The 57671-nt window shown below is 42.2% G+C and carries 45 protein-coding genes and 2 tRNA genes (2 of these 47 running past the window's edge); 19 read left to right on the top strand and 28 right to left on the bottom strand.

Annotation, left to right across the window (positions count from 1 at the left end):
- The 9 genes from ABID99_RS04450 to ABID99_RS04410 all read right to left on the bottom strand — a co-directional run.
- On the bottom strand, positions 1–758 hold the 5' portion of the coding sequence (locus ABID99_RS04450; RefSeq protein ID WP_373612996.1) for a vanadium-dependent haloperoxidase. The gene continues 346 nt to the left of window position 1, outside the view; only the first 758 of its 1104 coding nucleotides appear in the window; the start codon lies at positions 756–758; its stop codon lies beyond the left edge, outside the window.
- A 514-nt stretch (positions 759–1272) separates the two neighbouring features.
- Positions 1273–3003 carry a GMC oxidoreductase gene (locus ABID99_RS04445; protein ID WP_090533372.1) on the bottom strand — a complete coding sequence of 577 codons (1731 nt, stop codon included), beginning with the start codon at positions 3001–3003 and terminating at the stop codon, positions 1273–1275.
- A 185-nt stretch (positions 3004–3188) separates the two neighbouring features.
- Positions 3189–6593, bottom strand: a complete 3405-nt coding sequence (locus ABID99_RS04440; protein WP_373612995.1) for a VCBS repeat-containing protein — start codon at positions 6591–6593, stop codon at positions 3189–3191.
- A complete protein-coding gene (locus tag ABID99_RS04435; protein WP_139160091.1) occupies positions 6580–7146 on the bottom strand; it encodes a hypothetical protein in 567 nt (188 codons plus the stop codon). The genes ABID99_RS04440 and ABID99_RS04435 overlap by 14 nt, the downstream gene beginning before the upstream one ends.
- A 14-nt stretch (positions 7147–7160) precedes the next feature.
- Positions 7161–10550 carry a VCBS repeat-containing protein gene (locus tag ABID99_RS04430; protein WP_373612994.1) on the bottom strand — a complete coding sequence of 1130 codons (3390 nt, stop codon included), beginning with the start codon at positions 10548–10550 and terminating at the stop codon, positions 7161–7163.
- A gap of 357 nt (positions 10551–10907) precedes the next feature.
- Entirely contained in the window at positions 10908–12509 is a 1602-nt protein-coding gene (locus ABID99_RS04425) for a RagB/SusD family nutrient uptake outer membrane protein (protein WP_373612992.1), read from the bottom strand.
- Between the two features lie 33 nt (positions 12510–12542).
- Positions 12543–15818, bottom strand: coding sequence for a SusC/RagA family TonB-linked outer membrane protein (locus ABID99_RS04420; RefSeq protein WP_373612991.1), 3276 nt, complete (start codon positions 15816–15818; stop codon positions 12543–12545).
- A gap of 335 nt (positions 15819–16153) precedes the next feature.
- A complete protein-coding gene (locus ABID99_RS04415) occupies positions 16154–17146 on the bottom strand; it encodes a FecR family protein (RefSeq protein WP_090534924.1) in 993 nt (330 codons plus the stop codon).
- Positions 17147–17236: 90 nt separating this feature from the next.
- On the bottom strand, positions 17237–17824 hold the full coding sequence (locus ABID99_RS04410; RefSeq protein ID WP_090534923.1) for an RNA polymerase sigma factor: 588 nt from the start codon (positions 17822–17824) through the stop codon (positions 17237–17239).
- A 482-nt stretch (positions 17825–18306) separates the two neighbouring features.
- On the opposite strand from ABID99_RS04410, the gene ABID99_RS04405 reads away from it, so the two are divergent.
- Both ABID99_RS04405 and ABID99_RS04400 read left to right on the top strand, forming a co-directional pair.
- The gene (locus ABID99_RS04405) at positions 18307–19275 is read left to right on the top strand and encodes an SDR family oxidoreductase (protein ID WP_373612990.1); all 969 of its coding nucleotides are present in this window, start codon (positions 18307–18309) and stop codon (positions 19273–19275) included.
- 12 nt (positions 19276–19287) lie between these two features.
- Positions 19288–20073 (top strand): helix-turn-helix domain-containing protein, encoded by a 786-nt coding sequence (locus ABID99_RS04400; protein ID WP_373612989.1) that lies wholly within the window; start codon positions 19288–19290, stop codon positions 20071–20073.
- A 262-nt stretch (positions 20074–20335) separates the two neighbouring features.
- Here ABID99_RS04400 and ABID99_RS04395 read toward each other — a convergent pair.
- The 4 genes from ABID99_RS04395 to ABID99_RS04380 form a co-directional block, all read right to left on the bottom strand.
- Positions 20336–20409 (bottom strand) — tRNA-Arg (locus ABID99_RS04395).
- A 141-nt stretch (positions 20410–20550) separates the two neighbouring features.
- Positions 20551–21357 carry a polysaccharide deacetylase family protein gene (locus ABID99_RS04390; RefSeq protein WP_373612988.1) on the bottom strand — a complete coding sequence of 269 codons (807 nt, stop codon included), beginning with the start codon at positions 21355–21357 and terminating at the stop codon, positions 20551–20553.
- Positions 21338–22306, bottom strand: coding sequence for a glycosyltransferase family 2 protein (locus ABID99_RS04385; protein WP_373612987.1), 969 nt, complete (start codon positions 22304–22306; stop codon positions 21338–21340). The genes ABID99_RS04390 and ABID99_RS04385 overlap by 20 nt, the downstream gene beginning before the upstream one ends.
- Before the next feature lie 270 nt (positions 22307–22576).
- Positions 22577–23758 (bottom strand): glycosyltransferase family 87 protein, encoded by a 1182-nt coding sequence (locus ABID99_RS04380; RefSeq protein WP_188833901.1) that lies wholly within the window; start codon positions 23756–23758, stop codon positions 22577–22579.
- 108 nt (positions 23759–23866) lie between these two features.
- Between ABID99_RS04380 and ABID99_RS04375 the strand changes: the two genes are divergently transcribed.
- Positions 23867–24796 carry a Nif3-like dinuclear metal center hexameric protein gene (locus ABID99_RS04375; protein ID WP_373612986.1) on the top strand — a complete coding sequence of 310 codons (930 nt, stop codon included), beginning with the start codon at positions 23867–23869 and terminating at the stop codon, positions 24794–24796.
- 329 nt (positions 24797–25125) lie between these two features.
- On the top strand, positions 25126–25986 hold the full coding sequence (locus tag ABID99_RS04370; RefSeq protein ID WP_176628580.1) for an N-acetylglucosamine kinase: 861 nt from the start codon (positions 25126–25128) through the stop codon (positions 25984–25986).
- Between the two features lie 342 nt (positions 25987–26328).
- Here the strand turns inward: ABID99_RS04370 and ABID99_RS04365 are convergent, their stop codons facing one another.
- On the bottom strand, positions 26329–27021 hold the full coding sequence (locus ABID99_RS04365; protein WP_371328320.1) for an NUDIX domain-containing protein: 693 nt from the start codon (positions 27019–27021) through the stop codon (positions 26329–26331).
- Between the two features lie 129 nt (positions 27022–27150).
- Here ABID99_RS04365 and pfkA point away from each other — a divergent pair, with 129 nt between their 5' ends.
- From pfkA to ABID99_RS04345, 4 genes are all read left to right on the top strand, one after another.
- Entirely contained in the window at positions 27151–28137 is a 987-nt protein-coding gene (pfkA, locus tag ABID99_RS04360) for a 6-phosphofructokinase (RefSeq protein WP_090527738.1), read from the top strand.
- A 7-nt stretch (positions 28138–28144) separates the two neighbouring features.
- Entirely contained in the window at positions 28145–28993 is an 849-nt protein-coding gene (locus ABID99_RS04355; RefSeq protein ID WP_188833902.1) for a hypothetical protein, read from the top strand.
- A 6-nt stretch (positions 28994–28999) separates the two neighbouring features.
- Entirely contained in the window at positions 29000–29995 is a 996-nt protein-coding gene (gene gap, locus ABID99_RS04350) for a type I glyceraldehyde-3-phosphate dehydrogenase (protein WP_373612985.1), read from the top strand.
- A gap of 641 nt (positions 29996–30636) precedes the next feature.
- Positions 30637–31779, top strand: coding sequence for a hypothetical protein (locus tag ABID99_RS04345; RefSeq protein ID WP_373612984.1), 1143 nt, complete (start codon positions 30637–30639; stop codon positions 31777–31779).
- Positions 31780–32100: 321 nt separating this feature from the next.
- Here ABID99_RS04345 and ABID99_RS04340 read toward each other — a convergent pair whose 3' ends face one another.
- The 5 genes from ABID99_RS04340 to ABID99_RS04320 all read right to left on the bottom strand — a co-directional run bounded on the left by ABID99_RS04340 (position 32101) and on the right by ABID99_RS04320 (position 37357).
- The gene (locus ABID99_RS04340) at positions 32101–33357 is read right to left on the bottom strand and encodes a DUF5103 domain-containing protein (protein ID WP_373612983.1); all 1257 of its coding nucleotides are present in this window, start codon (positions 33355–33357) and stop codon (positions 32101–32103) included.
- A gap of 5 nt (positions 33358–33362) precedes the next feature.
- Entirely contained in the window at positions 33363–33794 is a 432-nt protein-coding gene (locus ABID99_RS04335; RefSeq protein ID WP_373612982.1) for a hypothetical protein, read from the bottom strand.
- A gap of 175 nt (positions 33795–33969) precedes the next feature.
- The gene (locus ABID99_RS04330; RefSeq protein WP_373612981.1) at positions 33970–35892 is read right to left on the bottom strand and encodes an ABC-F family ATP-binding cassette domain-containing protein; all 1923 of its coding nucleotides are present in this window, start codon (positions 35890–35892) and stop codon (positions 33970–33972) included.
- 268 nt (positions 35893–36160) lie between these two features.
- Positions 36161–36934 carry an SGNH/GDSL hydrolase family protein gene (locus tag ABID99_RS04325; RefSeq protein ID WP_373612980.1) on the bottom strand — a complete coding sequence of 258 codons (774 nt, stop codon included), beginning with the start codon at positions 36932–36934 and terminating at the stop codon, positions 36161–36163.
- Positions 36935–37057: 123 nt separating this feature from the next.
- Positions 37058–37357 (bottom strand): hypothetical protein, encoded by a 300-nt coding sequence (locus ABID99_RS04320; RefSeq protein WP_373612979.1) that lies wholly within the window; start codon positions 37355–37357, stop codon positions 37058–37060.
- 279 nt (positions 37358–37636) lie between these two features.
- Between ABID99_RS04320 and ABID99_RS04315 the strand changes: the two genes are divergently transcribed.
- Positions 37637–38170 (top strand): hypothetical protein, encoded by a 534-nt coding sequence (locus ABID99_RS04315; protein ID WP_373612978.1) that lies wholly within the window; start codon positions 37637–37639, stop codon positions 38168–38170.
- A gap of 140 nt (positions 38171–38310) precedes the next feature.
- Here ABID99_RS04315 and ABID99_RS04310 read toward each other — a convergent pair whose 3' ends face one another.
- Positions 38311–40671, bottom strand: coding sequence for a BamA/TamA family outer membrane protein (locus ABID99_RS04310; protein WP_373612977.1), 2361 nt, complete (start codon positions 40669–40671; stop codon positions 38311–38313).
- Between ABID99_RS04310 and ABID99_RS04305 the strand changes: the two genes are divergently transcribed.
- The 3 genes from ABID99_RS04305 (at position 40662) to ABID99_RS04295 (ending at position 41732) form a co-directional block, all read left to right on the top strand.
- The gene (locus tag ABID99_RS04305; RefSeq protein WP_373612976.1) at positions 40662–41411 is read left to right on the top strand and encodes a TrmH family RNA methyltransferase; all 750 of its coding nucleotides are present in this window, start codon (positions 40662–40664) and stop codon (positions 41409–41411) included. The genes ABID99_RS04310 and ABID99_RS04305 overlap by 10 nt on opposite strands.
- A gap of 46 nt (positions 41412–41457) precedes the next feature.
- Positions 41458–41528: transfer RNA gene (locus ABID99_RS04300), tRNA-Cys, on the top strand.
- Between the two features lie 30 nt (positions 41529–41558).
- Positions 41559–41732 carry a spore protein gene (locus ABID99_RS04295; protein ID WP_090527770.1) on the top strand — a complete coding sequence of 58 codons (174 nt, stop codon included), beginning with the start codon at positions 41559–41561 and terminating at the stop codon, positions 41730–41732.
- A 242-nt stretch (positions 41733–41974) separates the two neighbouring features.
- On the opposite strand, the gene ABID99_RS04290 is transcribed toward ABID99_RS04295, so the two are convergent.
- Positions 41975–43024: a quinone-dependent dihydroorotate dehydrogenase gene (locus ABID99_RS04290; protein WP_373612975.1), complete on the bottom strand. Its 1050-nt coding sequence runs from the start codon at positions 43022–43024 to the stop codon at positions 41975–41977.
- A 287-nt stretch (positions 43025–43311) separates the two neighbouring features.
- Here ABID99_RS04290 and ABID99_RS04285 point away from each other — a divergent pair, with 287 nt between their 5' ends.
- Positions 43312–43914, top strand: a complete 603-nt coding sequence (locus tag ABID99_RS04285) for a DUF998 domain-containing protein (RefSeq protein ID WP_373612974.1) — start codon at positions 43312–43314, stop codon at positions 43912–43914.
- A gap of 20 nt (positions 43915–43934) precedes the next feature.
- Positions 43935–44297: a hypothetical protein gene (locus ABID99_RS04280; protein WP_112652910.1), complete on the top strand. Its 363-nt coding sequence runs from the start codon at positions 43935–43937 to the stop codon at positions 44295–44297.
- 147 nt (positions 44298–44444) lie between these two features.
- Here ABID99_RS04280 and ABID99_RS04275 read toward each other — a convergent pair whose 3' ends face one another.
- On the bottom strand, positions 44445–44867 hold the full coding sequence (locus ABID99_RS04275) for a hypothetical protein (protein ID WP_373612973.1): 423 nt from the start codon (positions 44865–44867) through the stop codon (positions 44445–44447).
- A gap of 120 nt (positions 44868–44987) precedes the next feature.
- On the opposite strand from ABID99_RS04275, the gene purU reads away from it, so the two are divergent.
- On the top strand, positions 44988–45812 hold the full coding sequence (gene purU, locus ABID99_RS04270) for a formyltetrahydrofolate deformylase (protein WP_373612972.1): 825 nt from the start codon (positions 44988–44990) through the stop codon (positions 45810–45812).
- Between the two features lie 233 nt (positions 45813–46045).
- On the top strand, positions 46046–46927 hold the full coding sequence (locus ABID99_RS04265; RefSeq protein ID WP_373612971.1) for an endonuclease/exonuclease/phosphatase family protein: 882 nt from the start codon (positions 46046–46048) through the stop codon (positions 46925–46927).
- 53 nt (positions 46928–46980) lie between these two features.
- On the opposite strand, the gene ABID99_RS04260 is transcribed toward ABID99_RS04265, so the two are convergent.
- Positions 46981–48441 carry a glycoside hydrolase family 30 beta sandwich domain-containing protein gene (locus ABID99_RS04260; RefSeq protein ID WP_373612970.1) on the bottom strand — a complete coding sequence of 487 codons (1461 nt, stop codon included), beginning with the start codon at positions 48439–48441 and terminating at the stop codon, positions 46981–46983.
- A 278-nt stretch (positions 48442–48719) separates the two neighbouring features.
- Complete coding sequence (locus tag ABID99_RS04255; protein ID WP_373612969.1) at positions 48720–49100, bottom strand: chorismate mutase; 381 nt, start codon at positions 49098–49100, stop codon at positions 48720–48722.
- Positions 49101–49409: 309 nt separating this feature from the next.
- On the opposite strand from ABID99_RS04255, the gene ABID99_RS04250 reads away from it, so the two are divergent.
- Complete coding sequence (locus tag ABID99_RS04250) at positions 49410–50456, top strand: sterol desaturase family protein (RefSeq protein WP_373612968.1); 1047 nt, start codon at positions 49410–49412, stop codon at positions 50454–50456.
- 251 nt (positions 50457–50707) lie between these two features.
- Here ABID99_RS04250 and ABID99_RS04245 read toward each other — a convergent pair whose 3' ends face one another.
- The gene (locus ABID99_RS04245) at positions 50708–51691 is read right to left on the bottom strand and encodes a GlxA family transcriptional regulator (RefSeq protein ID WP_188833915.1); all 984 of its coding nucleotides are present in this window, start codon (positions 51689–51691) and stop codon (positions 50708–50710) included.
- Between the two features lie 128 nt (positions 51692–51819).
- Positions 51820–52467: an ankyrin repeat domain-containing protein gene (locus ABID99_RS04240; RefSeq protein WP_090527806.1), complete on the bottom strand. Its 648-nt coding sequence runs from the start codon at positions 52465–52467 to the stop codon at positions 51820–51822.
- A gap of 274 nt (positions 52468–52741) precedes the next feature.
- Here ABID99_RS04240 and ABID99_RS04235 point away from each other — a divergent pair, with 274 nt between their 5' ends.
- Together ABID99_RS04235 and ABID99_RS04230 are read left to right on the top strand one after the other, a co-directional pair.
- Positions 52742–55354 carry a DNA translocase FtsK 4TM domain-containing protein gene (locus ABID99_RS04235; RefSeq protein WP_090527808.1) on the top strand — a complete coding sequence of 871 codons (2613 nt, stop codon included), beginning with the start codon at positions 52742–52744 and terminating at the stop codon, positions 55352–55354.
- Between the two features lie 69 nt (positions 55355–55423).
- Complete coding sequence (locus ABID99_RS04230; RefSeq protein WP_090527812.1) at positions 55424–56101, top strand: outer membrane lipoprotein carrier protein LolA; 678 nt, start codon at positions 55424–55426, stop codon at positions 56099–56101.
- Positions 56102–56665: 564 nt separating this feature from the next.
- On the opposite strand, the gene ABID99_RS04225 is transcribed toward ABID99_RS04230, so the two are convergent.
- Both ABID99_RS04225 and ABID99_RS04220 read right to left on the bottom strand, forming a co-directional pair.
- Positions 56666–57205, bottom strand: coding sequence for an AAA family ATPase (locus ABID99_RS04225; RefSeq protein ID WP_373612967.1), 540 nt, complete (start codon positions 57203–57205; stop codon positions 56666–56668).
- Between the two features lie 24 nt (positions 57206–57229).
- Positions 57230–57671, bottom strand: the 3' portion of a protein-coding gene (locus ABID99_RS04220) for a polysaccharide deacetylase family protein (protein ID WP_373612966.1). It continues 620 nt past the right edge of the window; only the last 442 of its 1062 coding nucleotides appear in the window; its start codon lies off the right edge, out of view; the stop codon is at positions 57230–57232.

Genomic DNA, 57671 nt, shown 5'->3' with positions numbered 1-57671 from the left:
GTCTCGGGGCGAACTAAATTATATTTATACTTAAAATACCAGCAATTGATAAATGCATCGAATAAAGCAATCGATGTTTCAGCATATGCACAAACTGTGCTGCTAAAATCGGCCTTGCACGTTTCTGAGGCTATCCCCGCGATATTCATCCAATGCCCGCCCGGTGAGAACTTCTTAGTTCCAAAGGTGGCATGTCCCACAACGTTTAACTTAAAGGCATTATCATCCCAAAAATCAGCGATGTGTTTTTGCTCTTTGGTAAGATTTGTACCAATAGACTTTACATCTAATACGTCCTTATAAAACTGGCTATTTATGTCCTTCATATCAAATAAAGGAGGTCGTGGTGGCGCCACTTGCGAAGCAGAATCGAGTATCAAAGGCCTGATCTCTCCCCAATGCGGTTCCAATGCTTGTGAATACATAGGTGGTGTAGGTACCCAACGCCCTTCTTTTTTTGTAACCGTGTATTTGTTAGCGGATCGTGTTTGTGCATAATGATCCGTTTTGCTCCATTTCATAATGTGCTTTGCAACTACATCTGAATAGTTCACCGAATGCTCAAATACATCAGAAGGCATTCCGCCATCTTTTGCTTTCTTTTTTAATGCATCGACATATTCATCCATACTCCCCTCTGGAAATGTAACCGCATTCCCTACATAGCAAAAGGCAAGCAAGGATGCAAACGGGTAATCAATTTCAACACCCGGAGCAGGTTTTGGGGTAGCGGTTAAATGCCTGATTTGACCTGCCAACGACCGGAATTTTTTAGGATCCTGGGCGGATATTACCTCGTATGCGGCGATGTTAGCATACGCATAGTTACGGGAAGCAATGACTGGGGGGAAATTATTTTCAAGTATAATGTCATTTAATTTTTTTTCCGTAATACGGTACAATTCCGGGTTATCAGTTATCTTTTGATAATCAGTTTTTTGGCAGGAACTAAGCAAAATGATAATCCCTGAAAGCCAAAGTAAAAAACGATTCATAAAAATTTATTAATTGTGACGCAGCATAGCTACTATATGAAAAGGTGCTTTTATTTGATAATAGTCATTGGCTCCGAAAAAGCCTTGTCGCTATCCAAAAATGATAGCGACATTTAAATCTACGGCCCATGGTAATTAGTCGGAACTATTGTCCCGGTATCTTCGGGCTTTGAAATTTGCTGCGTTTTGCGATAAAACAGATGCTTACCAATATTGCCGCATGTATTAATTGTATTTCGTCTGATTAATTATTAAAATTAAAGCTTAAACATGTCGCTTATAAATTGCCTTTTTTTAACTCATCCACAGCATAGTGAGCCGCGCGTGCGGTAAGCGCCATGTAAGTGAGCGATGGGTTTTGACAGGCGCTTGAAGTCATGCAGGCCCCATCAGTTACAAACACATTTTGCGCGTCCCAAACCTGATTGTGCGCGTTGAGTACCGATGTTTTTGGATCTTTACCCATACGTGCACTCCCCATCTCGTGAATGCCCTGACCAATTGCATAATTTTTATCCCAGGTTGTGATATTCTTTACCCCGGCCGCTTCATACATGGCCACCAATTCTTTAATAATATCCCTACGCATGCTTAGCTCATTCTCTTTCAAACCCGCATCCATTGAAAGTACAGGCAGCCCCCACTTATCTTTCACATCTTTATTAAGCGTTATTTTGTTATCGTGATAGGGCAAAATTTCACCAAAACCTGTCGCTCCGATATGCCATGCACCAGGTTCTGTAAGTGCATCTTTAAAATCAGCACCTATATTCATTTCCGCAACATCCCGGCTCCAGCCGTCCCTGCTGGCGCTTCCCTGGTAACCATAGCCGCGCAGGAAGTCCCTTTTATCACCAAACAAGTTAACAAAACGGGGAATATAAAAACCATTCGCCCTGCGGCCAAAATAGTATTTGTCTTCGAAGCCTTCTATTGTTCCTTGTGCGCCGAGCATATAATGATGATCCATAATATTATGTCCTAATTCGCCGCTGCTACTGCCTAATCCGCCTTGCCATACATCTGTTGCGGTATTCATCAAAACCCATGCACTGTTCAGTGCAGAAGCATTCAGGAATACAATTTTTGAATAAAATTCATAGGTTTTATTCGTTTCGCCATCCAGCACCTCAACACCCGTCGCTTTGCTGGTGTCTTTATCGTACAAAATTTTGGTTACGATTGACCATGGCCTCACGGTAAGGTTACCCGTTGCCATTGCTGCGGGCAGCGTTGAAGATTGGGTACTGAAATAGCCGCCAAATGGGCAACCCTCCCAGCACCGGTTTCTAAACTGACACTGCGTTCTTGCCTGGATAGGCGCGGTAAGATTGGCCACGCGGCCTATAAACATGTGGCGCTGTCCCTTGTAAAAAGCTTTTATTCTTGATGCCACATCTTTTTCCACACAATTTAGTTGCATAGGCGGCAAGTAGTGCCCATCGGGTAAATGGGGCAAGCCCTCCGTCGATCCACTTATTCCGGCAAATTTTTCTACATAGTCATACCATGGCGCCAGTTCTTTATAACGAATAGGCCAATCAACAGCAATACCATCTTTTGCATTAGCTTCAAAATCAAAATCACTCCACCGGTAGCTTTGCCGCCCCCATAAAGTAGACCTTCCGCCTAACTGATATGAACGCCACCAGGTAAACGGTTTAACTTCCACATAGGGACAATCTTTTTCATTTACCCATGACTTCATCAGGGGTTCCTGGGCCGCGGTCCCGTACATAGCCCAATCCCGGGATATAACAGGGTTATCTGTTTTCTGCTGTAAGGTAGCATTGCCCCGGTGTTCAAATTCCCATGGATCTTTTGTAGCGGTAACATAATCCTTTATATGCTCATAATTACGACCGCGTTCAAGCATTAATACTTTCAGCCCTTTTTCGGTTAATTCCTTTGCAGCCCATCCGCCGCTAATCCCCGAGCCGATTACAATAGCATCGTAGGTGTTTTGAATTTTAGCTTTGGTATTTACGTTCAATGAATCTATTGGCATTTGACTATATTTAGATTTATGGTATTCGGTTAAATTATAGTTCGGCAATTTCTATTTTTCGGTAATAAATTTCTGCTTCTTCGGATTGTATAATTATCCGCCCATCATTCAACGATGGTAATTCGGTTGTATTTTACTACCACCCTATTTACAATGCAGGTAATTTTATTTTATCACTATTCCCTTTACTGTATTCCATTTACTCCTTTTTTATCCGGAGCCTTTACCAGTACCTCTGTTTTATCATTATTTTTAGCTACGATCAGCAGCTTATTGTTTCCGGCTTTAATCTCTTTTATATCACGTACGGCCCCTTTTATTACGATGCCGCTTACCTGAGGCTTAACTGCCGTAAAGCCACCTTTCCCGTCTCCTTTAAGCAGCAGTCCATAGCTGGCATCGTAGATCCCTGCTTCCGGTTTTGACTGGTAAAAGTTGCCTCCCAGCACAATGTCCTTTTTCCCATCCCCGTCATAGTCTTTCACCACCAGCCCAAAAACCGTCGAAAACTGCGCCTCCACCGGCAATGGCTTCATCAGGAACTTGCCATTCCGCTTATTCAGCAGCACACTGCTCCGCATTTCGCAGGCATCCAGCTTAACCATCTTTTGTAACAGGTCCCTGCCAAATATATCTTCCATCGTTTGTTCCTTATACTGGGCGTACCGCAGGTATTTCTTCTTCAGATAAGGAAGTTCGCCTACCAGGTCATGCCTCAGTGCCATCGGGTATTGTTTGTCGCCGTTATAGGTGCATATTATATCTTCTATGCTGCCCGTGCCGCTAAAGTCCCCAACATACATGCTTACCGGCTTCGCTCTGGTTGCCTTAAACCTGGAGTTTAGCCCGTGATTGCCGGCTACTATATCCGGGTAACCATCGCCGTCTATGTCCGCAATCTCCAGGCGGTTCCACCACCCATTACTCCACTCCAGACCCGCTTCGCGCGTTACTTCCTTTAAACGCCCCCCTTCATTATGGAATATCCGGATCGGCATATACTCCCCGCAGGTTACCAGGTCTGGTTTTCCGTCGCGGTCATAATCAAACCATTTGGCATCCGTAACCATACCCAATTCCGTTAAGCCCGGGGCCCTCTCCTCGGTTACATCTGTAAAAAAGCCTTTGCCATTATTCTGCAGGAGATAACCCTTGCACGGGTAGCCATATTCACCCGGCTTTAACCGCACTCCAACAAACAGGTCCTGGTCCCCGTCCCCGTCAACATCTGCTGCCGTTACGCAGGAGCTGCTCTCAAACTGAAATGACGGCAGCACCTGTTGCGATTTGCTGAAATTACCCTTCCCATCATTGATATATAGCCGGTCGATCAGATCCGTCGAGTTAGCCGAGAACTCGTTGCCTCCGCTGCATACATACAGGTCCTGGTCCCCGTCGCCATCCGCGTCGAAAAACAAACAGTCCGTATCTTCACTGGCCTTATCCTGCTCAAACAGCTTTTCGTTGCTCCGTTTAAAACGACCCGCCCGGGTTTGGATATATAATGCGCCTGGCTGGTCCTTGGCCCCGCAGATATAGAAGTCTTCCAAACCGTCGCCGTTGACATCGCCTTTACCTATCCGCGGGCCATCCGCCGAGTGCATCTGGAAGATCAGCTTTTCCCTGTCAAAATCTATAAAGTCATTTTCCTTGTGCACAAAGTCTATCCCATGGTTATCTGTACTTTGCTCAAATACCGGCTTTGAACCGGCTGCCCCTCGCACTGCTTTCCCGGGCAGTTCTGATTCAACCTCCTTTACCGTGATCGTCTGGTTCGGTTTTACTCCTTTTAATACTTTCTGCTTACCACAAGGCCATTTTACCGCTATCGAATCGATCTCCTTTATTTTACCTAACCCGAAATTCAAACGGGTGTCTACGCTCGATTCAAATCCCCGCGACGGAACCTGCTCCTGGTAGTTTAAGGTATGATTATAGTATAACGTTACCTGTGCCCCTACGCCAAACCGGTTCCTCCCCTCGCCCTGCAATACTACTTTCAAATATTTATTCGCCGGCTCCAGCTTCCTGCTGTTGTTTCGGTAGATAAAGGCCGGCATATTTACATTGTTCACCACCAGGTCAAGCGCCCCATCGTTATTTAAATCACCATACGCCGAACCATTCGAAAAACCCGGATCACCAAGTCCCCATTCGACTGCCTTATTGGTAAATGTCAGGTCCCCATTGTTTCGGTAGGCATAGTTAGGCACAGCCTCCGAGGGCATACTATCTATTAGCTTCTTGTAATTTATGCCTTTGTTTGTCCAAACACTTCCCATTCCGTTCCGATCGGATAAACGTTGAATATAGTCCTGGTTTGTTAAGTCCTTATAAATACCGTTAGCGATAAAAACATCTTTGAATCCATCATTGTCAAGATCAGTGATCAACGCTCCCCAGCTCCAATCGGTTGCATGAACTCCCGAAAGCCGGCCTATCTCGCTAAAAGTTCCGTTGCCATTATTTAATTGGAGCGTGTTCCTGGTAAACTGGTGATAATAATCATATCTTAAATCAAGCTGGTATTTATCCCAGTTTTCAAAAGTGGTATTTGTTTTAAGCCTTGATTCTGATGCCGGAAGCATATCCGTCACAAAAATATCAGGATGTGCATCGTTGTTGATATCGGCCAGGTCGGCTCCCATTGATGCATTACTAATGCTTTTCATCTGATCCTCAAGCGATTCTTTAAACGTACCGTTGTGATTATTAATATATAGATAATCACGTTCAAAAAAATCGTTGGAAACATAGATGTCGTCCCAGCCATCCCCATTTACATCTCCCACACTTACCCCCAAACCAAAACCAATCACACTACCATAAATACCGGCCTGTTCACTCACATCGGTAAAATGGCCGCCATCATTCCTGAATAATTTTTGCCCTCCCAATAAATCTCTTTTATTCCGTTCATTGTTCTGAATATTAAAGCTACCGATTGCCTTAAAAGAATTGCTTAACATAAAGAGGTCCAGGTCTCCGTCATGATCATAATCAAAGAAAACAGCGTGGGTTGAGTATCCATTTACGCCAATTCCATATTCTTTTGCCCGTTCGGTAAAGGTGAGATTACCGTTGTTGATGTATAATTCATTCTGCTTATGATCGCCTTTAACATCGCCACTATTGCAAACATAAATATCCAACAACCCATCACCATTAACATCGGCCATAGTAACACCGGTAGACCATCTGCCGAGCTTGGTAATTCCGGCTTTCCCGGTTATGTCTTCAAGCTGAAAATTGCCTTTGTTTAAATATAGATGACTGGGCACCATGTTGCCCACCAAAAAAATATCCGGCAATCCGTCATTATTGATATCTCCTATTGCTACACCGCCACCGTTATAAAAATTACGATAAGTAAAAATATTGAAATTAGCATCATACGATAATTGGTTAACAAAATCGATATGCGTTTCATTGGAATTTAAAAGTTCAAAAAGTTTATTGCCACCTCCGCTTTGCTTTTTCTGGCAACTGGTTAAAGCCAATAAAAAGAACACAAAACAGTACCTGATGCTAAAAACATCATGAATAGTTTTTTCTGTCAAAAAAGTAAAATTCACCTTATTTTTTTTCATCTGTCAGTAAATCAGTGTAATCTACTTTTACATGGGCGTCATCATATTTCCCGATGATAATTCTACGGTTGCCATCTACCTGCACAAAAATCGTCCCTTTAGCCGGGTCCGTTATACGGATAAAGTCCTTTTCCTTATACCATTTTTTCAGCATATTTAATACATCCAACTGCAGGCTATCAGCAAACATTTGTTTATTCCAAGGGGCGAAAGCATCGTAACTAAAACTCACTCTCATTTTGCTAATCTTACCTTGCCGAAAATCAGGGTAGAAATTCATGGAAGCCGGATATTTCAATTCCTTATTTAGTTTGTATAAAACTGTTGTATTGCCGGGGCCTGCAAAAAAGATCCCTTTTTTATTCATTTCCCAACAGTGGGTATAAAACTCTTTTGAGGTCATCCCTAATTTTATTCCCTGAAACAGGCTATCTCTTCTCACCCCCCGCGAAAGTTCACTCGCTACTACGTTTTCATACTTTCTGTCGTCTGAATTACAAGAAAATACAGAAATGAGGCATAAAACAACCAGGATCCCTTTAAAATATCTCATAGTTAACCACCATCTTATTTAAAACTCAACACCTCTGTTTTATCATTATTTTTAGCTACAATCAGCAGCTTGTTGTTTCCGGCTTTAATCTCTTTTATATCACGTACGGCCCCTTTTATTACGATGCCGCTTACCTGAGGTTTAACTGCCGTAAAGCCACCTTTCCCGTCTCCTTTAAGCAGCAGTCCATAGCTGGCATCGTAGATCCCTGCTTCCGGTTTTGACTGGTAAAAGTTGCCTCCCAGCACAATGTCCTTTTTCCCATCCCCGTCATAGTCTTTCACCACCAGCCCAAAAACCGTCGAAAACTGCGCCTCCACCGGCAATGGCTTCATCAGGAACTTGCCATTCCGCTTATTCAGCAGCACACTGCTCCGCATTTCGCAGGCATCCAGCTTAACCATCTTTTGTAACAGGTCCCTGCCAAATATATCTTCCATCGTTTGTTCCTTATACTGGGCGTACCGCAGGTATTTCTTCTTCAGATAAGGAAGTTCGCCTACCAGGTCATGCCTCAGTGCCATCGGGTATTGTTTGTCGCCGTTATAGGTGCATACTATATCTTCTATGCTGCCCGTGCCGCTAAAGTCCCCAACATACATGCTTACCGGCTTCGCTCTGGTTGCCTTAAACCTGGAGTTTAGCCCGTGATTGCCGGCTACTATATCCGGGTAACCATCGCCGTCTATGTCCGCAATCTCCAGGCGGTTCCACCACCCATTACTCCACTCCAGACCCGCTTCGCGCGTTACTTCCTTTAAACGCCCCCCTTCATTATGGAATATCCGGATCGGCATATACTCCCCGCAGGTTACCAGGTCTGGTTTTCCGTCGCGGTCATAATCAAACCATTTGGCATCCGTAACCATACCCAATTCCGTTAAGCCCGGGGCCCTCTCCTCGGTTACATCTGTAAAAAAGCCTTTGCCATTATTCTGCAGGAGATAACCCTTGCACGGGTAGCCATATTCACCCGGCTTTAACCGCACTCCAACAAACAGGTCCTGGTCCCCGTCCCCGTCAACATCTGCTGCCGTTACGCAGGAGCTGCTCTCAAACTGAAATGACGGCAGCACCTGTTGCGATTTGCTGAAATTACCCTTCCCATCATTGATATATAGCCGGTCGATCAGATCCGTCGAGTTAGCCGAGAACTCGTTGCCTCCGCTGCATACATACAGGTCCTGGTCCCCGTCGCCATCCGCGTCGAAAAACAAACAGTCCGTATCTTCACTGGCCTTATCCTGCTCAAACAGCTTTTCGTTGCTCCGTTTAAAACGACCCGCCCGGGTTTGGATATATAATGCGCCTGGCTGGTCCTTGGCCCCGCAGATATAGAAGTCTTCCAAACCGTCGCCGTTGACATCGCCTTTACCTATCCGCGGGCCATCCGCCGAGTGCATCTGGAAGATCAGCTTTTCCCTGTCAAAATCTATAAAGTCATTTTCCTTGTGCACAAAGTCTATCCCATGGTTATCTGTACTTTGCTCAAATACCGGCTTTGAACCGGCTGCCCCTCGCACTGCTTTCCCGGGCAGTTCTGATTCAACCTCCTTTACCGTGATCGTCTGGTTCGGTTTTACTCCTTTTAATACTTTCTGCTTACCACAAGGCCATTTTACCGCTATCGAATCGATCTCCTTTATTTTACCTAACCCGAAATTCAAACGGGTGTCTACGCTCGATTCAAATCCCCGCGACGGAACCTGCTCCTGGTAGTTTAAGGTATGATTATAGTATAACGTTACCTGTGCCCCTACGCCAAACCGGTTCCTCCCCTCGCCCTGCAATACTACTTTCAAATATTTATTCGCCGGCTCCAGCTTCCTGCTGTTGTTTCGGTAGATAAAGGCCGGCATATTTACATTGTTCACCACCAGGTCAAGCGCCCCATCGTTATTTAAATCACCATACGCCGAACCATTCGAAAAACCCGGATCACCAAGTCCCCATTCGACTGCCTTATTGGTAAATGTCAGGTCCCCATTGTTTCGGTAGGCATAGTTAGGCACAGCCTCCGAGGGCATACTATCTATTAGCTTCTTAATTACTTCCTTCTCACTACCCATCATTTTTCTTACTTGTATCGGGTTAGCCATAAATTGGATATAATCCTGATCGGTTAGGTCTTTATAAATACCGTTGCTAACGAAAATGTCTTTAAACCCATCATTATCCATATCCGAGATCAGCGCGCCCCAACTCCAGTCGGTTGCATGAACTCCCGAAAGCCGGCCTATCTCGCTGAAGTTTATCTTATTTTCGGCTAAGTTTTTATTCATAACCGGGCCCTGGTTCAGCTGCAAAACATTGCGAAGGAATTGCTGATAATATCCATTTTGGAGGTCGGACTGATACTTATCCCAGTTTTCAAAAGCTGTTTTTGTTTTTAACCTTGATTCCGGTTCAGGAAGCATATCAGTCACATAAATATCAGGATAGCCGTCATTATTGATGTCGGCTATGTCAGCTCCCATTGAGTTTTGGCTCAATTCCCTAATTGCGTCGGTAAGGCACTCTTTAAAGGTGCCGTCGCGATTATTAATGTAGAGGTAATCACGTTCAAAAAAATCGTTGGAAACATAGATATCGTCCCAGCCATCCCCGTTTACATCAGAAATAGTTACACCTAATCCAAAACCAATTTTGCTACTGTATATTCCTGCTTGTTGGGTCACGTCTGTAAAATGACCACCGTCGTTACGATACAGTTTATTCCCACCCAGGGGATCAGGAATATTGCGCTGATCTTTGATCAAATCATAGTTCCCTACCGAACGAAACGAATTATTAAGAAGGTAGCAATCCAGGTCTCCGTCGTGATCGTAATCAAAGAAAACAGCATGAGTACACAAGCCTTTATTATTTAACCCATATTCGGCCGCTTTTTCGGTAAACGTGAGGTTACCATTATTAATGAATAACTGATTACTTCTGTTTTTCCCGGAAAAATCGCCCGACTTACATATATAAATATCCAACAGCCCATCGCCGTTAATATCCGCAAAGGTAACGCCCGTTGACCATACACCTGCCGAAGAGAGCCCAGCCTTATCGGTTATGTCTTCGAACTGAAAGTTGCCTTTGTTTAAATAGAGTCTGTTTGATTTTTGATTTCCGCAAAGGAAAACATCCGGCAAGCCGTCATTATTAATATCTCCAATACCAACACCGCCACCGTTATAAAAATTACGGTAGGTATAAACATTCAATTGTTCGGTATATTTAACATCATTGGCAAAAGTTATTCCCGTGGATGATGAAGGAAGCAGTGAAAAAAGTTTGTTGCCTTCGTCTTTTTTAGGTTCGATGGGATTGCAGCCCATCAAAAATAAAAATGCAAAAAAAGGTACCTGCCGAATATAGCTGGCCTCTGTGCATGAAGCATATATCTTTGCCGCCATAACGGAACGCCAAAAGGCTGTGAAAAATAAAATGACCTTTGGGGAGCTACGTTTTATTGGAGAATAAACCAATAATACAATTGGCTCAGGAATAATATTAAGTACCCGTTTAATCATTCACTTTATATAAAATAAGTTCCTTTTAACCTTGTTCAAATATTGTAGCCGTCGCAATTTCTAAACCTGATGGGTTGACAACAACTCAATCAAAACAGCAAAGCACAATCAACTAATAATCAAACATTTAAATCAACATTCAGGTCAATTAGGTAAACCCGTGGTATTTAATGAGGAAAGCAAGTAATAAATCACTTGCTTTCCTTAAAAGAGCACCTTTGCCAAACTCAAAGCATTTTATCAATACCCGGGGTTTTGTTTCAGGTTTGGATTTGCATTAATTTGAGGTTCGGGTACCGGAAAAATATTAACGTGAGCATCCGGATCGGCCGGGTGGAAACGGTACGCGTCATTATAAACACCAAAACGGATCATATCCTGCCTTCTGTAGCTTTCTGCGAACATTTCCCGGCCGCGCTCTGCTAAAAATATTAAAGGAGTTAAACTGGTGAATGGTGCAACCCCTCCATGTACTGTTCGGATTTGATTAACCAAGGCAAGCGTAACCGGGTCGTTCCAATTGCCACTTTTTCTGGCTAATAATTCGGCCTTCATCAGCAAAATATCGGCGTATCTATAAATTGCCAAATCATTATCCAAACTTGACTGCATACCTTTATAAAATTGCCATTTACCAATACGAGCACCCGCCTGTCTCCAGGCATTAGGCTGCAGTTCGTTAATGTAAGGGGTAAAGGTAATAGGCGGACCATTAGGATCCGTCACATCTGCACCGCCGTCCGTTAAGGGGGTTACCCCATCAGCCTGGTATTGAGGTCCCACAAGGAAATTATTCAGCATCCGTTTGTCGAGTGTGCCGGTAGTAGGTGTACCTTTGGGGTCAAGGCCTACAACAGTTCCCTGCGGGCCGGGGTTTTGCGCCGGGTCAATATAGGATTGGTAAAATTCCTGTACCGAAGCAAATCCATTCCATGGCTGGTTATTCATTTGATAAGTGTTCTGGCTTTGCAAGTGCAAGGTCTCCATATTCATATTAAAGCCGCCCGCTTTAACCCCATCAAACGGTATCGCCCAAATAGACTCGGTTGAGCCCGTATTATTCCTTGAAAAGTTGTCGGCGTAATTATTCATCAGCGTATACTTACCGGAATTAATAATTACATCACATGCAGCTAATGCTTTATCATATTGTGGGGTTCCGGTATAAGTTTGGGCATTTAAATATAACTTGGCCAAAGTTGCTTCAGCAACATAATAAGTAACGCGGCCGTAGTATGGGCCATCGCCTGTGCCTATTTTGGGTAGTTTTTCAATATTTGCCAGTAATTCTGATTCAATAAAAGTGTAAACCTCGGCCCGGCTTTTGGTTGCAGGGGGTTTGGTATCCGAAAAATCAGTGGTGATAGGCACGTTGCCAAACAAATCAAGCAGCCAGTAGTAGTAAATGGCCCTTAAACATTTTAATTCTGCTACATAAGTAGCAGCAGTTGGTGATTTACTTACAGCCAGGGCGGCTAAAATTTTGTTACAAGTGGTAACCCCGCCGAAACCAAGGCTCCAGCCATTAGCTGGTTGCGAATCGGTGCTGTTGGTTTTATGTGTTTTTAAACGTACCCAGTGCCCACCGTCACCCCAGTCAGCGCCCCGTGTTGGTACAACAACCTCGTCGGTAGTAACCTCATTTAAGTTAAAGAAAGCACCGTTGTAACCATAAATAGAAGAATATGCAGCGCCCACGGCGGCCGCCAGTTGCTTGTCTGTTTTATAAAAACTATCCTCAGTTACCTGATCGTAGAGCAATGCTTTTTCATCCAGCTTTGTACATGAAGCCGCAGCAAGAAACACCAGCAACGAATATCTTGTTAATGATTTATGTTTCATAATTTGTATATATTAAACTTTGAAATACCTTAATTAAAATCCCAAATTAACGCCGAGGGTAAATGACCTTGTATAAACCCATGTCTCCCTGCGGTCGATACCCGGAGCTAACACATTTCCGGAGTCAGCGTACCTAACCTCCGGGTCAACACCTGTATAACCGGTAATAGTGAAAAGGTTCTGGCCCGAAATATAGGCTCTCAAACTGCTAATCATCCCCGGTTTACTGCTCTTGGCAATCTTGAAAGTATAGCCAAGCGTTGCGTTATCCAGTTTCAGGAAAGATGCTTTTTCAACGTCATAACTGCTGTATGCGGCACCATCGGTAACTTTGGGATTGAAATATTTGGTATTTACTATATTGTAGCTGGTTGCAACATTTGGATTTTCGTAAAACGCGCGGTAAGTATTGATTAACTGATGACCGATAGATGAGCGAAGAAAAAAGTTAAAATCGAACTGTTTGTATCTAAAGGCGTTGGTAATCCCAAATTCAAATTTAGGTAAGCCATTACCAATAACCTGGCGTGGTGCATTTGCCAACCCAACAGTGCCGCCTTTACCGTCAGAGTACTGGTATACGCCATTTGCGTCAACACCTACATATTTGGGCCCGTAAAGTATACCGATCGGCTGACCTTCTACCGCCCTCGTTAACTGCGTGGCTTCCTGGCCAGGAGTGCCAAGGTTGGTAGCCCCTACGTACGAACCTTTTAAAGCGTCAATCAGCTTTGTTAAAACTACGTGGTAACTTGAAATATTGCCACCGGTAGTCCAACTGAAGTCAGGTGTTTTAATAGCTTCATAACTTAGAGCTAATTCCACACCCGAGTTACTCAGTTCGCCAATATTTTCCCAGGTATTGTTGAATAACGCCGGCGGCGAAGGCACCGTAACGTCAAAAATCAAGTCGGTAGTTTTCCTGTTAAAATAGTCAAAGGTACCGGTTAACCTTCCGTTTAACAGTGAAAAGTCTAACCCGATATCTGTTTCAGCTTTTTTCTCCCATTTCAGACCAGGGTTAGGATTTCTGGTGCCACTGTAGGTGCTCAGATATACACCATTACCCGCATAATAGGTACCGCCGCTATTTGATAAAGTAGACAATGAAAGATACGGAAACGGTGGTAACGCACCGGTAACACCGTAGCTGCCGCGCAATTTGAGGTTGCTTATACTTTGAATCTTTAATATTCTGCTCAAATCAAAACCTGCACTAACAGCAGGAAAAAAGCCCCATTTGTTATTTACACCAAACTCTGTTGAACCGTCTCTTCTTAAACTGGCCGAAAGGAAAGCGATATTATCATAGTTTAAGTTTACCCGCCCGAAAAACGAGATCAGCTTATTCTCATTTTTATAACTTTCAACTACACCTATACCATTTTTAAAATCAAGAGCGGCTGCAAAATTCTGACCCGAAGCATCAGTTACAAAATTACCGCCCTGGGCATCAAATCCCTGGTAGAAGAAATCCTGATACGAATATCCGGCGACAGCGGCAATCTCCAGTTTATGTATTGTTTTGTCGTAAGACAAGGTACTTTCAAGTAAACTGTTTTCAGATTCATCATCAAATTTTGCAGAAATGCCCGAACGGCTAAAACCACTGCCCAACGGGAAGCCCCTGGAAATAAAGGCTGTAGTTGGGGAGTACTCTGAATGATAAATGCTTGTTGTTTGTTTAAAATATTTAGTAGCAAATTTCAGCCCTTTGGTTAGCTCATAGGTCGCAGTTCCGCCAATATTAAACTTCTTATTCCGCGCTTCGTTAGTATTTTGAACCAACATTGCCACCGGGTTTGAATAATCAACGAAGTTGGATTCAAAAAAACCACCGCCGGTTAAATCATATAAAGGATCTGTAGAATGAACTGGTGCTGTGGGGTTAAAAATGGTTGCATATTTGAAAGCATCTGGAAAACCAAATTGTGAGTTTCTGTTAGTAGTATTTATATTTAAATTAAGGACCAATTTGTTATCCAAAGCCTTATGTGTGATATTCAAACGGCCATTTAATTGCTGAAAACCAGTTCTGATTGCAACACCCTGACTATTGCGATAGTTTAAAGTTGCATCATAAACAGTACGTTCATCACCTCCCGAAATACCTAAATTATGTACATGTGAAAAGGCAGAACGGGTTATTTCTTTATTCCAATCGGTAGAAGAGCCATAGTTTGTCCCTTTGCCAAGTGCAACAAACTCGGCGGCTGTCATATGCTTGGTAAATTTGGCAGGGGTTTCTTCAGTACCTGAAACGTTATAAGTAAGCTTTGACATCCCTCTCTTTCCTGCGATGGTTGTTATAATGATAACGCCTGCCGAACCGCGTGTGCCATAAATTGCAGCGGCCGAACCATCCTTCAGTACGTCAATACTTTTTATATCATTTGGATCAACTGTATTAATATCAGCCCCCACCTGGCCATCAAGCACTATTAGCGGCTGTGTGTTAGCTCCTAAAGTAGAAAGTCCCCTTAACCTGATGGCAAAACCACCGTTAGGGTCGCCACCCGGGCGTGCGATAGAAAGACCGGCTACTTTACCTTGTAATAACTGTGCAACATCACTGATATTACCTTTATTAAATTGTGCTGCACTTACAGAGGTAATTGCGCTGGTTACTTCCCGCTTTTTCTGGGTTCCGTAACCAGTTACAACCACTTCGTCCAGGCCGTTTGTACTTTCCGTCAACACCACATTAATAACACTTTGCTGATCCTCTCCTAAGACCAATGTTTTTGTTGCCGATTTAAAACCGATAAAAGTAAAAGTGAGCGTATAGTTACCTGCCGGTAAATTAGCGAAGCTATAGTTGCCGTTAACATCTGTTGCTTTATTTAATGAAATTGCACCATCCAGCTTTACTGTAACACCCGCTAACGGACTCTCCTTTGAATCAGTCACAGTTCCTTTAATTACACCTTTGGATGCTACTATGTCAGTAGCAACATCCGCTTTTTCACCGGTTGCCGCGTTATCCTGATTTGATTTTGTAATTAATATCTGGTCATCAATCTGCCTGAATTTGAGCAAAGTGTTAGACAAAATGGCCTTCAGAACTACAGCTATCGATTTATTACTGGCAGCAATATCCAGGTTGAGAATATCTTTCACATCATCATTGCGATACATAAAATGAAAGCTGCTTTGTGATTCGATTTTATGAAAAGCTTTTACAAGTGATTCATTCTTGAGTGTAAGATTCACCGCTACCTGGTCAATTGTCTGACTCTTTACAGGGGCTGCTGAAAATACAGGAATTGAAGTAGCTAATATGAACATTGAAATTATCCCGATTCTCATACACTGTTTAAAATTTAAGTCAATTAGCAGATGAAATCTAAGCGGGTATTTAACAAAATGCCGCGGCTCTGCCAGAATTATGGAAAAATTCATAATTTAGTTTGTTTTAAGTGATTAATGTCTTCGATTGAATGTTAAAATTTAAAACACCCGGCTAATACAATCGATTGCAGTCGAATAGTGTTAGCGACCCTCTGAGGTTATTTCCCCGGAAATGGTTCAGAGGGTTTTTTATGCCGGAAAACTATCCGGACTTCTTTGAAACAGGATCTGTTTGTGATTTTTGAGGTACTTTTTCTTCATATACTTTAAGTTTAATTGGTTTGAGATTTAGTTTAATTGGCTTGAGACTTAGTGGAGATGGTTATGGTAGTCTTTGCTTTATCGTAAGAATAAATGGCGTCATTGAACTCACAAATGCTTTTTAATGCCTGATCCAGGTTAGCAGACTTATTGAAAGTAGAGGTGAAGTGTTTTGAACTAACCAACTGATCTGTAAATAATATTTTAACCTTAAACCGGTCTTCCAATACCTTGGCTGCTTCCCCAAAAGTTACATCTTCGAAATACAAATCATCCTTCGCCGTCCAGATCGTGTAGTTTTTTGCATTTATGTTAGTTTGCGTTGAAATGGATTTTTGCCGGTCAAAGGTAATCTGCTGATTGGGAACGATAATGCCCAGGAGCTTGTTATTATTGCTGACTTTTACCTTGCCTCTGGTAACGGTGACTGTTATGGTTTTATCACCAGGCACTGCTTTTACATCAAATGCAGTACCCAACACGGTTGTTTTTATTTTACCGGTGTGTACAACAAAAGGTTTTAAGTTGTTATGTTTTATGTCGAAAAAGGCTTCACCGGTAAGATATACTTCGCGTTTCGCAAGGCCATCAAATGATGAAGCATAACTAAGTTTGCTACCATAACTGAGTATTACCCTGCTTCCGTCAGGCAGTACCAGAAACAGGTTAGGTTTTGGCCGATGGGCCGAGTATGACTGGGGAGGTTTAACAACCGGTTTATTGTGTAAGAATAAATATCCTATGCCACAAACTCCTATGATTGCCGCTGCGGCAGCTATTTTGTTGACCCAGGTCTTCAGGCGTATTATTTTTTTATCAACCCCGGTATGTTTATCGATGCTTTCCCAAATTGAGGCATTTATTTCTTCCTTGATTTCCTTCTTCTGCTCATCACTCAATAGTGAAATAATATCTGGCTCGGCAGAAAACAACTCGTAATATTTAACTAAAAATTGCTGTTCTTCATCTGTTGCTTCATTATTGAGATATTTATGCAACAGTTCAAGAAAATATTGCTTGTCCATTTAAAATAGGTTGTACTATTGATTATAGATATGACCTATAAACAACCAAAAGTCCCACTCTACTAAAAAATTTATTTTTTACAGACCTAATTATTTTATTGCCCCAAATAAAATGATCAATAAAGAAAGGAAGGGTAATAATGACACTTTCAATTTTTCAATAGCTTTTAGGAGCTGATTTTGAACTGTTTTTCTTGTGAGACCCAATTGTGCCGCGATTTCTTTGGTTGGTAAATCGTTCTGATAATGAAGGCGGAAAATAATTTGCCTTTTGGGAGGAAGCGTATTTAAAAGCGCCTCATAAGATATTAAAAACTCTTTCCAAAGCAAATTGTCGTCAGCTTGTTGACAAGATGCAGGCAGGTCATCAATAACATCAAAGAATGGATGAATGATTTTCTGCTTTTCAACCAGTTTAAACACCTTATTACGTATAGCTACTGTTAAATAAGCCGGTAGATTATGAATACGGAGACTTTCTTTTTTGAGCCAAATATGAGTAAATACTTCCTGGACTATATCTTTTGCCTGATCCGAATCCTTTAAACGTTTATATGCTTCAGAATAGGCGTTCCCCCAATGCTTTTCATACAATAAATTAAATGCATGTTGACTGCCCTGTTCTATTTGCTGTAACAATAAAACGTCGTCAGTATGATTTAACTCAATTGGTTTCATTATAAATTTGATGTTTATAATAGTTACAGTCCGTCTTCATTGAAAACAACTAATTTTGTTTACCAGTCAATAAAATTCAACGTGTAGAGGGAACTATAATTAGGTTTTAATTGTATTACTAATCTAAATCAATTAAATCAATAATCAAATAAAAACTCAAATTAATTGTTAAATAAACATTCATTTCAAGTTCAATGAATATACCCAAAAAATAAATATTGATGTTAGTTTTTCATAGATATAAGAATTTTTCATGAGGGATTCGGCGCAAATTTAAGTGTTACTTTAACATCTATAAAAAGACAGGTTGGAATTAAGAATTGCTTTATCCACTTAGAAAAAATATGGTTATGTGCTAAGCCTTATAGTCAGCGGATTAAAGCAAAATCAAATTTTCTGGACTTTTAAACAAAACAAAGTTGAACTTCTAAACAAAACAGGCAAGCCGCATTAGCGCCATCTTTGTCAAAAGAAAATTCAAAATGGAAAATAACATCAAACAACCAACCGTATTAGTAACAGGTGGCACAGGCTTTATTGGCATCTATTGTATCCTTCAACTCTTACAACAAGGCTACGCTGTTAAAACAACCCTTCGCTCCTTAAAAAGAAAAGACGAAGTAATTAACCTGCTCAGAGGAGCCGGAATCAAATCCTTTGAAAACCTCACCTTTGTGGAAGCAGACCTGACTAATGACCGAAACTGGAACCGGGCAGCTGATGGCTGCACCTATGTGCTGCACGTAGCTTCCCCATTTCCTGCCGAAGAACCCGAAGATGCCAACGAGCTGATTATACCCGCACGGGATGGCGCGTTACGGGTATTGAAAGCCGCCCGCTATGCAGGTGTGAAGCGCGTGGTACTAACGTCATCCTTTGCTGCCATTGGCTACAGCAAAGATCCCAAAGACTACACCTTTACCGAAGAAGACTGGACAGACCCCGAACTGACAGACCGCGCCTACATCAAATCTAAAACGATTGCCGAAAAAGCTGCCTGGGACTGGATCAACAGTGAGGGCCACGCCATGGAACTCACCGTAATAAACCCGGTTGGCGTATTTGGCCCTGCCCTGGGAAAAGACTTCTCCACCTCTATCGGCTTTGTGAAAGGCGTATTGGATGGCCAGATCAAAGAAACGCTGCCCTTCACTTTTGGCGTGGTAGATGTGCGTGATGTAGCCGATATTCACCTCAAAGCAATGACACATCCGGCCGCAGCGGGCGAGCGCTTCCTGGCAACAGCCATCGGCGTCATGAGCCTTTACGACGTGGCTGAGCTTATCCGGAAAGAAAGACCCGAATACGCCGGAAACATCGCCGACCTGAAACCGCTGGATGAATCCTTCTATATTGCCATTTCCAACGAAAAGGCACAGCGGGTATTGAATTGGTATCCTCGCAGTAAGGAAGAAGTGATATTGGCAAGTGTGGATAGTCTTTTGAATTAAGTATTTTTGAGTATGATCACCAGTAGTCTGCAATCCTGTCATTTAGGTCCCGGAATGTCTCCCGAACAGGTCATATCCGATCATTTCTTTCTGTACCTCCTAAAAGGCTCAATGCTGGCATATAGTGGCGACAAGCATTACCACTTTCATCCCGGCGATAGCTGCATCGCCCGTAAGAACCATTTGCTACGCTACACCAAGCAGCAGCAGGACGGTGACTTTAAAAAGATTGTTATCGTCCTGGATGAAGCCTTTTTAAAACGGTTTTTAGCCCGGCACAGGGTAGATACCGGCATCGCCACATCAGACGATTCCATCCGGCCGGTCAAGGACGATCAGCTGCTTACCAGCTTCATCCATTCCCTCGAACCCTATTATAGGGGCGAGGCCGAGATCGAGGAAGCTTTTGCAGATCTCAAGCGGGAAGAACTGCTATTGATCCTGCTCAAAAACGACCCAGGCCTTGCTGCCGTATTGTTCAACTTCGGTGCGCCGCAAAAGATAGACATCGAAGCTTTCATGACCCGGAACTTCAGGTTTAATGTCCCTTTGGAGCGCTTCGCGTTTCTGACAGGCAGGAGCCTATCCGCTTTCAAGCGTGACTTCCGGCAAATCTATAACGACACGCCCGGACGCTGGCTGACAAAAAAGCGATTGGAAGAAGCTTACTTTCTCATCCACCAGCAAAGCCAAAAGCCCAAAGACATTTATCTTGAGCTGGGCTTCGAGAATCTGTCTCATTTCTCCTTTGCCTTTAAAAAGCAATTCGGGCTTGCGCCGACTGCTGTGCTTTACTGAAAAAAGAACCAGACTTTCGTATAGTCTATAACTCGCTTACCGGGGAAATAGCACATATGAACTCACTTAGTAATGACTTTTACAGGGGCTACAAAGTTGATACAATACTCGTTGGTGGGTGGAGATTCTGTTGAACTTGACCACTATGTTCCGGGGCAAGCTGACACGACGACTGTCGATTCAAGATATGGCAGGCCCTCAAAAGTGGCCTCATGTACAAAAAAAGCCGTTTCCTGGTAACTGAAACGGCTTTTCTTGTGAGTGATCCCATTTGGATTCGAACCAAAGACCTACAGATTAGAAATCTGTTGCTCTATCCAGCTGAGCTATAGGACCATCGCACCTAAACTACAAATATAAGCATGGTTTCGAACCCATGGTATACTGTATATTTTTTTGCGGTGCAAATATGCAAAATTATGCTGAAAATAACAATCAATTTGGTAATTGATTTGCTATAAGCTGCTTAACAGCTTGTTAATGTAATACGGGCTCTTGTTTATTTTTGTTTTTAATTGTTTCACAAAATCCGTCCGTCCGTCCAAAGGTGTAACCCTTGTCCATTGCCCAATCGATAAAATCAGCTACCCTTCGTGCAAAAGCTTCGCCCGAGTTTCTGGAAACATAGCCCGGGAAACCGAACTTTTCTTTATCGTGCAGGTCGGTAAATTCCCAGGGGTGGAAATACAAGTTCAGATAACCGTCTTTTTTATGCGTTGCCGAAGCCATACGTTTTAATAAAGATAGCGGCAAATTATGAAAGCTTAGCCAAAACAGCGGAAAGCGTACCAACGGCGAAACCGAAGCCGGAATCTGCAGCACATCATGGTCATAAAACCAGGTACGTGGTTTATTAAAATTATTATACCTTCCTGGCAGCCATGTCGGATTTATGGATGAGTTATACCCGTAACCGGCTTTCGCAATCTCAATCTCATCCACCGGCATCATCCGGGCCATCCGAAAACCTGTTACTTCAGTCCCGGAAATATTCTCCAAAGCCAGCTTCGACTGCCTTAAATGCTCAACCTTAAAATCAGAGTGATAATACCCGTGCGAGGCTACTTCATGTCCTTCGGTCACCATCTGTTTGATGACATCCGGCCTATTGATGGCATAATTTGCAGTGCAAAAAAAAGTAACCTTTATATTTTTCTGCCCCAGTAATTTGAGTATAGCATTGGTACCCCTTGTTGAAATTTCAAGCTGCTCATCAAATGGTATTGATTTGCCGTACTCAAACGGCATATCAAACTCTTCAACATCAAACCCTAATAAAATCATTATCTACAATAACAACATTTGATGACCGGATAATATAATGCGGGCGATGTTTTGACTGCATAAAAATTTTCCCCACATATACCCCTATAACGCTCATCACAAGCAACTGAAGGCCGCCAAAAAAGGCTATGGTAGCAATAATTGATGCCCAGCCCGAAACCGCGTAACCCAAAAAATAACTTACCAACACGTATGGTATATACAAAATAGCCAGCGACGAAAAGAACAAACCAATTAACGATACAATATAAAGCGGCCTTGCGCTGAAAGCTACTATGCTGCCTACAGCAAGCTTAACCAGTTTTGAAAAAGAATAGCTTGCCTCACCTGTATGTCGTTTTGATGGCACATAAGGAATGCCAACCTGTTTATATCCCGCCCATTTAATTATTCCCCTGAAAAAGATCTCGTATTCGTCAATCAGTTTAAGCTGTTTTACTACTTTTTCATCAATCAACCTGAAATCGGCGGTACCATTTTCCATCTTGATATCCGAAAGCATGTTAAGGCCTTTGTAAAACAATTTTGAAGTAACTTTCTGATAACCTTTGCCATGAGGGTTTTCGCCTTCGCGATAGGTGTAAACAATATCATAGCCACTTTCCCAAAGGTTTAACATCTTCAGGATCAGTTGTGGCGGGTGCTGCAAATCAGCATCCATTGTTATCACGGCATCGCCCTGCGCCATTGCAATACCGGCCTTAAGAGCATAATCTTTACCAAAGTTGCGCGAAAGTTCTACATAAAATACATTGGAATGCAGCTCGGCATTGATCTTTAACTCATTCAGGGTATTATCGCGGCTTCCGTCGTCAACAAAGATCAGCTCATAGGCATATCCCGTGGGCGAAAGTGTTTCACGAAGTTGCTCAATTAAATAACTAATGTTTTTTTCTTCGTTATGAGAGGGTATAACAATAGAGATCTTCTTATCGGCAAGGTAAGTCATAGTTATACTATGGATTTTTAATTGTAATAGGTGGTATAGTAATTAAAGCTTATATTTGAATACCTTTTAGGCACCGCTTTTTTACTTAAATAACCTTACGCTAATTTGTTACAAAATGTAACTGCCGTAATCAGATTTAAATAAAGGTGTCAAATTCCTCAAATGTAACTTTTATGTTACAAACATAAAAATTATTTATTAATCTGCAAGTTTTCCGGGGTTTACATCAAAAATTAGCCCCTGCAGAATTGTTTTCATATCAGTAATCCTCTAAACTGCGGCCGTATTCAATACACTTTTCTTTTCGCCCGCAAAATCCCTGGTGAGCGTTTCGTAAATTATTTTAAGCCAGATCAAAAAGCAGGGTATCGATTTTAGTTTATAAGGAACAATATATTGGGTACGGATAAAGGAGGGAAAAAGATCTGAAGGCGAAAGACTTGTTATCAACAGCGCCAAAACCAACAGGAAAATCTCGAAGCCGGTTACCGGGCGGTTTAAATTCATAAACCAAACGGCTACCCCGACAAAAGCAATGATATAAGTTGATGATTCGGCCGAACTGCTGAATATCACCGCAAAGATCAGCACCGACGATAGGATGAGCCGCTGATATTCCAAAATTTTATAAGCGCCTATGCGCAGGTATGAAAGTGTGAACAGCACTAGCGCCGGTCCTATTACATACATATTTTTGAGGTCCTCATAATGAGATATCCTTCGGATAAAACCGGTAACGCAAATCTCCTGCATTAACGAATGTTGATTACCTGAATTTTTGATCATAAGGTCGGTATACCAGTCGTGATAAGTTTGGATGATAAACGAAGGTGACGAAATAGCCATCGGCAACACAAACAACACTACCGACCAAAATATAAAGCTGAGCACAAACCTTGGTTTGTTGGTTGAAAAGAAAAAGAAAGCCAGTCCAACTATACCGTACAGCTTGATGAACGCACCAAGGGCAATCATTAATGCAGCCCAAAAATCCTGTTCGCGTTTGATAAAATTAAACCCCAATATGATCAGCGCCGCTATCATGGGGTTGCTCTGCACATTGGCCGATGCCGTCATCAGCTCATGGGCGCACAACAAAAGCACAATAACATACTGATCTTTTTTTAGCGGCAATAATTGAATAGCCTTAAACAGGATAAACGCATTAAACATCACCCATAAAATAACCCCGATACTATCTGGCAGGATAGAAAATGGCGCCATGATTATTGAAAATACCGGTCCATAGTGGTTCAGGTCATAATAATGCTCGGGCTGGTAAGCGTACAGGTTATGCTGATGAATGGTATTTAAAAAGTTATATTTAAATATGGTGTAATTGTTAAAGCCCTGGTGGGCTAAAACACCTTTAATTACCAAAAATAAACTTAGGCCAAACCATAAAGAATATACAAAAGGTTTGTTGGTGATAAGCTTAGCAAGTTTTTGCACGGATTAGGGGTCGTTAAATTTATGCGAAGATATAAATATGTCACACAATTATTACAAGCACAGGAATTAACTTGCCTGTGTTATCTTTGATCAAATCCAATCATTACCATGAAACCAAACCCCTCCCCCATTAACCATAACCCCGATCGCCGTAAATTTATTGGTCAGTTAGGTGCCTTAGCCGGTACTGCAGCATTGTTGTCGGCTCCATTTGCTGCTGATGCCATAACCCTTGTTAAGCCCGATGAAAACATCACCGTAGGGCAAATCATCGATCTGTTTATGAAACAGGTGCCAGGCGCTCCCTTCCCTAATACGGTTGATACCTTAAAATCAGGCAATCGCGATATTGTTGTTACCGGAATAGTTACCACTATGTTTGCAACCATTGCCATTATTGAAAAAGCAATCAGCTTAGGCGCTAATTTTATCATAGCACACGAGCCAACTTTTTATAACCATGCCGATGAAACCACCTGGCTGGCTAATGATGACGTATTTCAGTATAAAAAACAATTGCTCGACAAGCACAACATTGCGGTTTGGCGCAACCATGATACCATACATAGCCTTAAACCCGATGGCGTTGGCATTGGTTTGTTAAAGCAGCTTGATTGGATAAGCTATTACAAACCTGAAACAGGGAACCTGTTAAACATTCCGTCTACCTCCTTAAGTTCGCTTATCGAAACATTTAAAAAGAAGCTAAAAATTGAGAAGGTACGCTACATTGGCAATCCATCACAAAGCTGCCAAAAGGTGCTGCTGTTACCTGGAGCGGCCGGCGGTAAAAGACAGATCACCGAAATGAGCACCAAAAAACCAGATGTACTGATTTGCGGTGAAATTTCAGAATGGGAAACTGCCGAATATGTGAGGGATGCCCAAGCCAAAGGCGATAAACTTTCATTAATTGTATTAGGGCATATTGCCAGCGAAGAACCGGGTTCGGAGTTTATGATAGGATGGCTGAAGCAAAACGTACCCGGCATTAAAGCCACACACATTCACCCGGGTAATTCACTTGCGTTTATGTAACCCGTTTGTGATACAAAATACACGTTTTAGCATTAATTAAAGCCAATATTTTGCTTAATAATGTAACATTGCGTACAATTGTAAATTACTCTGTTTTTAAATTGTAGGGCGCACCGCTTATCTGTAAACTTTACATTTAAAAAAAGGTATAGTTGACCTGATTAATTATTGATAACAATGGTATAAAAGCACCATTTAAAGTTTAATTTATACAAAAAAGTAGCTATAATTTAAGTAAAAATCGCAATTTTCAATTTTTAAAATACTAAGTGTTTTTTTTACAATAAGTAAATCCTACTTTTAACCGATTTTTAAAAAAACAAAAATTTATGATCATAATTGCTGACGGTGGCTCAACCAAAACAAATTGGTGCCTGGTTACCGAAGAGGGAAAAAAAGTTTACTTCAATACCGAGGGTTATAACCCCTACTTTTCAAGTACAGAGTATATTATACAGTCACTGAACGAAAGCCTGCCAACCGATCTTGAAAAAAACCTGATCACAGAGGTAAATTACTATGGTGCCGGCTGTTCAACCCCCGAAATGCGTAAAATTGTTGAGGAAGCTATGAAAGTAGTTTTCACCGGCGCTAAAGTTAATATTGGCCATGACTTGCTTGCTGCTGCCCGTGCTTTGCTTGGTAACACCGAAGGCTTTGCCGCCATATTAGGTACCGGAACCAATACCTGCATTTATGATGGTAAAGAAGTTGTACACAATATTGATTCGGGCGCCTATATTCTTGGTGACGAAGGCAGCGGTTGCTACATCGGCAAAAAGCTGTTAACAGATTACCTGCGCGGTTATATGCCTGAGCCTGTACGTGCCCTTTTCTGGGAAACTTACAAACTTACTCCTGATGATATCAATGAGCAGGTTTATACCCAGCCGCGTGCTAACCGTTTTTGCGCAAGCTTCAGCAAATTTGTTTACGATAACAACGTACACATCGAATATTCACGCAACCTGGTACGTACCTCGTTCGAAGATTTCTTTCGCAATCTGGTAACCCACTACCCTGATTACCAAAAATACACTTTCAACTGCATCGGTTCGGTAGGTTATAACTTCCGTAACGTGCTGGAAGAAGTGGTTACTGAAAACGGTATGGTTGTTGGCAACATCATCCGCTCACCTATAGATAACCTGGTGAAATACCATTTGGAATTAGCACCTTCTTCTTTATAGTTAGAAGCAAGACATCAAGAATCAAGACCTAAGACGTCAAGATTTTAAGCTAAAAAGGACTGGAAGATTTTCCGGTCCTTTTGCTTTTTACGTGTTCTTCAACAAATGAATGGGATGATTCTGCCGTCTGTATACCTGTGTCACTACACTTTCTACAGATAGTGGATACCTGCCCCCTCCACCCCGTCATTGCTTCGCGCCTCGCAATGACGGGGTGAAACGATCACTAAAAACAAAAGGGCTGGAAAATCTCCCAACCCTTCTGTCTTATAATTCTATTTCTTTCTTGGCTCTTGATTCTTGACTTCCTGACTCTGTCCTGACTTCCTGACTCTCTAAAAGCTACACCAAATTCATCTCTCCCTGAAAAATCTTGCCGTACTTACGTTTATCAAACTTGTACAGTTTAGCGGCGCGGTATGATACCCCCTTCTGCTTTTCATCAAGCTCCTTCAAAAAGCCATAGCTGAGCATCTTTTTGCGAAAATTGCGTTTATCAAGCTTCTTATCCAAAACAGCCTCATAAAGCGACTGCAATTGGGTAAGCGTAAATTTTTCGGGCAATAGCTCAAACGCTATCGGCTGATAGTGTAGCCGGCGCTTTATCTTATTGAACCCTGTTTTAAAGATCTCACTATGGTCAAACGCCAGTTTAGGCAATTCGCTTACCGGATGCCAGAATGCTTTTTTGGCATATTGTGTAACCGGTCGTAATTCCTTTTGCCCGTTTATGCGGATCAATGCATAGTAAGCAACCGTAATTACACGGCCCTGGGGGTGGCGGTTCACTTCGCCAAAAGTATGAAACTGCTGCATGTGCAAATCACGTAAACCTGTAAGCTCATACAGGATCCGCTCAGCCGCATCATCAATACTCTCGTCTTGCTCAACAATATAGCCGGGCAGTGCAAGCCAGTCTTTATATGGCTCCTCGTTTCGCTCAATAAGCAAAATTTTAAGCTCGCCGGCTTCAAAGCCGAATATCACGCAGTCAATCGAGAATACGGAATCAAACTTGGGTAACATTAGTTCCAAACTATTAGTGAGATTTAGTTAATAAGTTTAAAGATATAGCCTTAATTCCTAATCCAAAAAAAAATAAATAAAATTTAATGGTGTAATTTACACACAGTATCTTCGTAGCGTAAAATTAAGGAGCGAAAGATGCGTAAAATTTCAAAAATAGGGGTTTTAACTTCAGGCGGTGATGCCCCCGGAATGAACCCTTGTATACGTGCCGTTGTGAGGACCGCACTGTATAACGGGCTGGAAGTTGTAGGTATAAGGCAGGGTTATAAAGGCCTTATCGAAAACGACATGTATGAAATGGATAAACGCTCGGTAAGTAACATCCTTAATTTGGGCGGCACCATTTTAAAAACCGCGCGTTGCCTGCCTTTCAAAACTGACGAGGGCATGGAGATAGCATACCAAAACGCCAAAGCCCGTGGTATCGATGCCCTTGTGGTTATTGGCGGTGATGGTACTTTTACCGGTGCCCTGCGTTTTTCACGTAAGTATCCCGACATTGCAGTAATGGGCGTACCGGGTACAATTGATAATGACCTTTGCGGTTCAACCTATACCCTTGGTTTTGATACCGCTACCAATACGGTTATCCAGGCTATCGACAAAATCCGCGATACTGCCGATGCGCATGACCGCCTTTTCTTTATAGAGGTTATGGGCCGCGACTCGGGCGCTATTGCCTTGCGTGCAGGTATATCATGCGGTGCCGAAGCTATTTTACTTCCTGAACGCGCTACTGCTATTGATGATTTGATCGTAAACCTTAAAGAGGGCCACATGAACAAAAAATCATCAAGCATTGTAATTGTTGCCGAAGGTGATAAAAACGGCGGTGTTTATGACGTGGCAAAGGCTGTACAACAAGAAGTTAAAAATTACGACATAAAAGTTACTATCTTAGGCCACTTGCAACGGGGCGGTGCGCCGTCAAGCTTTGACCGTATTTTGGGCAGCAGGCTTGGCTTTGCAGCAGTTAACGCTTTGGTTGCCGGCGAATCACAAAAAATGGTAGGTTTGCAGGCCAATCAGATCATGATGACAGACCTGGAAGCAGCACTTAACCAGCACGAGTTTAAGCTTGAAGAAGACCTTTTACAAATGATGGATATATTATCGATATAGATTATTAATGATTGCAGTTGTTTATAGCGGATCGTACTTTGCACATTGGAGGCTTACTGATAAGGGAAGAACTGTTGCTTCCTTTAAAACCAATGGCATAAATCCCTATTTTAACGACGAGAAGCACATCCTTCAACTGCTCAATAAAAACATCAATCTTATACACCACGCCGAAGTGATCAGACGCATCTACTTTTTTGGTGCGGGCGCCTCGTCAGATGAGCGGAAGAAGATAGTACATAGTGCTTTTTCAACCTTTTTCAAGTTTGGAAAAGTTTCTGTTGAGCATGATATTGCCGGGGCGGCTATAGCCTGCTGTAAAAACGAACCCGGCATTGTGAGCATTTGCGGCAGCGGCAGCAACGCCGCCTGGTATGATGGAAAAAGAGTTTGGCCAAACAATTATGGCTTGGGTTATATCCTGGCCGATGAAGGATCGGGCAACTGGTTAGGCAGGCAGCTCATCAAGGAATTCATGAACGATACCCTGCCTCTATCTATCCGTAAAAAGTTTATACACAAATACGATGCAGACCGTAAAAATCTGCTCGAAAAGGTTTATCGTCAAAAGCAACCTGCTTTATTTTTAAGTTCCTTCACCGATTTTTATCTCGATAATAAAAACGATCATCATCTGCAAAACGTCATAAAAAAAGGATTTAGCAAGCTAATTTCCACATATTTGTTACCTTTATATCAGCAACACCCGGGTACGTCTGTTCACTTTGCAGGCTCTGTTGCTTTTAATTTTCAGGAACACTTGTATGAAGCTGCCGCCGAAGCTGATCTGCAAATCACTAACATAATTAAAGAACCCATAAATAATTTATTAACCTACTATTCAAGTAAAAATTAAAAAATCATGAAAATAGGAATTAACGGTTTCGGCCGTATTGGCCGCCTGGCATTCAGGGCTGCAATTGAAAGACCAGACATTGAAGTTGTTGGTATTAATGACCTTGTTGAGCCAGATTACATGGCTTACATGTTAAAATACGATTCAACCCATGGTCAGTTCAATGGTACTATTGCTGTTGAAGGCGGTCATTTGGTTGTTAACGGTAAAACCATCCGCGTTACTGCCGAAAAAGACCCTGCCAACCTTAAATGGGGTGAAGTAGGTGCTGAGGTGATAATCGAATCAACCGGTTTGTTCTTAACTCAGGAAACTGCTCAAAAACACATCGACGCCGGTGCTAAAAAAGTAGTAATGAGCGCCCCTGCAAAAGATGATACCCCTACATTTGTAATGGGTGTTAACCACAAAGCGTTAAAAGCCGATCAAAACATCGTTTCAAACGCTTCATGTACTACCAACTGTTTAGCCCCTATCGCTAAAGTATTGGACGATAAATTTGGTATCGAAGAAGGTTTGATGACTACTGTACACGCTGTTACTGCAACTCAAAAAACAGTTGACGGCCCATCTGCAAAAGATTGGAGAGGTGGTCGTGGTGCTTACCAAAACATCATCCCTTCATCAACAGGTGCAGCTAAAGCAGTAGGTTTAGTTTTACCTCAGTTAAAAGGTAAATTAACAGGTATGTCATTCCGCGTACCGGTTGCCGACGTATCTGTAGTTGACTTAACTGTACGTTTGAAAAACGGTGCTTCATACGAAACCATCAAAGCTGCTATGAAAGAAGCTTCTGAAGGCGAATTAAAAGGTATCCTTGGTTACACTGAAGATGAAGTTGTATCTGAAGACTTTAAAGGCGATGTGCGTACTTCAATTTTCGACGCTAAAGCAGGTATCGGTCTGAATGATAACTTCGTAAAAGTTGTTTCATGGTACGATAACGAGTGGGGTTACTCAAACAAACTGATTGACCTTGTTCAGGAAATTGGCAAATTATAATCGCTGATTTTTTTAGATCATATAAAACGCCCTTCGGATAACCGGAGGGCGTTTTTTTGTTTGTCTGAACCGGGATTTGGGGGGATCTTTCGGATAGGCAGGATTTTTCTTGTCTTGGGCGGGATTTACAGTTTTTTTGATACCTGGATTTTCTTGTCCTGTTTGTGGAACTCCGGTAATCCGTGAATCGAATAAATCCAGGTTCAGACAATTTATTTACTACCGCGGGTTTAGCGATAGCGTAACCCGTGGGGCGCACAGGTTAAGCTTCCAGCTTAACCACATGGTACCGCAATATGGATTGCAAATTAAAAAATCCGAAATCAAACATCCGAAACCCAAATCATAACAATGGCGTTGCCTGCGGCCCAGGCTTTTCGTTGCAAGTCCTCGCCTTTCCCTCCCGCAATCCTAACCCGCGCTGTGGGCTTTACACTGCAATCCCTAACGCGGCCTGCGCACAACCACGATAAATACCAAAGGCTTTCCGTCCGTCCGTATACTTGTGTCACTATGCTTAGGGACAGGTAGCGGACGGTGGGTACGAGTATGCAGTTTTGGGTTGAATATTTAAGATAATTGATTAATTTACCTTACTATAAACCATATTGCCTATACCTTCTAATAATTAAATTCTAACAATGGGTAAGCCAGATAAAAAAGAAGACAATGAAAAAATTTCAATCGAGAAAGCAATTGAAAAAACAGGATATGTTTTAGAGCATAAAGTAGCCTCAATGCTTGAAAAAGAACACTGGTCTGTTATTCATAATCGATATTATTTAGATGATGTCACCGAACTACAAAGGGAAATGGACATGATCGCATACAAGACCGTTTTACTCGAAGACGATGTTAAGCTATTTACAGCGTTAATAATAAGCTGTAAAAAAAATTCGGAGTTTGATTGGGTATTTCTCACACGGAAAGCCCCTGGAATGGACATTAATATAAATATGTTGCCAGTAAATTTTTCGTCAAATATTGATGTATTTAATTATCAAGTAAGCGATATCGACTGGTCAAAAGAAAAGTTTATAAAGAAGTATGACTCCAATAGTCTTATCAATAAGATGTATAATTATAATAGAGTAGTGTTTGCTTATCAGGAAATAAGAAAATCTAATAATGCACCCAGTAATGATTCCAATATCTATTCAAGCATTGCCTCGTTGATTAAAGCCCAAGCTTATGAAATTTCCTCGTTAAAGGATGGAAGGAAGAAGAATCAAAAATATATTTATAATATAAATTTATTATCAGTCGCTGATCTTGATTTTCATGAACTCCATTATGAAAATGATAAAGTAACTGTATCAGAAATAAACAGAATAAATTATTTAAACCGCTTTTTAATTAGTAGTCAAGAACAGCATTCCAAAATTGATTTTGTCAAATTCGATATTTTGAAGTCTGTTATTGAAGAATACGATACCCTACATAAATGGAATATTAATTTTTATCGAACGGTTAATAAAGACTTTTTTGATAACGTTTTTAAGGATTATAAAAAGAAATCATTTATTATTAATAAAACTAAGTCTCAGTATTTGGACTTAGTAAAATTCTCCTATCGACAAGAAACCGGGATTAGTAAGGATTTTACATTTTTGGTTTTAGAAACAGATGAAAATGGGCTTAATATAAATGTATCTGATATTGACTCCGAAAACGAACACCTTAATCGTAACGAAAGATTGAAAATCAGAACAGCCGATTGGTTGAAAGATAATTTTAAATATTCTGGGAATTTCACTTTTACCGACGACTTCCTACCATTTTAACATTATAGCTTTTGAAGCAAGGAGAGTCTCCCAACTGGTGCGGGTATGCAGCGCAGGGAAAAGCGTGGCGTACTCGTGACTTTTTAATCTGTAAACCTATTTTAGGACGATACATTCCAACTTGCGCGAGTATGCAGCGTAGGGAAAAGCGTGGCGTACTCGTGACTTTTTTATTGTAAACGTATGACAGGATTTAGCAGTCAAACTGTAAACTTTTTTTAGGATGAGACAGCCTTCTCCTAAGCGGAAGCTTTTAATTCGCAAACGCTGTTAAGTTTGTTTTTAAAGTCTTCTCCTTCGTAGAGGATTTAGGTGAGGCCATTATCTTTTTGTCACCAACTCCCTAAAACCAACCAGCTCATCCCATCGGGCAGCGGGCGGGCGGTAGTAGGTCAGCATCTGGTATTCGTTTTCGGTTTCAAAGTGGCTGCCCTCAAAAGGGATATCATCGGCCTGGCCTGTTTTGGCATCTACCCAAACGTATTCGTAATCGTACACGCCTTGTTTTAACAGCATATTTACGGTGTACCTGCCATTGTCAAGCGGGTGCAGCTTATTGCTATCATCAAGGCGGTAATTGTTAAACTGGCCTACTACGTATGGTGCTCCGTCTTTAGGGTCTTTATTGGTTGATAGGGTGAAGTATACGTGCGCGTAATCGGCATCGGTAGCCGGTGTGGTGCCGTCGTTATTCAGGATATAAAACTTACCGTCGTTATCGTACTGAAAAATGTAGTTGGGCTGATCGCGCACGGGGTCGCCAAGCAGCACTACCACGTTGGTTGAATCTTTGTAAATTTTAGCTACCCTTTGCGAATTAAGCTTGAGCGTACGCATATCAAACAGCCTGAACTCGTTACGGCCCGGAAAATCATTAATGCTTACATCATTATAAATTAACTGCGAACCACGAATATAAGTTGGCTGCCCGTTAAGCACCGCTGTTTCGGTACGGGCGTTTTGCATAATAAAAGTACGCAGGGCATAAGCAGGGTTCTGCACAACAAGCCCGGAATAATCAACCGTAAAATTGATTTTTTGATTAGTTTGCCGGGTAGCATTATTGGCCGAAGCTACCAGATCGGCAGCTATCGAAACGCGTTTGCCCAGCACGTACAAGCGACGGGTAAGCACCATTTTGTTTTGATCGCCATCTTCATAAACCTTCAGCACATAGTTGCCCGATATTTTGGGGGCGATGTTATTGTTGGGCAACGAAATTTCGTAATGGGTATATTTTTGCATGGTGCCGGTTGAATAGCTGTAATTGTACAGCCGGTCGTCGGTAAAGCTTTGCAGGTACTCGGCAGATGAAAGGTTTGACGAGTTCCAATTAGCATCGCAATGCTCAATGGTATAATAGTAATTACGGCTGCCCCCGCGCAGATCATCGAAAGTTAGCAGCACCTTTTCATCGGTCCCCAAATTAATAACCGGGAAAGAGCCCTGCTTGGCAGTGTTATAAAACTCCACGCTTTTTATAGCCGGCGAGTAAACGTTGTTGTTGTAGGGGGATTGTTGTGCAAAGCTTTGTTGAGCAAATAAGATAAGGAGCGCAATACTCAAAAAAAATCTCATCAATTTCATTCCTCTTCAATATCTGTTTTATCCTGCAGCCAATTCTGCCTGACATCAAAACTAAACAATGCAATTGATAAAAATAAGAATGGGGCGCCTGTAGCAAATGTAAACTTAGCACCACCATCGTTGGACATATTATGTGTCTGGTAAAATAAACCTATCCACATAAATATAACACCAATAAGCCGTGTAATTACATGCATTCTGTGTGTACCGAAAAACAACAAAAGTTGTCCGATAAAAAAGAACAACGCTGATGCCGCAAGGGTGTCTTCATTATTATTGGATAGTTGTAATGAAAACTTAAGCCCTTTTGCTATCGGGGCCATGATTTCAATCAACATCATTGGTACCGCGCCGTGACCTGCCCCAACTATAATAAGGCAACTGGATATTATTATAGCAATGACAAGGCTACGGTATTGATTGGTCATTTATTAATTTAGGTTTATAGTCGCTATTACAACGCAATAGCGACTTTCGTGTTCATCAGGGCCCTCTTCGAGAGACCCTGATGGGACGTTAATTGATGGGACGTTAATTCACAATAACAGTTTACTCCACACGCTCATCAAAGCCCTCTCCCTTTCGGGGAGGGTTGGGTGGAGCTTACGATTCCAACTCCAATATCTGCTCGGCCAGTGCTTCCCACTTTTCCTGCAATTGTTTCAGTTCGGTTTGTTTGGCGCTGTAGGCAGCGTTGGTTTGTTTTAATTTGGCGTTATCGCTGTATATTTTTTCGTCGGCCAGCTGGGTTTCAAACTGCTTTACTTCTTTTTCAAGGTCGGCAATTTGCTGTTCCATTTTGGCAAGGTCCTGGTTCAGTTTCTTAAGCTGCTGATGTTTGTTTTCGCCTTGCGGCTGTTTAACAGGCTCGGGCTTTTTCTCTTCCTTTTTAGGCTGAGGTGAAGGCGCGGCAGCTTTGGGCTCCAGCTTGCGTTTGGCATACCATTCGTCAAACTCGGCATAAGTACCAGGGTAGATCTTGATCTTCTGATCTTCAATAAACCAGATCTTGTTGGCTACGTTATCAAGGAAATACCTATCGTGCGATACCACAATGAAAGTACCCTCGTACTGGTCAAGCGCCTGGATCAGGATATTAACCGATTGCATATCCAGGTGGTTGGTAGGCTCATCCAGTACCAGGAAATTGGCATCCGCGGTAAGCGCCTTAGCCAGTGCCACACGTGATTTTTCACCACCCGATAATACCTTGATCTTCTTGAACACATCATCGCCTGTAAACAAAAACGAACCTAAAATGGTACGCAACTCGGTATCAGTATGTTTTGGGGCGAATGATTGCAGCTCCTGCAGGATCTGGTTTTCGAGGTGCAGGGACTCCAGCTGGTGCTGTGCAAAAAAAGTAGTAGTTACGTTATGACCGGTAGTTACCGTACCTGTATAATCCTTATCGGCCGATGCGATGATACGCAACAGCGTTGATTTACCTTTACCGTTGGCACCGATGAGGGCAATTTTATCACCTTTTTCAATTACAGCTTCGGCGTGGTCAAGAATATCGATAGCAGGGTATTTTTTGGTGATATCCTCTAAAGTGATCACGTGCCTGCCCGACTGTTTGCTGAAACGGAAAGCGAAGTTAACGGATGGATTATCGTCATCCACATCATCAATACGCTCCATCCTATCCAGCATTTTAATGCGCGACTGCGCCATTTTAGCTTTAGAGGCTTTAGCACGGAAACGCTCGATCAAACGCTCTTCCTGTTTAATTTTTGATTGCTGGTTTTTAAACTCACCGCGCTGAATTTCTTCGCGCAGGGCTTTTTCTTCGAGATAGAAAGAGTAGTTGCCCGCGTAGACGGTAAGCTTGCCTTTGCGAGATTCAACCGTGCGGTTGATCACTTTATCCAGGAACCACCTATCGTGCGATACGATAATGATGGCGCCGGGGAATGATTTCAGGTAATCTTCCAGCCATTGGATAGACGGTAAATCCAGGTGGTTGGTAGGCTCATCCAGCAAAAGGATATCGGGTGCCTGCAACAGGATCTTGGCCAGCATTACACGCATCCGCCAGCCACCCGAAAAGGTGCTCAACTTACGCTTGCAATCCTCATCGCTAAAGCCTAAACCGGCTAAAATCTCATGTGCTTTATATTCGATGTTGTAACCATCGAGCAATTCAAACTCGTGCTGCTTGTCGCTCAGCTTATTTAAAAGATCTTCGCTATAATCCGTTTCCAGCTTTTTAAGCAGGTTCTCGATCTCATCGTGCAGCTGATTTTGGCGCTCAAAGGCTTCCATGGCCACATGTACGATGTTTTTATCGGATGAATATGACAGCAGATCCTGGTTAAGGTACCCCATGGTAAGGTCCTTAGCCATGGATACCGTTCCGGAAGTAGGCTTATAGTCGCCTACAATAATTTTTAAAAGGGTAGTTTTACCTGTACCGTTGGCACCAATTAAACCAATTTTTTCACCGGGTTTAATATGCCAGTTGGCTTCATCATAAAGGGCCCGCGCACCGATCTCGAACGTAAGGTTATTTATAGCAATCATTTATGCGCAAAGATACGCCTTTTTGTTTTAAGGCGAAAGGTGAAAGGTTCTTTAGGAGGAGGTGAAGCATGCAAAACTGCAGCTACCTTTTGCCTTTCACCTTTTGCCTTTTACCTTTTATTTGCAAAGCCGCAGCTACCTTTTGCCTTTCACTTTTACCTTTTATTTGCAAAGCCGCAGCTACCTTTTGCCTTTCACCTTTAGCCTTTTACCTTTTATTTGCAAAGCCGCAGCTACCTTTTGCCTTTCACCTTTAGCCTTTTACCTTCTAAAGAGCTCCCACCGCTTTCAACCAGGTTTGGGCCATAAGGGCTTCGCCGGCTACACTGGGGTGCACGCCATCGAGGTTCCAGTAAGTTGCCGGTGCTGTTTGCTCGGCTTTGTCAAATGCCGATTGGTAAGGCACAAATACCGCATCAAACTCTGCAGCAATATCTTTAGCAGCTTTACGGAAGGTATCAAATGTAGGGTACCATTTATCATCAACGGCCTTCACGTTTTTTTCGGCGAAGGGCTCGCAGACTACCAGTTTAATATCGGGCAGGGCCTGTTTAGTACGGGTGAGCAGTGCGCGGTAATCAGTAATGTACGTATCTATTGTGCCTTTATAGCCACTGGTAAGGGTATGCCAAAAGTCATTCACGCCTATGTGAATACTCAATATGTTTGGTTTAAGGGCAAGGCAATCGGTATCCCAGCGCTCGGCAAGCTGATATACTTTATTACCGCTGATACCTTTATTGTAGATTTTTAAACCTTTATCAGCGTGTTTAAGCAGCAATTGTGAAGCAGTTAACAAAGCATAGCCCGAGCCTAAAGCGCTGGTAGTATTGGGTTCGGTTTTGCTATGGTCACGCCCCCAGTCGGTAATGGAGTCGCCCTGAAAAAGCACTACATCGCCCTGGTTAAAGGTTAGCTTTTTTGCAGGTCTTTCGGCAGCTAAAGCCGATGAAACAATTGAGGGTATGCCCATAGCCGCAAGCGTGCCTACAGCGGTGGTTTTTAAAAAATGACGACGGTAGTTTTGTTTGGTATCTTTCATTTGAGGATTATAAGGGTATTTGCCGAAAATACTGATTTGCTATAACTATTAAAATTTTGTCGGGTTTTGTACCAGTATTTGTAAAAGGAATATTACGTGCCTCCACAATTGTAGCAACAGTTCTTATTTATCAGCCACAAAATTTATTGGCTTTGCCGGATCAAAAGTAACGTAAACCCGTTTCCAGGGCTCATCATCTATCAACCGCCATTTGTGTGCCGTTCCGGTAATATCCTGCGCTATTAGTATTTCGCCGGGCTTAAGTACAAACTTTTCGCCGGGATAGGTTTCAAATTCAAGCGTACCGGTAAGGGTTATTACATATTGATTAGTTGGGGCATTATGATAATCATAAAACGCATGCGGTTCAGATTCCTGAAACCTTATTGCCAGACTTTCGTTAAGCGGCCCTAATTCAACCATACCTTTTTAAATATGCGAATGACCGTCATCACCGGTATATAACCTGTAGGCTTTTATCATGCAGGCTAAACTAATATTTAAGTGCTAATTCAGCTCAATTATTATGTAATTATTATAACGCAGTTGTACCACTTATGTAAAGTGTTCATTTTGATTAGTGTTAAAGATTACCTATTTCCAGTAAACCTTTAAGTATTTATTTCTTTAACCGATAGCTCATAAAAAACGCTATTTTTATTGCAGATAATTACAGCACCGATAAGAGCTTTCTATCAAACCATGAAAAAACTTTTACTTATTTTTTGCTTTATTACAGCAGCACACAGCTTTGCGTTTGCCGATAAAACTGCTATCAACCATTTTGTAATTAAAGAAAACCCCTTTGCGGTTGATGAGGTAGCCGTAGTTGCAACCGATACTGCAGGCGTGATACAGGAAAATGTAAACGGCATTTTCACCTTTGTAATGAACGGTTTTACCGAAGAACTTAAGTTTGACAAAGGCACGGCTTTTTACCGCCACAAGCTTGACCGTTCAACCTTCCTGTACGCCAAACATATGAACGATTCCGGCACACATGCCATACTATACTACATTTACAAGCATGATAGTAAACTAAGTCCGTTCCATATCAGCTGGGTATTACTGATAGCTATCCCTCTTTTACTGGTGTTGCTGGCCTATATGTTTAAGCGGTTCATCATTATTGCGTTAGTAATATTTTGTATCTTCCTGTATTTCAACTACCACAACGGATTAAGTATCCCAACCTTTTTTGAAAGCATTATCGACGGGTTGAAGAATATGTTTTAGAAGGAAGGTAAAAGGTCAAAGGTTAAAGGTTTTTTAGGGGACGTGAAAGCAAAACGAAAAGTAAAAGGTTTTAAAACAGATGCAAACGTAAAGCTGCAGCTACCTTTTGCCTTTCACCTTTATCCTTTTACCTAAAAATCTTAAAAAGGTAATCCAATACCAAAGTTCAACTGCATAAAGTTGTAATCTTCTCCGTTGGCTGCTTTGTAAGCCTGTTTGAATGAACCTTTGCTAAACAGTTCGCCGGCATGGTTAATCAGCACCCATTGGTTAGCTCCGCTAAATTGAGGGTCTTTAAGCTTAAAGGCGGCATCAAGCCTAAAAACGAAGAAACTTAAATCAAACCTCAACCCTGTACCTATACCTACAGCCGTTGAGCTTAAAAAGTTGTTTAATTTAAACTGACCGTTGGGGTTATCGGGCTCGTCATGCAAGCGCCATACATTACCGGCATCAACAAAAACCGCACCTTTAAGCTTTGCACCAAAAAAGTTATTGGCCAACAGGTACCGGTACTCGGCATTAGTTATAAACTTGATCTCGCCAAACTGGTCAAGGTATTTCAAACGTGCCCGGTTATTAACATCAGTACCGTAATATGTGCCCCGGTTAAATTGCCCTGGCCCTAAGGTTCGCGGCAGCCAGGCCCTGATATCATTGGCTCCGCCTGCATAAAAATTCTTTTCAAAAATAAGTTGATTGCTATTACCGTAAGGGATACCTATACCCGGGTTTATACGGAAAACAAATTGTTTTTCGCCACCAAAGTTTCGATAGATGCGCGTATCAAGCTCAACTTTGGTATACTGCGCAAAAGTATATCCAAAAAGCTTATGTTGCCCAAGAGTATCTTTAGGAGCATTGGTGAGATTGCTTACCAGGTTAAGAAAATTCCCGCCAATATCTAAACTGCCCCGGAAATAGGTAAAATTTTCATAACCATTAAGCTTTATGGCGTTAACCTGGTAAGTGTATTGGCTACCGGATGTGAAAACCGTACGCCCGATTAAATAAACATAGGAGTACCTGTTTTGAGCAAGCAGCGCCGCCCTTGCAGCCGGATCAATTATACCTCTCGAAAACTCAATGTTAATGGGCGTAATAGTATGCGTTTTATACGGTGTATCAAAAAAGTCGTACGTAATGGAATTGATAAAACTTTCGCGCTTAACCAGATCTTTTTGGTAAAACAGCGAATAGTTTGATGAAAATGTGGTGTGTGGAACCGCAAATTTACCAAGAAATGGAAATTTGAACGGAAGCAATAGCCGCGGATAGACAAGCTGTGCTCCTACCCTAAACTCCTGGTTTTGGATACTACTGTGGTCGTTGCCCACATTGTTGCCGTTATCAAAAAGGATACTCCAGTTAACTTTCAGCTGCAATATAGCGGCCTGTTTAAATAAATTCCTGTCGGTAAAAGTATTACCCACGTTATAACCAAAACGACCGCCGCTAAAAAGCACCTCACCTTCTACACGGTCACTCATCCGTTTAAGCGGCACAATATCAATCCGGGTATTAAGCCTGTTAGAGCTATCTTTCAGTTTTTCGTAAACGGGGTTGGGCACATTTCTGAAAACATTTAATTCGGATAAGCGCGTGGTGGTGCGTGTTTGCTTATCAATATCGTATATTTCGCCTTTTTTCTGAAAAACGTAATCGGTTACTACCCTTGGTTTAAACCTTTTTGAGTAGTCAACAAACCTGAATTGTGAATCAACCTGTATCGTATCAACTTTGCCCGGTGTACGCCCCTGGCTGTTTGATATCGTAATTAATGTATTGTTGATGGTATAAACCGGGTGCTGTGTTTTCCCCGCCGGGTTATCAATTATCATTTTTACATCAACCACACTGCTGTTAAAGGTAGAATCATAGGTAAAATTGATGTACTGCCTGTAAAAGTCGTAGTAGCCATTATGCTTCATCAGCAAATAGAGCTGGTCGCGGTCGTAAGCTAAGCTATCGGTGTCAAACCTGCCGCCCGGCTGTATGTGCGAGATCCTGTTACGGTTACCACTATACAACGCCTTAATATTATTATCGGCAATACTATCAGTAAATTTGCGGATGCGAAACATAGGGCCTTCATCAGCAGTAAAAATCAATTCAGCCTTTTGCTTTTTTATCACCACACTGTCGGTGACCTTCGCTTTCAGGTAACCACGGCTGCGGATGTATTTTTCCATCTGTACACGCGAGTACTCGATCAGGTTACTATCAACAACAACGGGGGCTTCGCCTATATTTTTTTTACCTTTATTGCTAAAAGTATAGTACAACTGCAGATTGAGCCAGTTATTGGGTTGTTGCTCCTTATCCACATAATTTATAGCGGTTTCCGCAAATTGCTCGTCAATGCCTTTTATAGTAATTTTGCGTACCAGTGTCTGGTCTTTGCGGATGCCACGGGTAATGCTGCAGCCCGAACCGATAATAACCAGTAAAATACTTAATATTGTAAGGCGGTAAACAGCAGGCTTAGTATATGCTTTCAAAATCACAGATCAGTTTATTAAAATCCTTACAACATAAAAAATTCCGTAAAGAGCATGGCTTGTTTTTGGTTGAAGGTTACAAATCAGTTGTTGAGTTTGTAAACGCTGCATACCAGGTTGATGCTATATACCACACATCTGAAATTGCCCCAAAAATGATGAATTTATCCCGAAAAATAAATTTTCAGGAAATTTCATTGACCGATCTGGAAAAGATCAGCAGTTTGAAAACCCCGCAAGAGGTAATTGGTTTGATTAAAATACCAAAATGGCCCGAATTAAATTATAACTTACTGAAAAACAAGTTCTCGCTGGTGCTTGACGGGGTGCAGGACCCCGGCAATATGGGCACCATCATCCGCACGGCCGACTGGTTTGGCATTACCGATATTATTTGCTCAGATGATACCGTTGATGTTTATAACCCCAAAGTGGTGCAGGCTACCATGGGCTCATTAGCACGGGTAAATGTGCATTACGGCGATTTAATAACTATCATCCCCGAAATAAAGCTTCCTTTATTTGGCGCTATGCTCGATGGCGAAAATATCTATAGCACTAATTTCGGTCATGAGGGTTTACTGGCTATGGGCAACGAGGGTAATGGCTTACGCCCTGAAATACAGCAGTTAATAAATAAAACAGTAACTATACCCCGGATAGGTTATGCCGAATCATTGAATGTAGCGATAGCTACGGCCATATTATGTTCAGAAATAAAAAGAAATTCGTTCAAATAAATTTGCCCGCTAAAAATAATTACTATCTTTGCAGTCCTTAAAAAAGGGTCGGATGGCCGAGTGGCTAGGCAGAGGTCTGCAAAACCTTTTACAGCGGTTCGAATCCGCTTCCGACCTCAGGGTTAAAAAAATTTAAAATAAAAGACAATGGGCGTTACTCGTTTAAAAAGAAAAGACAGGAGAAATAAAACTTTTTCACGCTTAGAAGTACAGTTCTTGAAACTGGCTACTAACCTTGAATACGGAAGCCGTTCTGCTGAGTCAAAACACAGCCAGATAGCTAAAAACAATGCAGCTTTAGATATCGCATTAGGCAAATAATTCTCTCCTTCTTCGGAAGAAAAAGCTTAAAGTCCTGCCGGTTTCCGGCGGGACTTTTTTTGTATTATGATTTTGAACCATGATTTTTAGGATTTGAGGATGGACTTGATATTTTCTTCCAAAGCCCATGTCCTTACGGATTCAGACAAAAATATCATTCAATAAACTAAAAGGCATAAGGTCTCCGCGAGGAAACGGAATATCCGGCATCAAAATGTATATTTCAGGGTAATCCTCAAATCCTAAGAATCACGGTTCAGAAGCTTCCTGTTAATCCTTCCAATCAACCCCGGCCCTTCATAGATAAAACCGGTATACAATTGTACCAATGAAGCGCCCGCGTTTAGCTTCTCAATGGCATCCTCCGCAGAGTGAATCCCCCCCACTCCGATGATGGGGAATGATCCGTTAGATTTTTTATGCAGATAAGCAATAACTTCTGTTGAGCGTTGGGTAAGTGGCTTACCACTCAAACCGCCGGTTTCTCCTTTTAATTTCGATGGAGATGAAAGGTTTTCACGGCTGATAGTGGTATTGGTGGCAATTACCCCGGCTATGCCTGTTTGCTGCACAATATCAACAATATCGTCCAGTTGGGAATCAGTTAAATCAGGCGCTATTTTTAGCAGGATAGGTCTGCTGATACCATGTTTACTATTGCGTTGCTGTAATGTGTTCAGGATTTCCATCAGAGGCCCCTTTTCCTGCAGGGCGCGCAAGCCCGGGGTATTGGGTGAGCTTACGTTCACTACAAAATAATCAACTACATCAAACAGGCGGTCAAAGCATTTAATGTAGTCGTTAACAGCATCCTCATTAGGGGTAACCTTGTTTTTACCAATGTTGCCGCCAATGATCAGTTGTTTGTTGATATTTTTCTGATCGCGCCTGAAAGCTGCGATTCGTTCGGCAGCTATGTCTACACCAAAATTATTAAACCCCATGCGGTTAATGAGCGCGCTATCTTCCGGCAGGCGAAACATGCGTGGCTTTTCGTTACCAGGTTGCGGCAGCGGTGTAACAGTGCCAATCTCAACAAAACCAAAACCAAGGTTGGCCATTTCGCCCATCATTTCGGCGTTTTTATCAAAACCCGCGGCCAGGCCAACCGGGTTCCTGAACTTCAGACCAAAAACCTCGCGTTCAAGCTTCGGATCTTTTACATCCCACATCGCTTTACTTAACGATGCACCGCCCGGAAAACGATTAAAGCGCTTGAGGTTGCGGGTAACAAAGTAATGCACATTTTCCGGATCGAACTTAAACAGGATGGGTTTTATCAACTGATACATGCCGCGAAGTTAGCACATTTTTGTAATGGTGAATAAAAGTATGGTATAACCGGCATCTGTTTCATCTTTGTGATCCTATGCTGTATTGCCTCCCTGCCTGACAAGAGCGAAGTGCATCTAAATCAATTCAGGTTTCGTCAATCCATTTTTAAACTAACACATTTTGGCGAAGCCATTAAACAGTTTTGAAAAAATAAAATAAAAAACATAGTACTATGTATTGTATAGTACCGTGTTTAATATTAACTTTGTTTTAATCGAACTAAAACAATCTGAATATTATTAAAATGGATACTAAACCGCTACTATATACAGGCATCATTATTCCCATTATATTTTGGCTTTCAACCATTATTTGTGGGTTTGTGCATGGTAATTACAATCATTTCAGCAACACTATCAGTGAGCTGGGCGCTATCGGCACAAAATCTGAAACGTTGATGGAAACATTTACGCTGCTTAATACAGTACTCAGTGTGTTTTTTATGGCGGGCCTGTTTATTGCGTGCAGCCAGTTGCAGCTTAATATCCTGCCCGTGTTTGGAGTGATAGGTTTCCCTATCATGTTTGGCTGGGCGACTATATTTCATGCAGGTAACCCACTGCATTCGGCATCCGGGCCGGTGTTTTTGACGCTTTATATCGGTGCGCTGCTATCTGCTATTTTATGGCGGGGAGAGGAGTTCAGACAGATCAGGAAGCTTTCGCTATTAAGCCTGAGTATTATGCTGCTCATCTTTATCCGCTTCATTCCTTCGGCTACTATTCAAAACAATTATACCGGGCTTATTCAAAGATTGGCCCACCTGGGTTGGTCGGTTTGGTTTGTATCGCTCGGCTCCTGCTTTATAAAACTGCTCAACATCAAAGAGCAGCATCAATTAAAATAATCACATTAAAAAACAACAACATGAAAAAATTATTAGGTTATGTATTGGTTGTCATAGGTTTGATAGCCTTATTAGATGCCTGCCACATAGGCGGAAGGCATACAGTGATTTCTGAAAACGCTGATGGCAGAGAAAGACGGATTGAATACTGGGGGCACGTGTATTTTACCGCTGATAGCACGGGCATCAGCAGGATCTCGCCCAATGGGAAGGTAAAATACAAAAATAATGACTTTGAAATCAGTGCCGAAAGCGATTATAACGGGCGTATTACCTATCAGTTTAATGACGGCGAAAAGAAAAAGGAACTTGATAATAACGAGAAGATTTCATTAGCGAGTGCCGTACGGGATATGATGAAGATAGGGCATTACGCTAAATAACTATTATATAAGGTAAGTGTAGCTTACTACCCCCGCCTGTGCCCTTCAAGCTTTGCAAAGAGGGTAAGAAAAAACATCCCTCCTCTCTTTATGCTTATTTAGAGAGGAGGTAATGAGCATAGCGGTGCCGGGGGGGAGTAACGGCAATTATTTCATCCGTACATATACCTCATTATACCCATCGGCTATATAAATCTCGTTCAGGTAAAGCGTATCGTGCCTTATGAGGTATGAAACCGGGCGAGTATCAAGCGTAGGCCCGGAGATCAATAATATATCTGCCTTTTCTGTCGGGCTATATTGATAGTTTGGAGTAGTGCGAAAATTGCCGCTAATCTGTAGCACGTTGTTTTGGAACCTTTTGAAACTGCTATCAGCATAAAATTCATTTCGAATATTGTAGCCGCTGCTTTGTGGCGTAACGGTAAAGCCGCCAATACCGCCAATTGATTTTACCCAGCGCCATTTGCCAACAATACTGCTGCTGCCCGGGCCGGGAAGGTCGCCTTTATTACAGGCGGTTATACTACCTAATAAAATTACGGATGCTGCTAACAGGATAATTTTCATAATTGTGGGTTTATAAGATACCTTACGGTACAGCACATGGCTTTGCTACAATAAGTTGTAAAATAATTTAAAGGGAAATACCTGTTGTATATTCAGCAAAATTCTTTGTATCATTAAACCATGATTATTGTAATACAGTGTAAAGACAAAGTGGGCCTTGTGGCGGCCATATCTGCAACATTAGCCAAACACCTGCTCAATATAGTTTCCATGCGTGAGCACGTTGATCATAACGAAAATGTTTTTTTTACGCGCCTGGAAGTTGAACAAGGCGACGACGCCGGCCTCGAAGATTCATTACGTAAGATACTGCCCGAAGGGGCTTATATTTCAGTAAACCCTGAGCCCATGAAGAAAGTGGTTGTACTGGCTACCAAAGAGTATCATTGCCTGAGCGATATCCTGGTGCGTAACCACTTTAATACCCTGGGTGCAAGCGTGCAATGCGTTATCGGTAATCACGCCAAGCTGCAAAACATATGCGAGCGATTTGACATTCCTTTTTATCATATCAGCCATGAACAGGTAAGCAAGGCTGAATTTGAACAACAGGTGATCGGTGCCATTAAGCAATACACTCCTGATTATGTGGTGCTGGCTAAATTTATGCGGATCCTGTCGCCCCAATTTGTGGCTGAATTTCCGATGAAGATCATTAATATCCATCACTCATTTTTACCCGCGTTTATAGGTGCCAATCCCTATAAACAGGCGTTTGAACGGGGTGTGAAACTCATAGGGGCAACAGCGCACTACGTATCAAATGAATTGGATGAAGGGCCGATCATTGCCCAGCAAATTGTTCCGGTAAATCACTCATATAGCTGGACAGACATGGTAAAAGCCGGCCAGGAAGTGGAAACCGCCGTATTAGCCAAAGCATTGAAGCTTGTTTTTGAAGACCGGGTATTTGTTTATAAGAACAAAACGGTAGTGTTTGAGTAAACACACCAACCAATATTCGGGATAGTAGCGATACCGCCAATGCGAAGCTAAGCTTTCCCGGCCTCCTTGCATGTTTCTCTAAATTCTGAATAGAATTACTCCTGGCTTACAAAATTTTGAACCCTCGTAAGTTTTCGCAGGTTAAATACTCTTCAGTGTATAACTTATGTTATAACGTAATATTTACTTTTAACTTTGTTCAAGTGCTGTTCGCATCTTATCTAAATACTACTATGAAAAAACTACTTTCTTTATTATTTATGGCTATACTTTCTGTTTCAGCAAGTTATGGCCAGCATCAACTTACTATTGCCACGTATAATTTACGTAATGATAATGCTACAAATGATGATTCTGTACGAGGTAATGGCTGGAAACAGCGCCTGCCGGTTATAACGCAGCTCATCCGCTTTCATAACTGGGATATTTTTGGCACCCAGGAGGGGTTGGTACACCAACTTAATGGTTTAAAACAGGCCATGCCCCAGTACGCTTATACCGGCATAGGCCGTGATGATGGTAAAACTGCCGGCGAGTTCTCGGCCATTTTTTACAAAAAGGATAAATTTAAACTACTGAAACATGGCGATTTCTGGATGGCACCGATCACCAACAAGCCCAACAAAGGCTGGGATGCCGCACTTCCAAGAATCTGCTCATGGGGATATTTCCAGGAGATAAAAACCGGGTACAAGTTTTACTATTTTAACCTGCATATGGACCATATAGGTGTTGTTGCCCGCCGTGAGAGCGCAAAGCTGGTATTGAAAAAAGTGAAAGACTTAGGCGGTAGCTCCCCTGCTATTTTATCAGGCGATTTTAATGTTGATCAAACGTCTGACAGCTACGCGGTAATCAATAACTCGGGGAGGTTGAAGGATAGCTATGAGCTATCGCCCATAAAATATGCTACCAATGGTACTTTTAATGACTTCGATGCTAATGGTAAAACCAGCGGCCGTATCGATCATATTTTTGTAACCAAAGATTTTACGGTAAAGAGATACGGGATCTTAACGGATACCTACAGGGCAAAGGCTAAGGGATCGGATAAATATGAGGCTAAGGAGCCCAGCGACCATTTCCCGGTAATGATAATGGTGGATCATAAATGACCCACCATACCAGAGATTTAGTTGATTGATTAAACTAAAGATTTTTATAAAGATTACTTCACTATAAGTGTAGCAATTGAGTGCGGCAGGGCAGTAGTGCCTGCCGCTTTTCCTTTTATCCAAAGGCTGTAATCTATTTTTTCATCGGTTTTGTTCATTACCACCACTGCAATTGAGCCATCGGGGTTTTGGTAAGCGGTTGTTAACAGCTTATCCCTGCTGGCTACCGCGCTAATGCGTTTTGCACCGGGGTGAATATATTTAGAGAAATGGCCGATGTAATAATATGAACTGGTGTAGATGAGGCTTCCGTTGCGCAGGTCGGCATGTACCGGGGCAAAGCAAAAGTTACCTACGTGATTTGGCCCGCCGTTTTCGTCAAGCAATACGTTCCAGTCGGTCCAGGCAACGGTACCGGCATTAAAGTCATTGATCATTGAAAGGCCATAACGTTCGCCAAGCGACCAGTCATTGATCTTGTTGAAATCAAATTTTTCGATACAACCTTCGGTAAATACCAGGTTTTTGCCCGGGAATGCTTCATGGGTACGACGGGTGGCTTCAAAATTTTGGCCTGCGCCGGTCCAGGTTTCATACCAATGGAACCCGATACCCCAGATGTATTTGGCCGCTGCCGGATCGTCCAGGATAGTGCTGGCGCGTTGGTAAAGCAAATCTCGGTTATGGTCCCAAACTATCAGTTTTTTATTGGCCAGGCCTTGTTTTTGCAAGGTTGGGCCCAAAAAGTTCTTTACAAAATCACGCTCCTCTTCGGCAGTATACATGCATGATTCCCATGTTTGCTTAGCCATCGGTTCGTTTTGTACCGAAAGGCCCCATATAGGAACCCCTTCTTTTTCATAAGCTTTAATAAACTTAACGTAAAAGTTGGCCCAGCTTTGATCAAATTCCTTTTTGAGCTTACCTCCATGCAGTACATCGTTATTATCTTTCATAAAAGCAGGAGGGCTCCAGGGTGATACAAACATGGTCAGTTTACCTCCCGCAGCCGCTGCGGCCGCTTTAATAAAAGGAATCCGGTAGGTTTTATCATGACTGATATCAAAGGTTTTTAAGTCCTTATCACCATCTTTTACATAGCTGTAACTATCGCTCGAAAAATCACAGCTTTGAATATTGGTGCGACCAAAGGAGTAACCAATGCCTTTGGCTTTATCATAGTAAGCGGTTAAAAATTCTTTTTGTTTATCTTTTGGCAGTTTAGCATAGGTTTCGGCTGCCGCATCTGTAAGCGCACCGCCAATTCCAATCATCGTTTGGAATGTTTTGGCCGGATCAATAAAAACTGCCACCTCTGTTTCCGCGGGTTGAGGCTTATCTGCAAACTTCAGGGTTTCGGTTTCTTTAAATTTATACCCGGCCTTTTGCTCAGAGACAATCACCTTGACCGATTTGCCCGCTACTGAATAAGGCGCTTTACCCTGAGCGCTGACAAAGCCAATCTTTAATAATCCGCCCGCGATCAAACAGGCAATTAAATACTTTTTTTGCATGAGTTTAATTAATAGGCTTACCGGCTTGGTTACAAGCCTGGACTGTGGCTAACCGGAGTTGTCAAATTTATTAAACTTAATTAAAAAAAAGCAAAAATCACGATATAAATTATCACCTCAAAAGGTCGTGCCGGGCAAATTGATACGCCTTAATACCAAATTTTATCTTAATTTAATCAATTGATAATAAACACATTGAACGATAACTCATATAGAAATTGCTTACAAATTTGATGCGCTAAAATGCATTTTAAATTATAGTGTATTTTTTACACCGGCTATTGTTTTTGAGCCTTAATTTCTTCCTCAATGTGCAGGCTTTCTTTATGGATAGCGTTCATAAGTTCGGTAATGAATGTGGCGGAGAGCCCTTCCTGTTTTCCGGCTTCGACAGTTTTTTCCAGTACCTGTTTAAAACGGTCGGCCTGGAGGGCCGGAATATTGTTTTGTGCTTTATAGATGCCGATCTCTTTTACTACCCTCTCGCGTTCGCCCAGCAAGGCTATCAATTTTTTATCGATGGAATCAATTTTGATCCGGTTGTTTTGTAGCGGATTGCTGGCAGAAGTTTGGGTCATAGGTGTTGATTGGGCGTTAACTAAACTGTACCGGATCATACACACTAAAAATAATACAAAAGCGCGGTTAAATGATTTCATATCAGATGATTTTTTGAGGCAAATTTATAGAAATAACCTTGCTGTTAATGGATTGTTTCGGGATTGATGCAGAGTTACTCACTCCTGACATCACTACACTCGTTACCCTTTTATTTGATGCTCCTTTATTTCTTTTCACTTTATTTAATAAGCTAATTTATCATTAATAAAAAAACGAAGAGCACAGGCAGGTCAGCCGTGATGTGTGATGTTAATACTCGTTCAAAGAATTTACATGTACCTACATATATACAAATTAATTTTCCTAAATTTGAATAAAACATTTTACCGGTAAACCTAATTTTTGATATGGATTTTTTAAAAGCGATATACGAGCATATTACTGGATTTTTCGGCCTCGGCGGATTGTATACCATCATCAAATCGGGCGATTATGGCAAACTACTTACCTATGATGGTATTACGGCTTTGTTAGGCCCAATGCTACCTGTATTGCTGGTGTTTGAGATCATCAGGGGGGCGTTCTATAAAAAATTCAAGGTGATCCACTACAAGATTTCTTTTTGGACATATGTGCTAAATGCTTTTATAGGCAGCGTACTTTCCATTGCCATGGTAGGGTTTTGTATCGGCTTCTTTTCGAGGTTTGCCATTTTTAAAACAACGTTTACCTGGTACTGGTTTATTTACGGCTATATAGTATGGGAGTTTGCTCATTTTTGGTATCACTACCTTGCTCATAAAGTGAGGATCCTATGGTGCCTCCACTCAACCCATCATGCACCCGAAAGCATGAACCTTTCGGTTACTTTCGCCCATTTTTTCCTTGAAGCGCCTTATGCAGATCTCATCCGCACCAGCATTTGTATTTTATTGGGTGTAAATCCGCCAATGCTGTTTGTGATCATGTTTGTGGATGGCTTTTGGGGATCAATGATCCATATCGGTGAAAACCTTATTGAAGATGGGCGTCTTGGCTTCCTGAACAAAATCGTGCTCACACCATCGCATCACAGGGTACATCATGCACGTAATCCATTATATATGGATACCAATTTCTGTAACCTGTTACCGATTTGGGATAAAGTTTTCGGCACCTTCCAAAATGAAGACCGCAAGATCCCTATTGAATATGGCATCAGTCGCCCCATGATTAAAAACAGCTTTTTGGATGCTTATTTTGGCGAGATCATAGCGCTGGCCAAAGATGTACGCAAGGCGCCCGGTATTAAAAACAAGTTTCTGTACGTTATAATGCCACCCGGCTGGAGCCATACCGGCGATCATAAAATGACAACAGTGGTTAAAAAGGCCTATTTTGAATCGCTTGGGGAGAAGGAAAATAACCAGGAAAAAAAAGCTGTGAAGCAGGGCGAAAAAGAAGAAATGGTTTAAAAGTACTTTTAAAACCATGTCATTGCGAAGAAACGTGGCAACTAAACGAATGCACAGCCGTCATTCCTCCTACCTATGACAACTTAAAAAAGGGGGTGTCATACTGAGCCTGTCGAAGTATGGCGGGCAGGCCTCTGCGCACGAGTCTTCGACAGGCTCAGACTGACAGGCCCTCTTTGTCATCTAACCTTCAGAGGCCTCCGGGTTTAAACACTCACAATGACATGTCTTTTATTTTAAATACTTCATCTTTAATTCTCCAGCACTGCCCTGCGGCAGTACTTACTCCTGTAGTCCTGCGGGGTTAAGCCTGTTATCCGTTTAAAGATCTTTCTGAATGTCTTTAAATCATTATACCCAACCTTATACATCAGCTCACTGATATTGAAATTGGTTTTCTCCAATCCTTTTTTTACCGATTCGATCTTTACCTTTTGCAGGTATTCCATTGGTGTATTCTGCGTGGCGCTTTTAAACCGGCGAATGAAATTACGCTTGCTCATATTGGTTTGTCCGGCAATCTCCTCTACTGAAATAGGCAGATGATAATTATTTTCGATAAACAACTGCGAGCGCATAATTTCCTGATCTTCATGCTGATGCTGCCCTTCAAACACTTTAAAGTGCGCCTGGCTGGTACGGTCAATATCCAGCGAAAACATTTTGCTGGCCCAAATGCCGGTATCCCTGCCGCAATATTTTTCAATCAGGTACAGGATCAGGTTCATGCTTGAAAAAGCACCGCCACTGGTATAAGTCCCGTCTTTATCGGTGGTTACCATATCGGGTAAAATATTCACATCCGGATAGCGGCGTTTCATATCATCAACAGCAACCCAATGTGTAGTACAGGGTTTGCCGTTAAGCACACCCGCTTCGGCCAAAAAATAACTGCCGAAACACAGACTGGCCACTTCCGCGCCCTTATTGTACATGTTCCTTATAAAATCAATCAGGTTTTTGTTTTTACGCATCACCAAATCAGGCGGACCATAAAACGCCGGGGCTATTACCAGGTCGACATCTTTGATCTCATCAATGGTTTTAAAACCGGTAAACTGGGCAGGGAAATAAAGCAGGTTATTATTTATTTTTTCACCTACAAGCATTACGCTAAAGGCCTCGGTTTTGCCGCTTTCTACCAAAAAACGGTTAGTATGTCTCACCATATCCAATACGCCCGATATGGTTGAAAGATTAATGTCTTCGTGAATAAGCAGCGCTATTTCTTTCATTTGTTATAATTCAGGTTATTACAAATATATAAAAGCACCCGGCACAAAAACATGCGATAAGCCTTAAAAAACGCAGATCATTGATAAAAAGCTATCACTTAACCAATTTAAAATTAAGCGTTTAAACATCAACTCAAGATTTCGGCTATCTCTTCAAAGCCCTTTTCGCGGGCGAGGTCGGCGGGGAGTTTGCCACCTTCCATGCGTATAAAAAGCTCGGCACCGTTTTCCAGCAACAGGATAATGAGTTCCAGGTTACCATTTTGCGCGGCCGAATGCAGCGGCGTAGCACCGGCCTGCTGTATCACATTTACCTTCGCACCGTTTTCAATGAGCATACGGGCAATCTCAGTATAATTACCTGCCGCCGCCGAATGAATTGGGAACACGTTGAAACCATTATTTGATTGCAGGTTAACATTTGCGCCTTTGAGCACCAGGTAGCGCGCAACATCAAACTGTCCAAAATAACAGGCAAGCCCTAAAGCAGTAAAGCCATCTTCGGCGTAATCATCAAGAGTATTTGGGTTAGTAGTAACCAGGTGGGCAACCGTATCAAATTTGCCGGCCGCAGCCGCTTCAAACAAACTAATATCGTTTACATAATTTAACAGTAAACCGGTAACCTCCGGCTTTTTATAATAGCACGAAAGCATAAGCGGCGATACCCTGAGGCTTGTTTTTTGAGTAGCCAGCGCAGGGTCGCGGCCAAGCAGGGTATTGATACTATCTAAATCGGCGGATGCGATATATTCTTCCAGTCTTTCTATGCTCATTACTTAATTAAGTAAAGCGTTTACTATTAACGGCGTTGTTATATTCACTTTGTTAAATTTACGTTTATGTTACGGGTAAATGTTGTTTTTCAATTATACTAAAAAATTAAAAATGTTGACAATAAGTTATATAATCTGTTAACTTTATATTCATTCGGCCTGTAATTTTTTGCGGGTTAACGAATCTTATATAAAATATTTACCGGGTGTAACTGCAAAGTTCACATAGGTGAAATTTTACGTAAGTTTGCACATAAACGATTGTTACATCAGGATGCCGGCAAAAGGAAACCAGTTTAGATCAAATAATTTCAAGGGAGAAAATCAGCCTCGCCAAGGCGGCAAGGCCGAAAAGGAACGAGTGGCAGGCAGGAAATTACCTAAACTGCCCAGTTTTGACTTTGACTATGAAAACGGCAAGGCTGTTAAAATAGCGGGTTTGTTTTCACTGCTATTATCCATTTTTTTCCTCATCGCTTTTACATCATACCTGTTTACCTGGCAGGAAGACCAGAGCTATATTTCTAAAACAAACGGTGGCTGGCATAACCTGTCGACGGGCACTACGGTTCATGAAATTGCCGACCTGAGCGACCCGACCATCAGGGCGCAAAACTGGCTGGGCAAGTTTGGCGCGTTATTATCCAATCAGTTTATTTATGAATGGTTTGGCGTAGCTTCATTCCTGTTTATTTTTGTATTTTTTGTTGTAGGGTACCGACTGCTGTTTAAAGCGAGGCTATTTTCTATCCGTAAAACACTTGCATATTCGTTATTCAGCATTGTCTTTATTTCTGTGGCGATAGCTTATTTTCATTCATTTGTGATTGATTATCCCCATTACCTTGAAGGCGGTTTCGGTTTTTGGACTAACCGCTTACTTGCGGCTCAGATAGGTGAAGCGGGTACCGGCGGATTGCTGGTGTTTTTGGCGCTTACCGTATTGGTAATAGCCTATAATATCGACTTTAAAATACCCCAGCGTAAAAACCGCCCGGTTGCAGCTATGAGTGTTGATGAGATAGCACCTGAACCTGTTGAACTGATTGATGATGAGCCGTCAATGCCGCTTGAATGGCCCCGGGGCAATAACAACATCCGCGAAACCCATGTAAGCAGCATCATGCCCGAGCCCATGGTACAGGAACCGCTTATACCTCCATCACCGCTTAGGCACCCTCCTATGGAGCAAATGCCCGGATATCATGAACCTGTGGTGTTGCGTCCTGAAAATACAATTAAACACGAACCCGAAGAGGAAGAAGAAATCCCGCTCACCATTGATACCAACAGGCCTCTGCCCGAATTAAGTGTTGAACAGGCTGATGAAGCCAAACAGGATGACCTGCTAAGCAAATTTGGTATATATGACCACAAGCTCGATCTGGCTTCATACAAACTTCCGCACCTGGAGTTATTAGAAAACCACGGCTCAAACAAGATTTCGGTTAATGCCGAAGAGCTGGAAGCCAATAAGAACAAAATTGTTGAAACACTGAACCACTATAATATCGAAATTGATAAGATCAAGGCAACCATTGGCCCAACGGTTACCTTATATGAGATCATCCCCGCGCCAGGTGTGAGGATCAGCAAGATCAAGAACCTTGAAGATGATATTGCCTTAAGTTTAGCTGCACTGGGCATCCGTATCATCGCCCCTATGCCTGGCAAGGGGACTATCGGTATTGAAGTGCCTAATCAAAATCCTGAGATGGTTTCGATGCGCTCTATCCTATCGACCGAAAAATACCAGAATACCACGATGGACCTGCCTATCGCTTTAGGTAAAACCATATCTAACGAAGTATTTATTGCCGATTTGGCCAAGATGCCACACTTACTGGTTGCCGGAGCCACCGGCCAGGGTAAATCGGTTGGTATTAACGCCATCCTGGTATCGCTGCTGTATAAAAAACACCCTGCCGAACTCAAATTTGTACTGGTTGACCCTAAAAAGGTGGAGCTTACGCTTTTCCGTAAGATAGAAAGGCACTTTTTGGCTAAACTGCCTGATGATGGCGATGCCATCATCACCGATACCAAAAAGGTGGTAAATACGCTCAATTCGCTTTGTATTGAAATGGACCAGCGTTATGACCTGCTGAAAGACGCGCAGGTACGCAACCTGAAAGAGTACAACTCCAAATTTGTAAACCGTAAGATCAGCGACCCTGAAAAACACCGTTACCTGCCATTTATAGTTTTAGTAATTGACGAGTTTGCCGATTTGATGATGACGGCCGGTAAAGAAGTGGAAATGCCGATTGCCCGTATTGCGCAGCTGGCCCGTGCGGTGGGGATCCATTTGGTTATTGCAACGCAGCGCCCTTCTGTTAACATCATTACCGGTACTATCAAAGCCAACTTCCCGTCAAGGCTGGCCTTCAGGGTACTTTCTAAGATCGATTCGCGCACCATTCTGGATGCCGGCGGCGCTGATCAGTTGATCGGTCGTGGGGATATGCTATTTTCAACAGGTAGCGACCTGATCCGTTTACAGTGTGCATTTGTGGATACGCCGGAGGTTGAAGCTATATCTGATTTTATCGGCAACCAGAAAGGCTATCCATCGGCCATGTACCTGCCCGAATATGTGGGAGAAGGTGAAGCCAGCAGCGGCGCCAAAGAATATGACCCTGACGACCGCGACCCGATGTTTGAAGAAGCTGCACGTTTAATTGTACTGCATCAGCAAGGCTCAACATCGCTTATCCAACGCAAAATGAAACTGGGCTATAACCGCGCCGGCCGCATTATTGACCAGTTGGAAGCAGCCGGAATTGTAGGCCCGTTTGAAGGCAGCAAGGCCCGTGATGTACTCTATCCCGACGAATACAGCCTTGAGCGCTACCTCGAAACACTGCAAAAACCAATTAAAGATTAAACCAAGCAAAATTTAATTACTCTAATCCAATAACTATTAATAACAATAGTTGTTGTTGAATAAAACTGAATGAAAAAGATCATAGCATATACCATTTTAGCAATAAGTACATACAGCACCGCCTTTGCACAAAAAGACAGCCAGGCAAAAGCGATTTTAAACCAGGTAAGCCAAAAATACCGGTCGTACGATGTTATTAAAACCGATTTTACCTTTAGCCTGAATAACCAACAGGCCAATATTAAAGAAACACAAACCGGCACCCTGATATCAAGGGCGAAAACCGGTAAATACCGCGTTACCCTTTACAGCGCAGCCGTGAAACCCGAAGTAGACAAAGAAATTTTGAGCGACGGCAAAAACCAGTGGACATACCTTAAAAAAGATAAAGAGGTACAGGTAAGCGATGCCGACAAAAGCGGCGACGGACTAAATAACCCTGCCCAGATTTTTACGATGTATGAAAAAGGCTTTAAATACCTGTACACCGGCGAACAGAAGATAGCAGGCAAAGTTTATCAAAACATAGAGCTTACACCCGAAGATGATAAAAAAGCCATCTTTAAAGTGAAGCTTACCATCGACAAAGTAAAAAAACAACTCTACAGTGCTTTATTGTTCGATAAAAACGGCAACAGGTATACTTATACCGTACGCACCTTTACCCCTAACGTACCTGCTCCTGACGCAACTTTTGCCTGGGATGCCAAAGGCCACCCGGGCGTTGAGGTTGTTGATTTAAGGTAACCTGTCTCAGATTTGAGACATAAGAATTGAGATATTTTGAAGCGGGGGATTTACCTTCCGCTTTTTTTATTGGTTTTCGCCGCCGCTCGGCTCCAGCCCGGTGGCAACTATTCCGCGGCATCCCGCCGCCGAAGCTAAATAAATCAGACTCGACTTATGGCTGTTTGAAACCGGCGGTTAACCGGGGTTGCTGTTAAGGATTATTTCGCATCACGTTAAACTTACCTTCTCATTCAGAACAACATTTACCAACTCCGGTAGTATGTTGTAACATCCACTACAAATTACATACAAAGGGGGGGTAACAGGGTTAACACAATTTCAAAAACCCCTCATTATACAACTAATAATCAAATACTTATAAAAAAAAGGAGTTACGCTAAAGATTCCTTTACTGAACCCTTTGCCGGACGAAGGTTTAGCGATAGCGTATCTTCGTCCTAAAACAAGTTAAGCTTTCAGCTTAGCACACAAGGTATCAGACTATTCATAAACTATTTGCCTTCGGAAGCAGAATGCTTCCATCATTTCTGGTCGAAAGACTATTTGCTGCGGTTATTTATATTACAAACTTAACTCCTTAATCTTCATTAAAACAGCCTCTACCCTTTCCTCCACGGTAGTATCCCCTTCTATAATCAGCAAAGGAGTTGTGAGCTTATTCATCCAATTCTTATGCGAATGCAGGCTTCGGCTGTTGGTGATGAGCTCATCATAACCGCGTGCCCAATCAATAAATTCATTATAAAGCTTATTTCGCTCCCTATCGGTATAGATAATATCTCCATAACGTTCAAGCTCTCTTTGCTGCAAACGCCGAATCCTGATGGCTGGCGGGATATATAAAAATACCGACAGATCAAATCGCCAGTTATTGTTCCAGTTGATGACGGACCCGCCAATGATCCAGTTTTCATTACCGGCCATTTCACTGTTAATCACAGCATTTCGTTCTTCAGGCGGTCGCCGGTTAGTAAAAGGAGGATCGGAAGGGAACCAGAAATAATGATCGCTGTCGAAATACGGGTAATCAAGTCTCTCGCTCAAAGTTTTGCCCAGCGTAGTTACCCCTGAGCCAGATGCGCCGAAGATGTTGATATGCACGGGTTGTTATATTTAAGTCCAAACTTAGTCATTTCCGACCTTAACCCTCCGCTCCATTACATCTTTCCAGGTGGTTAAAATAAAGCCTTTTTGTTTAAGATAAGCTTTCAGGCGAGGATCGGTCATGGCCAGCAGGTCGCCTTTTCGTTTCTGGCCTTCGTTACAAATGTTTTTAAACTGAGGTGAGGGTTGTGTACAATGCATCAATACCATAGTTAATCCCGGCGAAAAACGGTCGAAGTTTTCGATATAGTGGTCTGTGTACCATTTTTGCAGTTCCTTATCAGTAGCCTTGTCAATATCGGGCATTACCCAGTCATAGCTTGAATTATCAAGATCGTCCAGTACCGGTAAACCTCCCTTCCAGGCTATTTCACCAAGTTCGCGTGCTTTTGCCAGTTCTGCAGGTTCAGCGATGATCATCCCGTCGATATATTTACCATCTTTTTTAAGCTGTGCTATCGTA

The sequence above is a fragment of the Mucilaginibacter sp. OAE612 genome (assembly GCF_041806395.1).
Taxonomy (GTDB): domain Bacteria; phylum Bacteroidota; class Bacteroidia; order Sphingobacteriales; family Sphingobacteriaceae; genus Mucilaginibacter; species Mucilaginibacter rubeus.
This window is presented reverse-complemented; position numbering and strand designations above follow the sequence as displayed.

Excerpts from the sequence above, each read along its gene's own strand:
- purU (WP_373612972.1), top strand. The coding sequence starts at position 44,988 with ATGATTATTGTAATACAGTGTAAAGACAAAGTGGGCCTTGTGGCGGCC.
- ABID99_RS04305 (WP_373612976.1), top strand. The coding sequence starts at position 40,662 with ATGCTTTCAAAATCACAGATCAGTTTATTAAAATCCTTACAACATAAA.
- ABID99_RS04375 (WP_373612986.1), top strand. The coding sequence starts at position 23,867 with ATGAAACCAAACCCCTCCCCCATTAACCATAACCCCGATCGCCGTAAA.
- ABID99_RS04385 (WP_373612987.1), bottom strand. The coding sequence starts at position 22,306 with ATGACTTACCTTGCCGATAAGAAGATCTCTATTGTTATACCCTCTCAT.
- ABID99_RS04390 (WP_373612988.1), bottom strand. The coding sequence starts at position 21,357 with ATGATTTTATTAGGGTTTGATGTTGAAGAGTTTGATATGCCGTTTGAG.
- ABID99_RS04335 (WP_373612982.1), bottom strand. The coding sequence starts at position 33,794 with ATGACCAATCAATACCGTAGCCTTGTCATTGCTATAATAATATCCAGT.
- ABID99_RS04260 (WP_373612970.1), bottom strand. The coding sequence starts at position 48,441 with ATGCAAAAAAAGTATTTAATTGCCTGTTTGATCGCGGGCGGATTATTA.
- gap (WP_373612985.1), top strand. The coding sequence starts at position 29,000 with ATGAAAATAGGAATTAACGGTTTCGGCCGTATTGGCCGCCTGGCATTC.
- ABID99_RS04265 (WP_373612971.1), top strand. The coding sequence starts at position 46,046 with ATGAAAAAACTACTTTCTTTATTATTTATGGCTATACTTTCTGTTTCA.
- ABID99_RS04240 (WP_090527806.1), bottom strand. The coding sequence starts at position 52,467 with ATGAGCATAGAAAGACTGGAAGAATATATCGCATCCGCCGATTTAGAT.
- ABID99_RS04410 (WP_090534923.1), bottom strand. The coding sequence starts at position 17,824 with ATGAAACCAATTGAGTTAAATCATACTGACGACGTTTTATTGTTACAG.
- ABID99_RS04430 (WP_373612994.1), bottom strand. The coding sequence starts at position 10,550 with ATGGCGGCAAAGATATATGCTTCATGCACAGAGGCCAGCTATATTCGG.
- ABID99_RS04315 (WP_373612978.1), top strand. The coding sequence starts at position 37,637 with ATGAAAAAACTTTTACTTATTTTTTGCTTTATTACAGCAGCACACAGC.
- ABID99_RS04345 (WP_373612984.1), top strand. The coding sequence starts at position 30,637 with ATGGGTAAGCCAGATAAAAAAGAAGACAATGAAAAAATTTCAATCGAG.
- ABID99_RS04245 (WP_188833915.1), bottom strand. The coding sequence starts at position 51,691 with ATGAAAGAAATAGCGCTGCTTATTCACGAAGACATTAATCTTTCAACC.
- ABID99_RS04320 (WP_373612979.1), bottom strand. The coding sequence starts at position 37,357 with ATGGTTGAATTAGGGCCGCTTAACGAAAGTCTGGCAATAAGGTTTCAG.
- ABID99_RS04235 (WP_090527808.1), top strand. The coding sequence starts at position 52,742 with ATGCCGGCAAAAGGAAACCAGTTTAGATCAAATAATTTCAAGGGAGAA.
- ABID99_RS04275 (WP_373612973.1), bottom strand. The coding sequence starts at position 44,867 with ATGAAAATTATCCTGTTAGCAGCATCCGTAATTTTATTAGGTAGTATA.
- ABID99_RS04250 (WP_373612968.1), top strand. The coding sequence starts at position 49,410 with ATGGATTTTTTAAAAGCGATATACGAGCATATTACTGGATTTTTCGGC.
- ABID99_RS04405 (WP_373612990.1), top strand. The coding sequence starts at position 18,307 with ATGGAAAATAACATCAAACAACCAACCGTATTAGTAACAGGTGGCACA.
- pfkA (WP_090527738.1), top strand. The coding sequence starts at position 27,151 with ATGCGTAAAATTTCAAAAATAGGGGTTTTAACTTCAGGCGGTGATGCC.
- ABID99_RS04370 (WP_176628580.1), top strand. The coding sequence starts at position 25,126 with ATGATCATAATTGCTGACGGTGGCTCAACCAAAACAAATTGGTGCCTG.
- ABID99_RS04415 (WP_090534924.1), bottom strand. The coding sequence starts at position 17,146 with ATGGACAAGCAATATTTTCTTGAACTGTTGCATAAATATCTCAATAAT.
- ABID99_RS04255 (WP_373612969.1), bottom strand. The coding sequence starts at position 49,100 with ATGAAATCATTTAACCGCGCTTTTGTATTATTTTTAGTGTGTATGATC.
- ABID99_RS04295 (WP_090527770.1), top strand. The coding sequence starts at position 41,559 with ATGGGCGTTACTCGTTTAAAAAGAAAAGACAGGAGAAATAAAACTTTT.
- ABID99_RS04425 (WP_373612992.1), bottom strand. The coding sequence starts at position 12,509 with ATGAAACATAAATCATTAACAAGATATTCGTTGCTGGTGTTTCTTGCT.
- ABID99_RS04445 (WP_090533372.1), bottom strand. The coding sequence starts at position 3,003 with ATGCCAATAGATTCATTGAACGTAAATACCAAAGCTAAAATTCAAAAC.
- ABID99_RS04440 (WP_373612995.1), bottom strand. The coding sequence starts at position 6,593 with ATGAAAAAAAATAAGGTGAATTTTACTTTTTTGACAGAAAAAACTATT.
- ABID99_RS04290 (WP_373612975.1), bottom strand. The coding sequence starts at position 43,024 with ATGTATCAGTTGATAAAACCCATCCTGTTTAAGTTCGATCCGGAAAAT.
- ABID99_RS04230 (WP_090527812.1), top strand. The coding sequence starts at position 55,424 with ATGAAAAAGATCATAGCATATACCATTTTAGCAATAAGTACATACAGC.
- ABID99_RS04280 (WP_112652910.1), top strand. The coding sequence starts at position 43,935 with ATGAAAAAATTATTAGGTTATGTATTGGTTGTCATAGGTTTGATAGCC.
- ABID99_RS04325 (WP_373612980.1), bottom strand. The coding sequence starts at position 36,934 with ATGAAAGATACCAAACAAAACTACCGTCGTCATTTTTTAAAAACCACC.
- ABID99_RS04340 (WP_373612983.1), bottom strand. The coding sequence starts at position 33,357 with ATGAGATTTTTTTTGAGTATTGCGCTCCTTATCTTATTTGCTCAACAA.
- ABID99_RS04420 (WP_373612991.1), bottom strand. The coding sequence starts at position 15,818 with ATGAGAATCGGGATAATTTCAATGTTCATATTAGCTACTTCAATTCCT.
- ABID99_RS04355 (WP_188833902.1), top strand. The coding sequence starts at position 28,145 with ATGATTGCAGTTGTTTATAGCGGATCGTACTTTGCACATTGGAGGCTT.
- ABID99_RS04285 (WP_373612974.1), top strand. The coding sequence starts at position 43,312 with ATGGATACTAAACCGCTACTATATACAGGCATCATTATTCCCATTATA.
- ABID99_RS04435 (WP_139160091.1), bottom strand. The coding sequence starts at position 7,146 with ATGAGATATTTTAAAGGGATCCTGGTTGTTTTATGCCTCATTTCTGTA.
- ABID99_RS04330 (WP_373612981.1), bottom strand. The coding sequence starts at position 35,892 with ATGATTGCTATAAATAACCTTACGTTCGAGATCGGTGCGCGGGCCCTT.
- ABID99_RS04400 (WP_373612989.1), top strand. The coding sequence starts at position 19,288 with ATGATCACCAGTAGTCTGCAATCCTGTCATTTAGGTCCCGGAATGTCT.